The 57,671-nt window shown below is 61.3% G+C and carries 48 protein-coding genes and 3 pseudogenes; 40 read left to right on the top strand and 11 right to left on the bottom strand.

All coding sequences use genetic code 11. The features are described 5' to 3' along the window. Positions 1-139: 139 nt before the first annotated feature. Positions 140-1,066, bottom strand: a complete 927-nt coding sequence (locus G3N96_RS06915) for a LysR family transcriptional regulator (RefSeq protein ID WP_206136731.1) — start codon at positions 1,064-1,066, stop codon at positions 140-142. A gap of 304 nt (positions 1,067-1,370) precedes the next feature. Here G3N96_RS06915 and G3N96_RS06910 point away from each other — a divergent pair, with 304 nt between their 5' ends. From G3N96_RS06910 to G3N96_RS06865, 10 genes are all read left to right on the top strand, one after another. Next, the gene (locus G3N96_RS06910; RefSeq protein WP_206136730.1) at positions 1,371-2,285 is read left to right on the top strand and encodes a transporter; all 915 of its coding nucleotides are present in this window, start codon (positions 1,371-1,373) and stop codon (positions 2,283-2,285) included. 87 nt (positions 2,286-2,372) lie between these two features. Next, positions 2,373-3,533, top strand: coding sequence for a prolyl oligopeptidase family serine peptidase (locus tag G3N96_RS06905; protein WP_206136729.1), 1,161 nt, complete (start codon positions 2,373-2,375; stop codon positions 3,531-3,533). A 31-nt stretch (positions 3,534-3,564) separates the two neighbouring features. Continuing rightward, a complete protein-coding gene (locus G3N96_RS06900) occupies positions 3,565-4,521 on the top strand; it encodes a VOC family protein (RefSeq protein ID WP_206136728.1) in 957 nt (318 codons plus the stop codon). A gap of 19 nt (positions 4,522-4,540) precedes the next feature. Continuing rightward, positions 4,541-4,900: a Rieske 2Fe-2S domain-containing protein gene (locus tag G3N96_RS06895; RefSeq protein ID WP_206136727.1), complete on the top strand. Its 360-nt coding sequence runs from the start codon at positions 4,541-4,543 to the stop codon at positions 4,898-4,900. A gap of 35 nt (positions 4,901-4,935) precedes the next feature. Next, positions 4,936-6,066, top strand: a complete 1,131-nt coding sequence (locus G3N96_RS06890; RefSeq protein ID WP_206136726.1) for an FAD-dependent oxidoreductase — start codon at positions 4,936-4,938, stop codon at positions 6,064-6,066. Positions 6,067-6,082: 16 nt separating this feature from the next. Then, positions 6,083-7,285, top strand: a complete 1,203-nt coding sequence (locus G3N96_RS06885; protein ID WP_206136725.1) for an MFS transporter — start codon at positions 6,083-6,085, stop codon at positions 7,283-7,285. A 2-nt stretch (positions 7,286-7,287) separates the two neighbouring features. After that, complete coding sequence (locus G3N96_RS06880) at positions 7,288-8,103, top strand: cyclase family protein (protein ID WP_206136724.1); 816 nt, start codon at positions 7,288-7,290, stop codon at positions 8,101-8,103. Next, positions 8,100-8,696, top strand: a complete 597-nt coding sequence (locus tag G3N96_RS06875; RefSeq protein ID WP_206136761.1) for a cupin domain-containing protein — start codon at positions 8,100-8,102, stop codon at positions 8,694-8,696. The genes G3N96_RS06880 and G3N96_RS06875 overlap by 4 nt, the downstream gene beginning before the upstream one ends. Next, positions 8,693-9,700: a fumarylacetoacetate hydrolase family protein gene (locus G3N96_RS06870; RefSeq protein ID WP_206136723.1), complete on the top strand. Its 1,008-nt coding sequence runs from the start codon at positions 8,693-8,695 to the stop codon at positions 9,698-9,700. The genes G3N96_RS06875 and G3N96_RS06870 overlap by 4 nt, the downstream gene beginning before the upstream one ends. Next, on the top strand, positions 9,697-10,647 hold the full coding sequence (locus G3N96_RS06865) for an NAD-dependent epimerase/dehydratase family protein (RefSeq protein WP_206136722.1): 951 nt from the start codon (positions 9,697-9,699) through the stop codon (positions 10,645-10,647). The genes G3N96_RS06870 and G3N96_RS06865 overlap by 4 nt, the downstream gene beginning before the upstream one ends. A gap of 260 nt (positions 10,648-10,907) precedes the next feature. Here the strand turns inward: G3N96_RS06865 and G3N96_RS06860 are convergent, their stop codons facing one another. From G3N96_RS06860 to G3N96_RS06830, 7 genes and pseudogenes are all read right to left on the bottom strand, one after another. Next, entirely contained in the window at positions 10,908-12,371 is a 1,464-nt protein-coding gene (locus G3N96_RS06860; RefSeq protein WP_241022522.1) for a cytosine permease, read from the bottom strand. Positions 12,372-12,473: 102 nt separating this feature from the next. Next, positions 12,474-14,135 (bottom strand): FAD-dependent oxidoreductase, encoded by a 1,662-nt coding sequence (locus tag G3N96_RS06855; protein ID WP_206136721.1) that lies wholly within the window; start codon positions 14,133-14,135, stop codon positions 12,474-12,476. A gap of 61 nt (positions 14,136-14,196) precedes the next feature. After that, positions 14,197-16,698, bottom strand: a complete 2,502-nt coding sequence (locus G3N96_RS06850; protein ID WP_206136720.1) for a CoA transferase — start codon at positions 16,696-16,698, stop codon at positions 14,197-14,199. Between the two features lie 183 nt (positions 16,699-16,881). After that, complete coding sequence (locus tag G3N96_RS06845; protein WP_185733125.1) at positions 16,882-17,781, bottom strand: LysR substrate-binding domain-containing protein; 900 nt, start codon at positions 17,779-17,781, stop codon at positions 16,882-16,884. Between the two features lie 168 nt (positions 17,782-17,949). After that, positions 17,950-18,171, bottom strand: a pseudogene (locus G3N96_RS06840) (IS3 family transposase); the annotation flags it as partial. Positions 18,172-18,225: 54 nt separating this feature from the next. Next, positions 18,226-18,816, bottom strand: a complete 591-nt coding sequence (locus tag G3N96_RS06835) for an NAD(P)H-dependent oxidoreductase (RefSeq protein ID WP_124671024.1) — start codon at positions 18,814-18,816, stop codon at positions 18,226-18,228. Between the two features lie 60 nt (positions 18,817-18,876). Then, positions 18,877-20,061, bottom strand: coding sequence for an MFS transporter (locus tag G3N96_RS06830; RefSeq protein ID WP_206136719.1), 1,185 nt, complete (start codon positions 20,059-20,061; stop codon positions 18,877-18,879). Positions 20,062-20,157: 96 nt separating this feature from the next. On the opposite strand from G3N96_RS06830, the gene G3N96_RS06825 reads away from it, so the two are divergent. The 3 genes from G3N96_RS06825 (at position 20,158) to G3N96_RS06815 (ending at position 22,752) form a co-directional block, all read left to right on the top strand. Next, positions 20,158-20,970 (top strand): helix-turn-helix transcriptional regulator, encoded by an 813-nt coding sequence (locus G3N96_RS06825; protein ID WP_124671025.1) that lies wholly within the window; start codon positions 20,158-20,160, stop codon positions 20,968-20,970. A 334-nt stretch (positions 20,971-21,304) separates the two neighbouring features. Further along, positions 21,305-22,240 (top strand): N-acyl homoserine lactonase family protein, encoded by a 936-nt coding sequence (locus G3N96_RS06820; protein ID WP_206136718.1) that lies wholly within the window; start codon positions 21,305-21,307, stop codon positions 22,238-22,240. Positions 22,241-22,317: 77 nt separating this feature from the next. Continuing rightward, positions 22,318-22,752 (top strand): RidA family protein, encoded by a 435-nt coding sequence (locus tag G3N96_RS06815; RefSeq protein ID WP_241022521.1) that lies wholly within the window; start codon positions 22,318-22,320, stop codon positions 22,750-22,752. Between the two features lie 75 nt (positions 22,753-22,827). Here G3N96_RS06815 and G3N96_RS06810 read toward each other — a convergent pair whose 3' ends face one another. Further along, complete coding sequence (locus G3N96_RS06810) at positions 22,828-23,358, bottom strand: MarR family transcriptional regulator (RefSeq protein ID WP_206136717.1); 531 nt, start codon at positions 23,356-23,358, stop codon at positions 22,828-22,830. Between the two features lie 754 nt (positions 23,359-24,112). Here G3N96_RS06810 and cnbCb point away from each other — a divergent pair. The 20 genes from cnbCb (at position 24,113) to G3N96_RS06710 (ending at position 47,114) form a co-directional block, all read left to right on the top strand. After that, on the top strand, positions 24,113-25,027 hold the full coding sequence (gene cnbCb / locus G3N96_RS06805; RefSeq protein WP_206136716.1) for a 2-aminophenol 1,6-dioxygenase subunit beta: 915 nt from the start codon (positions 24,113-24,115) through the stop codon (positions 25,025-25,027). A 51-nt stretch (positions 25,028-25,078) separates the two neighbouring features. Next, entirely contained in the window at positions 25,079-25,894 is an 816-nt protein-coding gene (locus G3N96_RS06800; protein ID WP_206136715.1) for a tRNA U-34 5-methylaminomethyl-2-thiouridine biosynthesis protein, read from the top strand. 106 nt (positions 25,895-26,000) lie between these two features. Next, the gene (locus G3N96_RS06795; protein WP_124674113.1) at positions 26,001-27,476 is read left to right on the top strand and encodes a 2-hydroxymuconic semialdehyde dehydrogenase; all 1,476 of its coding nucleotides are present in this window, start codon (positions 26,001-26,003) and stop codon (positions 27,474-27,476) included. Continuing rightward, a complete protein-coding gene (locus G3N96_RS06790) occupies positions 27,469-28,254 on the top strand; it encodes a fumarylacetoacetate hydrolase family protein (RefSeq protein ID WP_206136714.1) in 786 nt (261 codons plus the stop codon). The genes G3N96_RS06795 and G3N96_RS06790 overlap by 8 nt, the downstream gene beginning before the upstream one ends. A gap of 9 nt (positions 28,255-28,263) precedes the next feature. Next, the gene (locus G3N96_RS06785) at positions 28,264-29,034 is read left to right on the top strand and encodes a fumarylacetoacetate hydrolase family protein (RefSeq protein ID WP_206136713.1); all 771 of its coding nucleotides are present in this window, start codon (positions 28,264-28,266) and stop codon (positions 29,032-29,034) included. A 5-nt stretch (positions 29,035-29,039) separates the two neighbouring features. Then, complete coding sequence (locus G3N96_RS06780) at positions 29,040-29,471, top strand: RidA family protein (RefSeq protein WP_124671032.1); 432 nt, start codon at positions 29,040-29,042, stop codon at positions 29,469-29,471. Between the two features lie 85 nt (positions 29,472-29,556). Continuing rightward, the gene (locus tag G3N96_RS06775; RefSeq protein ID WP_185733124.1) at positions 29,557-30,498 is read left to right on the top strand and encodes an acetaldehyde dehydrogenase (acetylating); all 942 of its coding nucleotides are present in this window, start codon (positions 29,557-29,559) and stop codon (positions 30,496-30,498) included. 10 nt (positions 30,499-30,508) lie between these two features. Then, positions 30,509-31,546: a 4-hydroxy-2-oxovalerate aldolase gene (gene dmpG, locus G3N96_RS06770; protein ID WP_124671033.1), complete on the top strand. Its 1,038-nt coding sequence runs from the start codon at positions 30,509-30,511 to the stop codon at positions 31,544-31,546. A 27-nt stretch (positions 31,547-31,573) separates the two neighbouring features. Continuing rightward, positions 31,574-33,889, top strand: coding sequence for a molybdopterin-dependent oxidoreductase (locus G3N96_RS06765; protein ID WP_206136712.1), 2,316 nt, complete (start codon positions 31,574-31,576; stop codon positions 33,887-33,889). 65 nt (positions 33,890-33,954) lie between these two features. Beyond that, a complete protein-coding gene (locus G3N96_RS06760; protein ID WP_124671035.1) occupies positions 33,955-34,170 on the top strand; it encodes a 4-oxalocrotonate tautomerase in 216 nt (71 codons plus the stop codon). Between the two features lie 242 nt (positions 34,171-34,412). Then, positions 34,413-35,489, top strand: a complete 1,077-nt coding sequence (locus tag G3N96_RS06755; protein ID WP_206136711.1) for an AraC family transcriptional regulator — start codon at positions 34,413-34,415, stop codon at positions 35,487-35,489. A gap of 57 nt (positions 35,490-35,546) precedes the next feature. Next, complete coding sequence (locus G3N96_RS06750; protein WP_206136710.1) at positions 35,547-36,413, top strand: arylamine N-acetyltransferase; 867 nt, start codon at positions 35,547-35,549, stop codon at positions 36,411-36,413. A gap of 298 nt (positions 36,414-36,711) precedes the next feature. Next, entirely contained in the window at positions 36,712-37,116 is a 405-nt protein-coding gene (locus G3N96_RS06745; protein WP_124671038.1) for a heme-binding protein, read from the top strand. Positions 37,117-37,235: 119 nt separating this feature from the next. Then, positions 37,236-37,850, top strand: a complete 615-nt coding sequence (locus G3N96_RS06740) for an NAD(P)H-dependent oxidoreductase (protein ID WP_124671039.1) — start codon at positions 37,236-37,238, stop codon at positions 37,848-37,850. Between the two features lie 372 nt (positions 37,851-38,222). Continuing rightward, on the top strand, positions 38,223-39,659 hold the full coding sequence (locus G3N96_RS06735; protein ID WP_124671040.1) for a cytosine permease: 1,437 nt from the start codon (positions 38,223-38,225) through the stop codon (positions 39,657-39,659). Between the two features lie 191 nt (positions 39,660-39,850). Further along, complete coding sequence (locus G3N96_RS06730; protein ID WP_124671041.1) at positions 39,851-40,630, top strand: cyclase family protein; 780 nt, start codon at positions 39,851-39,853, stop codon at positions 40,628-40,630. A 485-nt stretch (positions 40,631-41,115) separates the two neighbouring features. Continuing rightward, positions 41,116-42,219 carry a porin gene (locus G3N96_RS06725; RefSeq protein ID WP_241022518.1) on the top strand — a complete coding sequence of 368 codons (1,104 nt, stop codon included), beginning with the start codon at positions 41,116-41,118 and terminating at the stop codon, positions 42,217-42,219. A 464-nt stretch (positions 42,220-42,683) separates the two neighbouring features. Beyond that, positions 42,684-44,948: a glycoside hydrolase family 3 C-terminal domain-containing protein gene (locus G3N96_RS06720; RefSeq protein ID WP_206136709.1), complete on the top strand. Its 2,265-nt coding sequence runs from the start codon at positions 42,684-42,686 to the stop codon at positions 44,946-44,948. 398 nt (positions 44,949-45,346) lie between these two features. Further along, positions 45,347-46,360 carry an alpha/beta hydrolase gene (locus tag G3N96_RS06715; protein ID WP_206136708.1) on the top strand — a complete coding sequence of 338 codons (1,014 nt, stop codon included), beginning with the start codon at positions 45,347-45,349 and terminating at the stop codon, positions 46,358-46,360. 7 nt (positions 46,361-46,367) lie between these two features. Then, entirely contained in the window at positions 46,368-47,114 is a 747-nt protein-coding gene (locus G3N96_RS06710) for a glucose 1-dehydrogenase (RefSeq protein ID WP_124669875.1), read from the top strand. 260 nt (positions 47,115-47,374) lie between these two features. Here G3N96_RS06710 and G3N96_RS06705 read toward each other — a convergent pair whose 3' ends face one another. Together G3N96_RS06705 and G3N96_RS06700 are read right to left on the bottom strand one after the other, a co-directional pair. After that, positions 47,375-48,667: an MFS transporter gene (locus G3N96_RS06705; RefSeq protein ID WP_124674122.1), complete on the bottom strand. Its 1,293-nt coding sequence runs from the start codon at positions 48,665-48,667 to the stop codon at positions 47,375-47,377. Between the two features lie 133 nt (positions 48,668-48,800). Continuing rightward, positions 48,801-49,808, bottom strand: coding sequence for a GntR family transcriptional regulator (locus G3N96_RS06700; protein WP_241022517.1), 1,008 nt, complete (start codon positions 49,806-49,808; stop codon positions 48,801-48,803). Between the two features lie 144 nt (positions 49,809-49,952). Here G3N96_RS06700 and acnA point away from each other — a divergent pair, with 144 nt between their 5' ends. The 7 genes and pseudogenes from acnA to G3N96_RS06665 form a co-directional block, all read left to right on the top strand. Beyond that, on the top strand, positions 49,953-52,553 hold the full coding sequence (gene acnA, locus G3N96_RS06695) for an aconitate hydratase AcnA (RefSeq protein ID WP_206136707.1): 2,601 nt from the start codon (positions 49,953-49,955) through the stop codon (positions 52,551-52,553). Between the two features lie 2 nt (positions 52,554-52,555). Continuing rightward, positions 52,556-53,635: a beta-propeller fold lactonase family protein gene (locus G3N96_RS06690; protein WP_206136706.1), complete on the top strand. Its 1,080-nt coding sequence runs from the start codon at positions 52,556-52,558 to the stop codon at positions 53,633-53,635. 3 nt (positions 53,636-53,638) lie between these two features. Next, positions 53,639-54,817, top strand: a complete 1,179-nt coding sequence (gene prpF / locus G3N96_RS06685) for a 2-methylaconitate cis-trans isomerase PrpF (protein ID WP_206136705.1) — start codon at positions 53,639-53,641, stop codon at positions 54,815-54,817. A gap of 67 nt (positions 54,818-54,884) precedes the next feature. Further along, positions 54,885-55,889, top strand: a complete 1,005-nt coding sequence (locus G3N96_RS06680; RefSeq protein WP_124669881.1) for an ABC transporter substrate-binding protein — start codon at positions 54,885-54,887, stop codon at positions 55,887-55,889. Positions 55,890-55,938: 49 nt separating this feature from the next. Then, a complete protein-coding gene (locus tag G3N96_RS06675) occupies positions 55,939-56,709 on the top strand; it encodes an ABC transporter substrate-binding protein (RefSeq protein WP_346778881.1) in 771 nt (256 codons plus the stop codon). Positions 56,710-56,818: 109 nt separating this feature from the next. Next, positions 56,819-57,054, top strand: a pseudogene (locus tag G3N96_RS06670) (transposase); the annotation flags it as partial. 188 nt (positions 57,055-57,242) lie between these two features. Continuing rightward, positions 57,243-57,671, top strand: a pseudogene (locus G3N96_RS06665) (hypothetical protein); the annotation flags it as partial.

Genomic DNA, 57,671 nt, shown 5'->3' with positions numbered 1-57,671 from the left:
CTCGGCGACAACTTTAATGCGCGGCTCCCCAATCCTTGAATTCACAAGGTTTCGCGGCGCTTGGGTGGCTGTGAACCGGCGAAGTGACATCTTTGCTTCGCAAACGGTGACAACGTTCGTTTGGTCTACTTGAGCCGGCTCAGCGAGCGTCATGGCGCCCTTCGTCCATCTTCGCGACAGCCTCTTTCAGCAGCCCGCGCAACCAGGTGAGCCCCGGGTCTGAGGTCCGGTGCTTGTGCCATTGCATCGCCTGCTCCAACGTCGGGACCGGCACCGGTACCTCGCGCAGGACGATCGGCAGGCTGCGAGCGGCCTCTTCGGCGAGCCGCCGGTGCATGGTGGCGATCCGATTCGTGCCGACCAGCAGGTGGGCCGGCGACACGAAGCTGTATGTGCTCGCCTCGACGCGCCTCACAACGCCGAGCCGCTGCATGAACCAGTCTTCGAGCGCCGTCTGTGCGTCGCCGACCTGCACGACGACGTGCCCGGCCGCCATGTAGCGCTCGTTCGTCATCTCGCCTTGCGAGAGGGGGCTGCGGCTCCACATCACACAGCAGTAGGTTTCCTCGAGCAATACCTCGGCCGGATGCTCGGTCGAGCAATACTCCTTGGGGATGATCAGCAGATCCGCTTCACCGCGTTCCAGCACGCGGTGGGGATACGCGATTTGCGGGCGCAGCTCGAATCGGATGCCGGGTGCCGCCTTGTAAGCGAGCGCCAACAGGTGCGGCATGAGCGTCGTCATCGTGTAATCCGAAACGAACAGGCGGAACAGCCGGTTCGCGTGCTCCGGCACGAATTCGGGCTGAGCCGCCACCGTCGCGTCGACGCGCACAAGGATGTCGCGCACGGCGTCTTTGAGCGCCTCGGCGCGCGGCGTCGGCTCCATCTTGCGACCGACCTGCACGAGCAGTTCATCGTTGAAGAATTCCCGCAACCGCGAAAGCGCGTTGCTCATCGCCGACTGGCTCAGATGGATCTTTTCGGCCGCCCGGCTGATGTTCTGTTCGCTCAGGAGCGCGTCGAGTGCCACGAGCAAGTTGAGGTCGAGCTTGTTGAACCGCATGCGTGCTGTCTCCGTTTTCCTCTTCGCTACCGCGTGACTCGCCGTATGCAATATCAGGGTTTAACCTGAAAGTATTGACGCCGTCGATATCGGCAATGGATCGAATCCATTTTTAGGATACGTCGGCCTATCTTAACCTAGCCACATCTCGACGCGACGGCAGCCGACGCATCGCATCGGGAGGCTGGCGTCAGGGCATTTTCGGATCGATCGTACCGCTGTACCTCGGCCGTCTGCACCGCGCTTTCCACTATTAAAAGAGATGCCAGGCGGCGCAAACGCGCCTCCAGGAAGAGGAGACAGCATGTCCACGAAACTGATTGCAGCCGTTGTCGGTTGCGCCGTGTTGGCGACGGGTTCGATGAAAGATGCACGGGCGTTCGAAGGCGGCGTTTCACCGTATCCGGCCGGCGCGGTGGGGACGAACATCGCCAACCTGCCGCCGATTCCCGGCCTGTTCGCACTGGAACAGTTCAACTACAGCTTTGCGAACGGCCTCTATGGCAACGACGGCAAGAAACTGCCGATTCCGTTCCATACGTCGGTGTTTTCGGAAACCACGCGTCTGCTGGCGGCGTATCCGTTCCACCTGCTCGGCGCAAACGTCTATACGCAGCTGGTCATTCCCGTTGTGTCATTGCATAGCACCGTGTTCGGGCAGTCGAGCACGCAGAACGGCCTCTCCAACATCACGCTGACGCCTGTGTTGCTGCAATGGAATCTCTCGCCAAACCTGGCGATTGCGTCGGGCATCGACGTTGCATTCGAGACGGGTTCCTACAGCCCGGTCAAGTCGAGTGTCGCGGTGGGCTACACCTCGGTGCAGCCGGTGATCTCGATTCGCTACAACGTTCCCAACGGAATCGACGTCGCGCTCGCAAACCGATTCCTGCTCAATCTGAAGAACGGCACGACGGACTACAGCTCGGGCGACGGTTACGTCGCGGAGTTCAACGCAGGCTGGAACTTCGGCCCGTGGAAGCTCGGCGTGGTCGGCGCGTACCTGAACCAGTTCAGCGACGACAAGGCCGGCGGCGTGAGCGTGGGCAATCGCATGCGGACCTTCGGTATCGGTCCGTCGATCGTGTACGACGCGAGAAGCTGGAACGTCAACCTCAATTATCAGCACGGCATCTATGCCGCAAACACGGCCAAGAGCAGCAGCGTCTGGCTGAACATCGCGATCCCGTTGTGGGCCGGCTTCGGGCGCAAGGGCTGAGCACCGTGTCGCGCGCCGGACTGCGCGCGAGAGCCGGTCATCAGCGCCGTCATCGAGCAGTACGCAATTTCAATCAAGGCAATCAGCATGTTCCGATACTTTCCTACCAACTATGTCTGGAATCTGTCCGTCAATCTCGCCATCGAAATGGGCGCGCGCATCGGCGAAATCGAGGACATGTGCGGGCCGCTCCAGGAAGCGGCCAAACAGCCGGACGCTGACGGCACGCGTGCGTTTCGCGAAGCGTGGGTCGAGAAGGCCGATCGCCTTTGCGATCTTGCGCAAGACGACGAGGCCCAGGGGCGGCGGCTGTCGGCGGGCGAGAAGTACAAGCGTGCCGCGATCTATCTGATCACGGCGGAGCGTATGCTCGTGCACGATGCCCCGGGGCGCCTCGAGCTTTACCAACGCTCGCTCGATACGTTCGGCAATGGCATCGCACTCTCCGGCGACAACTGCGAGCGCGTCGCCATTCCGTACGGCGAAACGCATCTGTCCGGACTCCTGGTGAAAGCGAAGAGCGACGACGCGCGCAGTCCACTGCTCGTGCAGGTCAACGGGCTCGATTCGACCAAGGAAATGAAGTACTTCGTGGGCTTGCCGGCCTGGCTGGCCGCGCGCGGCGTGTCGTCGTTGATTGTCGACCAGCCCGGTACCGGCGAAGCGTTGCGGTTGCACGGCCTGAATGCGGTATACAACTCGGAAGTCTGGGCGAGCAAGATCGTCGACTGGCTCGAAGGCCGGGACGACGTCGATCCGAAGCGGATCGGCATGGAGGGCGTGTCGCTCGGCGGCTACTACTGCCCGCGCGCAGTCGCGTTCGAGCCGCGTTTCGCCTGCGGTGTGGTGTGGGGCGCCAACCACGACTGGCGCGACGTCCAGAAAAAACGCCTGCAGCGCGAAGGCAACTTCCCGGTGCCGCATTACTGGAAGCATGTCTGCTGGGTCTGGGGCGCGAAGGATATCGACGACTTCATGCGCATCGCCGAAGACGTGCATCTCGACGGCGTGCTCGATCGTATCAAGGTGCCGTTCCTCGTCACGCATGGTTCGCAGGATTCGCAGATCCCGGTCGCCTGGGCTCATCGCACGTACGAGCAACTCGTGAACAGCCCCAAGCGCGAGCTCAAGATCTTCACCGAGCGCGAAGGCGGCGTCCAGCACTCGAGCTTCGACAACTCGATCAACGCGGGGCACTTCATCGCCGACTGGATCGCCGAAACGCTCGGCGGTCGCACCTCGCTCTGACTCATTCACCCATCTCAAGCACGCACATCTCATGAATATCATCGGACCCGATACGCTGGTCTTCGGCGTGGACGACGTCGCCGCCTGCAGCCAATATCTGCTTGACTACGGGCTGCTGCCGGTGCGCAGCGACGACACCGGCGGCCGTTTCGAGGCACTCGACGGAACGGGCATCGACATCGCGCGCCGCGACGATCCGGCGTTGCCGCCTGCGCTCGGCACGGCAAGCATGCTGCGCAAGACGATTTACGGCGTCGCTGATGCCGCGACGATCGACGCAATCGCGGCGGAACTGCGCCGCGACCGCGAAGTGCGCACGCTCGCAGACGGATCGATCGAATCGCTCGACGACATGGGTTTTGCGATCGGCTTCCAGGTGACCAGGCGCCGTCCGCTCGCCTTGGCCGCCGAACCCGTGAATGCGCCGGGCGCGCCTGCGCAGCGCGCGCCGAACATCGTGGCCGTGAGCGACGACGCGGTACTGACTCCGCGCACGCTCTCGCACGTCGTCTACTTCGTGCCGGATGCCGCGAAGGCCGAAGCGTTCTATGTGGAGCGCCTCGGCTTTCGCTGCACCGACCGATTCACGGGCGTCGGGCCGTTTCTGCAGCCGGCCGGCACGCTCGACCATCACACGCTGTTCATGATTCAGACGCCGCCTTTCATGAAGGGTTGCGAGCATTTCACGTTCCATATGGGCGGACCGACCGAAGTGCTGCAGGCGGGCACGCGTTTCGTCGCGAAGGGCTACCAGTCGTTCTGGGGGCCGGGGCGTCATCGGTTCGGCTCGAACTGGTTCTGGTATTTCAACAGCCCGCTCGGCTGTCACGTGGAGTACGACGCCGACATGGATCTGCACGACGATGCATGGAACGCGCGCGAGGCGCCAATGGGCGCCGACGCGTCGCAACTGTTCTTGTTCCAGCATCGCGACAAGTGGGTGCCGGGCGGTCCTCCGCCGGGGGCGGCCGCGGCGAAGTCGGATTGACGGCGGGAATCGTTTCGTCATGTCCGAGACATATCCCGATCGCATTCGTCTCGCAAACGTCGACGATCTGCCCGATCCCGGCGCGCGCGGCTTCGATCCCGATGGGCGGGGGCACGACACGCTTTTTGTCGTGCGGTACGGCGCGCAGGTTCGTGCGTATCGCGATGCGTGTCCGCACTTTTTCGGCGAAACGCAGATGGCCTGGCGCAAGGATGCCTATCTGAACGGCGACGGCACCCGAATAGTCTGCCACGCGCACGGGGCGCAGTTCGACATCGCAAACGGTGAGTGCGTACTCGGCCCGTGCCTCGGTCAGCGGCTGACACCCGTCGAGATCGACGTGACGGACGACGGCACCGTCGTGCTGATCGCGACATGACACACCCACACCAGACATAACAAGGAGACGTCCAGATGGCAGCCCCTCTTCAACACGTCCTCGTCATAGGCGGCGGATTTTCCGGTATGGCGACGGCGATCCAGTGCGCGAAGCTCGGCCTCACTGTCGACCTCGTCGAGATCGACCCGGGCTGGCGTTCGTACGGCGCCGGCATCAGCATTGGCGGGCCCACGTTGCGCGCGCTGCGCACGATCGGCGTGCTCGACGCCTTCTTCGAACGCGGTCACGGCGGCGACGGCGTGAATCTGTACACGGCCGGCGGCCAGTCGATCGGCACGCTGCCGACTCCGCGAGTGGCCGGCGAGGACGTTCCTGGCGGCGGCGCGATCATGCGCCCGGTGCTGGCCGATATTCTCGCCAAGGCGACACGCGCCGCAGGCGTGCGCGTGAAACTCGGCTGCACCTTCTCGCGGATCGAGCCGCGCGGCGAACAAGTGGACGTGGCGTTCACGGACGGCACGCACGGTACCTACGACCTCGTGGTTGGAGCGGACGGCCTCTACTCGAAAGTGCGCGCCGCTACGTTTCCCGATGCGCCGAAGCCGCGCTATACCGGCCAGGGCGTGTGGCGCGCCGTGGTGCCGCGACCGGCGGAGATCGCTTGCGCGACGATGTGGCTGGGGCACCGGATCAAGGCGGGTGTCAATCCGGTCTCCCGGGAGGAAATGTACGTGTTCGTCACCGAGGACAGGCCGACCAACGACTACATCGATCCCGCCGAATGGCCGCGCATGCTGTCCGAGTTGCTGGCCATGTTCGACGTGCCGCTGATCCGGTCCATCCGCGCGCAGATCGGCGCCGAATCGCGCGTCAACTACCGTCCGCTGGAAAGCCTGCTGCTGCCGGCGCCCTGGTTCAGCTCACGGGTGGTGCTCGTCGGTGATGCAGTGCACGCGACCACGCCGCATATGGCGGCGGGCGCGGGCATCGGCATCGAGGACTCGATCGTGCTTGCCGAAGAGCTGGGGCGCGGTGCGACGGTGGAGGCTGCCTTGCAGGCATTCCAGGCGCGTCGTTGGGAGCGCTGCCGCATGGTGGTGGAAAACTCCGGGCGGCTTGGCGAGATCGAGATTGGCGGCGGCGACAAGGAGGAACACCGGCGCATCATGCACGAGACGCATATGAGTCTCGCGCGGCCTATCTGACGCAAGCGGAGGCACGATGGAGACGAACCTTTCCCCCACGACGCCGGCACCTGCCGACCTTTCGATATCGACCGACACGACGCGGCTTGGCGCGTTCGGCACCGTTGCGTTGATGCTCGCGCATTGCGCCGGCATGGTCGATCTGGTGGCCTTGCCGGTTTGGGTCGGCACGTTGATCGGTGCGTATCGGCTCGATCCCCAGAAGGCGGGCCTGCTCGCCACGCTGTTCCTGGCCGGTGCCGTGCTGAGCAGCGTCTTTTTCTCGCCGCGCTTGAATCGCCTGCCGGCGCGCGTGATGTCGACCGTCGGCTTCGGCATCGCGGCGGGCGCGTTCGTCGGCATCACGTCCGTGCCGGTTGATCGCTACCTGATGTTGGCGACCCTGCATGCCGTCGCGGGCGTCGCTGTCGGATGCGGCCTGAGCTTCACGCACGGCACCGTCGGGCGCAGCCGCAATCCGCATCGTTTGTTCGCGATCTCCGGCCTCGCGCTCGGCATCTTCGCGATCGCGTTTCTCGGCATCGTGCCGGGACTGATCGCAACGCATGGCGGCCCGATGCTGTTTCACGTTTTTGCGAGCGTGATGGGCGTTGCCGCGATCGCATGCGCGCTCGCGTTTCCGTCGCGTCAAGCGCGCGGCAGCGCGGCAACCGGCGGCGAGCCTCGCTTCGAGCGTGTCGTCTGGTTCGGCATGGCAGGCGTCGGCTGCATGGCGCTGACGCAGTCGATGCTGTTCAGTTTTGTCCAGCGTATCGGCCTCGATCGCGGGTTCGGTTTGAGTGCCGTGATCGCGACGCTGATCGCGCTCGGCTTCGTCAACCTGTTTCCCGCTCCCGTCGCGGGACTGCTCGAAACGCGCGTGCCGGGCCGCAAGGTCGTGCAGGCGGGCCCCGTTGTGCAGGCCGCGCTGGCGCTGGTCATCACGCAAAGCGCGGCGTTCGTGCCGTACGCGGCGGCCACCTCGGTCTTTGCTGCCGTGATGATCTTCACCCACACCTTCGCATTCGGCATGCTGGCGCGCATCGACCGCACCGGTCGCGCCGTTGCCGCCACGCCGGCGATGCTGATGACGGGCGCCGCCATCGGCCCGGTGCTCGGCGGCACGCTCGTCAAGCAGTCCGGCTACGGCAGCCTCGGGTTCGCTGCAGTGCTGATCGCTGCCGCTGCGGCGATCTGCTTCTCACGGCTCGACCGCCATCCCCAATCTCAAGGAGTCTGAACATGAAGGCCGTTCGACGGTTTGTCGATCTATCCATCTATCTCGAGAACGACGTTCTCTCTGATCCGCCGCCGCTCGCGCCGAGGATCAGCTATCAGAAGCACGGCGACACGCTGCCCGAATTCATGGCGATGCTGCCGGGTACAAAACCCGAGGACTATCCCGATGGTGAAGCCGCCGCCGCGGAGTGGGTCACGCTGACGACCCACAGCGGCACGCATCTCGACGCGCCCTGGCATTTCCACTCGACGATGGATGCGAGCCTGGGTGAGGCCCGACCGTCCATCACGATCGATCAGGTGCCGCTGGAATGGTGCTTCCAACCGGGCGTGAAGCTCGATTTCCGGCACTTTCCGGACGGCTACGTCGCGACGGCGGCCGACGTCGAGGCGGAACTCGCGCGCATCGGCCATGAACTGCAGCCTCTCGATATCGTCGTCGTGAACACGCGGGCCGGATCGCGCTACGGGCACGACGACTACGTCAATGCGGGCTGCGGCATGGGCTACGAAGCGACCATGTACCTGTTGGAGCGTGGCGTGCGCTTGACCGGCACGGATGCATGGAGCTGGGATGCACCTTTTTCCTATACCGCGAAAAAGATCGCGGAAACGGGCGACACGTCGCTGATTTGGGAAGGGCACAAGGCGGGGCGCGATATCGGCTATTGCCATCTGGAGAAGCTGCACAACCTCACGGCCTTGCCGCCGACCGGCTTCACGATCAGTTGCTTCCCGCACAAGATTCGCGGTGCGTCGGCAGGGTGGACGCGCGCCGTCGCGATTTTCGACGACACCGACGTGGAGGCAGCAGCATGAGCTTTCCAGCGATTCGTCGCGTGGTGACCGGACACGATGCCGACGGTCGGGCAGTCGTCGCATCCGACGGTCGTCTGCCGACCGTGGTGGAAATCGCCGCGATTCCCGGCACCGTATTCCACGAAGTGTGGAGCACGTCGTCGAGCCCCGCTATGGTCGACAACGGCGCCGATCCCACGGTTGGCGCGCTCGTGCTGCCGCCGCCGAAGCACGGCACCCGTATGCGCTTCGTCGACATTCCGCCCGACACTCCGGAATTTCTCGCGCACGGTGCGGTGAACATGCACGATGCGTTCAGCCAGATCGGCGACGCAGCAGCGTCGACGGTGAAGGCCGGCTCGCCGCATCCGCTGATGCATCGCACCGAGTCGATCGACTACGGCGTGGTGATCGAAGGTGAAATGACCTTGATCCTCGACGACGCCGAAGTCGCACTGGCGCCTGGCAACGTGGTGATTCAGCGGGGAACCAACCATGCTTGGGCGAATCGCTCGGGCCGTCCATGCCGGATGCTGTTCGTTCTGATCGATGGTACCTACGATCCGGCGATTGCCGCCGTGCTCGACACGCCCGCACACGGAGGCGCACGATGAAATTCGCCACCTTGCCCGATGGCGGCGCCGATGGCCGCTTGCTGCTCGTGTCGCGCGACCTGCGCCATGCCGTCGAAGCTGCACCGATCGCAACGACACTGGCTGATGTGCTCGATCGTTGGGACGTGCTCGCAACCGGCTTGCAGGCGCGTTACGACGCGTTGAACGCCGGCAGCGTGCCCGAGGCGCGCCCGTTCCATCCGGCCGCATGCGCTGCGCCCTTGCCGCGCAGTTCGCAGTGGTGCGACGGCTCGGCGTTTCTGAATCACGGCCGCCTGATGGAGCAGGCGTTCAATACTCCGCCGATTCCGGAGTTCGATACGGTGCCGGTCATGTACCAGGGCGCCAGCGACGATTTCCTCGGCCCGGCCAGCGACGTGCCCTTGCCCGAAGAGGCCGACGGCATCGACTTCGAAGGCGAATTCGGTGTGGTGGTGGGGCACGTGCCGATGGGCGTATCGGCCGCCGGTGCGCTGCGCTGCATCCGCCTGATCGTGCAGCTCAACGACTGGAGCCTGCGGGCGTTCGGCCCGCGCGAAATGAAGACGGGCTTTGGTTTCCTGCAGGCCAAGCCCTCTACGAGCTTTGCACCGGTTGCCGTCACGCCCGACGAACTCGGCGAGCACTGGCGCGACGGCCGCGTGCATCTGAGCTTGCACGTCGAATGGAACGACCGCTGGTTCGGTCATCCGCATGGACGCGAGATGAACTTCAGCTTCGGTGAACTCGTCGCGCATGCGGCCCGCACGCGCCGCCTGTCGGCGGGGACGATCGTCGGGTCCGGCACGGTGTCGAATGCCGATCGCAACGCGGGCTCGGCGTGCGTCGCCGAGCGCCGCGTGATCGAAATGATCGACGAGGGGGCCGCGCGCACGCGGTTCATGCGCTTTGGCGACCGGGTCAGGATGACGGCGCGCGATGACGCCGGCAACGCACCGTTCGGCACGATCGATCAACGGGTCGTGCGCGCGCCGCGCGCCGACGACGCGGAGGCTCGGCCATGAGAGTGCTGGTGACCGGGGCGGGCGGATTTGTCGGAACGGCGTTGGTCGAACGGCTGCTGCGCGACGGTATCGCGGAGCCCGGCGATGTGTCGGAACTGTTGTTGGTCGACCGGCAAGCGGAGTGGCCGTACGACGATGCGCGAATCACGGCACGGGTCGGCGATTTCAGCAGCCCGGAGATTCTCGAGCCGCAGCTGTCGAAACCTGTCGACGTCGTCTTTCATCTGGCGAGCATGCCCGGTTCGCAGGCGGAAGCCGAACCGGCTGAAGGCGACCGGGTGAATCTGTCGGGGATGCTGGCGCTGTTCGAGCGCCTGGCGAAGCAAGCGACGGAGCAGGGGCGTGCGGCGCGCGTCGTCTATGCCAGCAGCGTTGCGGTGTTGGGCGAGTCGTTACCCCCGTCCGTGGACGAGCACACCCTGCCGCGCCCGACGATGAGCTACGGCGTGCACAAGCTGGTTGGCGAGCTGATCCTGGCCGACTGGACGCGACGCGGCAAGCTGGATGGCCGTGCGTTGCGCCTGCCGGGCATCGTGGCTCGTCCGGCGCTTTCTGCGGGACATGGGTCCGCGTTCATGAGCCAGATCTTCCGCGCGGCGCAGAGCGGCCAGTCTTATACGTGTCCCGTTTCGCCTTCGGCCACCGTGTGGTGGATGTCCCGCAGATGCTGTGTCGACAACCTGCTGCACGCCGGACGCGTGTCCGCAGAGGGGTTGCACGCCGGCCGAGTCTGGACGCCCCCAGTGCTGCATCTGTCGGTTCAAGAGATCGTCGATGCGTTGGTCCGGCGGTTCGGCTCGTTCGACATCGACTACGCTCCGGTGGAGCGGATCGAGCGGCTTTTCGGACGACAACCGCCGCTGACCGATCGCCGTGCCATCGAGGCGGGATTTCGGCACGACGGTACGATCGACGCGCTTGTCACGCATGCGCTCGAGCGCGCGTGAGTTCCAGCACTAAACTCGTCATCGTGATCCGTTCAGTTTCAGCCATCGCAGCCTCCGGCGCCGGACACTCGGCGGCCGGACAGCGTGCGCGGCCCGAAAGTGGGCGGCGGAGTTCTTTGGACTGGATCATGTCGTTAACCCGGGTCGAGTTCGACACCGTTGGATAAACGCCCAGGATGCAAGCCGGACATCAGCCATTACCTGATGCGGCCGACGAAGATTGTCGGCCGTTCATGCTGTCGGCAGGATGTCAAAGCCGACTAGGTGCGGGACTCCAGGCCGAGGTCGGCTTCGCGAGCACGACGGCGGTCGGCATCACAGTCGAGTGATCTGCAGGCCATCCAGTACACAACGGACGATACGATCAGGCCGATCACCATGCCGATGTCGATGTTGCCCAACAACCTTGCGAAGGGCCCGACGTAGAAGCCCGTCGAGGAGAACGGCAGCATTGCGGCGAAACCGATGAAATATGCGCTCAAGCCGCGCCAGTTCCAGCGTCCGTACATGCCGCGCGGATTGAAAATCTCACGGACGGAATACTCGGTCTTGCGAACGAAATAGAAATCGACGAGATTAATCGCGGTCCAGGGGGTGAAGAGATAGAGCAGGATGCCGAGGAAATCACCGAACCTCGTCATGAAGTTGCCCGACGCGGCCAAGGCAATGCCGGTGGCGACGATCGCGACGAATGCGAGGCTGAAGAAGCGGGCTCGAACGGTCGGTTTCGACGGTTTCAACGAATCCGCGATGCTGAGCAGCGTCAGCGATGCGCCGTAGAAGTTCAAGCTCGTCATCGTGACCAGGGTGGCGAGCGACAACACAAGCGTCAGGGCACCAAGCCCCGGAAAGATCGAATCGCCGACCATCTTGACAGCTGCACCAATATCGAGCTTCGAATGAACCGCAGCGGCCGCCGTGCCAATCAGCATCATCCATGCGCCACCAATGAACGCTCCGAGGTATGTCCACCAGAACGAGGTACGCACCCGGACGTTGGCCGGCATGTAGCGTGAGTAGTCGGAGACGTAGATCGCCCAGCTCAACTGGTAAGCCGCGGCCGCGAAGAATTGCATGAAGAAAGGCACCGCGCGGAATTCGTGAACACTAAACTGCGTTGCGTCGAAGTGAACCGTGAGGACGATGCCAACCGACAGGACCGACAACACGATAGTCATCATCACGGCAAGCCACTGTTGGGCTTGATGAATCCAGTCATGGCCCAAGAAGGCGACGGCGAGCGACAGCACCGTAAATGCGATCAAGCCCGCCTTGGCATCGACATGCAGCAACTGGTGGACCGAGTCGCCGGCAAGAACCTGGTTGAACGCGTTGTAACCGACGTAGGTGACCAGGGCGACGACCCAGACCAGTAACGCGCCCATGTACCCGAACTGCGGACGCGACTGAATCATTTGAGGGAGCCCGAGCTGCGGCCCCTGCGTCGAATGAAACGCCATGAAGAAGGTGCCGAATGCCGCGCCCAGGACGGCTGCGATCGCTGTCCACAGCAAATTCGCGCCCATCGCGCCGCCGAGCGCACCGACCGCCAATGTCGCGATCTGGGTGGATCCCGAGAACCAGATCGTACCGAGTTGCCAAATCTTGCCGTGGCGCTCCTCATGCGGAACGTAGTCGATCGAGCGACGCTCGACGCCAAAGCGTGACTTGGTCTGCTCCGTGGCGACGGACGCACTGCTTTGTTGCATCGTTCTCTGCTGCATCGTTGTCTCCTGATTTTTTCGTTGTGACCGGTACTTCCGACGCGTCGTCCGGTCAGGCGTGACGCATCGATCCTGTGCGCTTGCTACTCGCTGGCCGCGTGCTCATGGCGGAGCGTTTCGGGATTGCGGCGGCCGGGCCCAATCCTCTCGGATCAGGTCGCTCGCGTGTTCGGCGATCATCAAGGTCGGCGAGTTCGTGTTGCCGGACGTGATGGTGGGCATGATCGACGCATCGGCGATGCGAAGACCCGGTACGCCGATCACGCGCAGTCGCGAATCGACAACGGCTTCCGCGTCGTCCACGCACCCCATCCGACAGGTTCCGACCGGATGGAAGATCGTCGTGCCGATGTCGCCTGCTGCTTGACGGAGTTCGTCCTCGCTCTGGAACACGACACCGGGCAGGATTTCGCGCGGCTTGAAAGGCGCCATGGCGGGTGCCGCCACGATACGTCGCGTGAGGCGTAAAGCATTGGCCGCAACCGAGCGATCCAATTCGGTCGACAGATAGTTCGGAGCAATGCGGGGCGGTGCGAACGGGTCCGCGGATACCGCATGAATGCTGCCTCGGGAGGTGGGCCGCAACTGGCATACCGATGCCGTGATCGCGTCGAACTTGTGCAGGGGCTCGCCGAAGCGGTCGAGCGACAGAGGCTGCACGTGGTACTGAACATCTGGCCGAATCTTCCCGCGGTTCGGATCCACCGAGGTGAAAATGCCGAGCTGCGACGGCGCCATCGCCATCGGGCCGCTGCGCGTCGCCGCGTACTCCATGCCGATCCGCAGCTTTCCCCACCACGATGCACTGAGCGTATTGAGTGTCTTCGCACCGTCGATGCGAAACACCATGCGGAGTTGCAGATGATCCTGGAGATTTTCGCCGACGCCTCGACGCGCGACCCGCACCGGGACGCCGAGCGCGCCCAGGCGATCCGGATCGCCGATGCCGGACAGCTCGAGCAGCTTCGGTGAGTTGACCGCGCCGGCACACGAGATGACCTCCCGATTCGCCGTGGCAAGCATGGGTTCGTCGCCGACCCGCACGTCGACTCCGACACATCGCGCTCCGTCGAATCGAAGGCGTTCGGTCTGCGCGAGGGTGACGATGGTCAGGTTGCGGCGAGCGGCGGCGGGTCTCAGAAACGCCTTGGCTGCGTTCCAGCGAATGCCGCGTCGCTGGTTCACATCGAAGTAACCGACACCGTTGTTGTCGCCGCCATTGAAGTCCTGCGTTGCAGGGATGCCGATCTGTTGTGCGGCCTGCGAGAAAACTTCGAGAATCGGCCAGTTCAGACGCTGTCTTTCGACCCGCCATGGCCCCCCGCTTCCGTGCAGATCGCTTGCGCCGCCGTGGTAGTCTTCGCTGCGCCGGAACAGAGGCAACACCGAATTCCACCGCCAGCCCGCATCGTCGGTAAGACGGGCCCATTCATCGTAGTCTTCCCGTTGGCCGCGCATGTAGATCATGCCGTTGATCGACGAACAGCCCCCCAGCACGCGACCACGCGGGTAACCGAGGGCGCGGCCGTTCAGCCCCGCTTCGCGTTCCGTGCGGAAACGCCAGTCCGTGCGCGGGTTGTCGATGCAGTAGAGGTAGCCGACCGGCACGTGAATCCAGTGATAGTCATCCTTGCCGCCTGCCTCCAGCAGGAGAACCGATATTCGAGGGTCCTCGCTGAGTCGGCTGGCCAGCGCGCATCCCGCCGTGCCAGCGCCTATCACGATGTAATCGAATGCTCCGAGGGACTTTCGATGATGTGTCATTTCATTTCGTATGACTGAATAATTTGAATCCGTGATACAGAGCTAGGAAGATCGCCGTGTGTCACCGCGGCAGGTAGTCGTCGGACCAGCTGACGCCAATCGCGCGCTGGTCTATCAGCGAGTCGATGCGGCCTTCCGTGTAGCCGAGCGAGCGCATGATGGCGCGCGTCGAGGCACCGAATTTTTCGGCGGGTGACAGTGCGCGGATAGCCGCAGAAGCGGGCCGTACTGCGATGGGATCGAGTTGCGTGACTCGATGGCCGCTGGGATGCGAATCGAACACGCTGAACGCGTAGCTGCCCAGATCGATGCCGGGGCGACCGTCGGCAGGGCGGCTGGCCTCGCGGCGAATGTTCTCGAGGTTGTCCGGCACGGCCGCGGCCACATTCGCCGCTTGCAGCCGGTTCTGCCACAGCGCGGCGGGAGCCGACGCAATGGCGCGTGTGAGAAACGCAATCGGGGTCTCGGAAGCTGCAATGCCGCGCAGTCCCTCAACGTGATCGAGCTTGCCGAACTCGTGCGGCCCGGTATGGATGTAAAGCCACCCATCGGCAGCGCGGAAGAAGCGGGACAGCGGGCCGAACCCGGTCGCGTCGCGGCCCGAGGGCTCGTCGAACGGTACGCGGCCCGAGTAGTCGTAGCAATATGGAATCTGCACGAGGTTGCCGAGCGCCGCCAGAGACGTGCGTGCGCGTCCACCCTGGCCAGTCCGCGCCTTGCGGTACAGTGCGGCAGCAACACCGAGCGCGGCAGCAAAGCCGCACATCACATCGATGGTGCCGACATGCGCGTGTTCTTCTGGCGTCGCCATGCCGCCGCCGAACCTGACCATGATGCCCGTGCAGGCCTGGATCAAGTCGTCGTAGCCCAGATAGTCGGTTCGGGGGCCGCGTCGGGGACCGCCGAAGCAATCGAGCTGACAGAACACGACGCCCGGGTTGAGTTCCCTCAGGCTGGCGTCGTCGAGGCCAAGTGGAGCGAGCTGCCGATCGGGGGCGTTCATGACGATCACGTCGACCGAGCGTGCGAGCTGACGGAACACCTCCTTGCCGTCGTCGTTGTTCAGATCGACGAGGATGCTTCGTTTTCCGCGACCGGACGACATCCCGAACACCACTGTGTTCCAAGGGTCGTAATTCGGCGCCACGGGGTCGAGTTTGATCACGTCGGCGCCGAAGCGTCCGAGGAACGAGGTGGAATGCGGGCCGGCAATGACGTTCGTCAGGTCGAGAATCTTCACGCCTTCCAGCCATCCCTGGCCAGGTTCGCCGGCGGCAGCGGCGGGTTTTGCGCGTGGCGACGCGGCGAGCACGGCAATGGCCTCGCTCGCCGTGACCGCGCAGCGCGGTGCAGGGGGCAGCATCTCGTCGACGCTGTCCTCGAGCCACGCGATGGGGCCCGGCTGCTTCATCGAGCCGAATTCCGGATCGTAGGCAGTCACCACCAGTCCCGAGGCATTCGCATGCTCGTCGTGCAGCCATTCCTTGGTGGTGCGATGGGGCGCGCCGGGGAAGCCGCCTTCACCGAAGATGCGCTCCCATTCGGCAGCCGTCTTCGTCAGGAATACCTCTTTCATGCGCGCCGAAATACGGCTGGCCCAATGGGCCGGCAGCGGATACACACCGAGCGAGGCATCGGCTTCCCATTCATCGACGGGCCGATAGCAATCGGCAACGGCTGGCAGTCCGGCCGCGACCATTTCATCGTAAATGCCCATCGCCTGCAGGCAGCGCTTCGCATGGGCATTGTGCGACGGACACACGGCGTAGAATTTTCGGCCATCGGCGCAGTCGTACGTGCGATAGAACGGGTCGAGATATTCCTGTAGCGCTTCGTACGACAGATCCATGGATTGCCCGCTGGCCCGCCGGCGTTCCACCTCCTTCTCGCGAAGCGTCTTGTAGCGCTCCGGATAGCCGTCGATCCTGATGGAGTTGTAGGACAGCCCTTCGAGCACGGCCGACGACAGCGGCACTTCGATCTGATCGCCATGGCCGGTGCGCTCGCGCGCCTGAAGCGCGAGCACGACCGACGAGACGCCAAGCATGGTGCCGTACGACGAAGCGAGCGGCAGGGGCGAGAAACTCGGGTTGATGCCCATCAGCACGCGGTTCTGGCCCATGTCGGTAAAGACACCGGAAGCCGACGCAATGATGGGTTCGAATGCTCGCCATTCGCGCCGCAGCTCGTCGTTGCTCGCAAAGCCCGGCAACGACAGCGTGATGAGTTCGGGTCGGGCAGCTCGCAGCGCGGTGAAATCGATGCCCAGGCGAGCGAGTACGCCGGGCCGGAAATTCTCGATTACGATGTCGGCGCGCTCGATCATCGCGAGCGCGTGCTCGACGCCGTCGGCTGTTTTGAGGTCCAGTTTGACGGTGAGCTTGTTCCGGTTCAGCACTGCATTGGCAGGGCTCTCCCAAAGCGGGCCGTTCGGTGGATCGATGTGAATGACCTTCGCACCGAGATCGGCGAGGATCATGGCGACCGCCGGTCCCGCGATGTACTGACCGAAGTCGATGACGTTCACACCATGCAGTGGTCGTTTGTCTTGTGCTGCTTTCATGCTGTCTCGCCTCCAGCGCAGCGGCGCGCGGCCGTCTGCATTTTTTATCGCGTTCCTTCATCGCGTTATCCGCATCGCCGACGCGGATAACGTTCCCGGAGCGAACTTTCGATCAAGGCGGGAAGGCGGTAAAGCGATAAAAAAAGCGGCGATGGGGCGTTTTTTTTTATGGCTGCGGCGGCGTCAAGACGGATTGCCGGTTGCTGCGGCAACGAGCCAGTCGACAAACGCCTTCGCATTAGGGTTAACGATCGCGTGTGGGGAATAGACGAGCCAGAAGGCTTCCTGGGTTGGAAGGTGCGGCAGGAGCGGCGCGATCAGTTGGCCATTTGCAAGCATTTGCTCGACCAGGGACGAGCGGGCGAGCGCGACGCCCTGACCGAGTTCGGCAGCCTTGAGGGCCGAAATCAGCGTGTCGAAGTAAATGCCGCGCGATGAGTCGACCTTGGCTGCGCCGGCCTTGCGTAGCCAGTAACCCCAACCTTCCTCGTAACCGAGTACGTGCAGAAGTTCGTGACCGGCGAGATCTCTTGGGCGTTCGAGCGGTTGCGATGCGGAGGGTAGATTCGGCGAACAGACGGGCACGAGCTCGTCGTACGTGAGTCGCTCGGCGCGTAGCCCGGCCCATTTGCCGTGGCCGTGGCGAATTTCTAGATCGGCTTCGACATCCGTCACGCAGCTGTCGCCTCCCCAGATGTTGCTCGTGATCCGCAGATTGATGTCCGGGCGCAGCCGACGGAATTCGGGCATTCTCGACGCCAGCCATTGTGTGTAGAACACCAGGCTGACGCGTACTGTCAGCACGCGCAGATTGACTTGACCGAAGATTTCGTCCGTCGCGATAGCGAGGCGCTCGATCGCTTCGTGAACGACTGGGAGATAGGCCAGACCCGCTTCCGTCATTTCGATGCCGCGGGGGAGCCGACGAAACAGGGCGGCGCCGAGTTGCGATTCGAGGCCTTTGACCTGCTGGCTCACGGCGGCCTGCGTGAGATTCAGTTCGTTTGCTGCGTGCGTGAAACTCAAATGCCGTGCGGAAGATTCAAATGCGCGCAACCAGTTCAGCGGTGGCAGTCTTTTCATCGAGTACCCGTGTAGTGAGCAGGGGCACGGTCGAGTGACGCCCTCTCGTCCAAGTCTATCACTCGAAAACGATTGCTCAACGGCCTGTACGAGGCAGAGCTGTTCGCCCAACCGCGTATCCGAAACGAGATCGTGTATCCAGCCGGCGACACCGTGACTTGCGGCGAGGTTGACGTAATGCTCGAGTGCTACGTTCTTTTGTTCTTCGGAGTACTTCGGCTTTTTGCGAACATACCCCCTCTGCAGATCGCCACTCTTCTCGAATTCCTTACACCATGCCTTGAGAGAATTCTTCGTCGGGTAACCCAACTGGCGAATGGTTGCCTTGCTGCGCTACCTGAGTTCCAGGTGCAACTCGACCGCCCGAACGCGTTCTTGGTATGAATACATGGACTACCTCCAAAGTAGTCCACGATTTTGTCCGCATCCCCTGCGGCCTTCCGCTCAAACTCCGGGGCGGAAATGTTCGTCCAGATGCGCAGCGAACCGATCGAGATCGGCTTCGATCTGAGGGTTCTTCTCTACGTCGTTGGCGATGAATGACGGAATGGGCTCGAGTCCCAAAAACTGGTTTGCCTTGTGGAACGGCAGATAGACAGCTTCCACACCGACACCTTCAAAGAATTGGTCGGGATCGTTGAACGCTTCGAGAGGCGCGTTCCACGTGAGGGAGAGCATGTATCGTTTGCCATGCAGCAACCCGCCCGAGCCGTACTTCCTTGCAGGGTCGCTGCGGGTCCTGCCATCGCTTGCATACAGCACGCCGTAACCCGTGGTAAACACCTCGTCCAAGTATTTCTTGATAGTCCAGGGCGCCCCCATCCACCACGCAGGCATCTGGTAGATGATCACGTCGCTCTGGGCTATCTTTTGAACTTCCTGTTCGATGTCATATCCGTCATCCACAACGATGGTGCTCACGGAGTGGCCGAGGCCGACGAGATGCTCGGTGGCGACCCGCGCGAACTTGTGGTTGAGCGAGCCGTTGGAGGGCGGAAAGCGCTTGGCGCCGTTGATGATCAGTATTTTGCTCACGATGTTCGTTTGTGATTTTGGGGGGATGTCGCTCGTCGTTACGAGCTTGTTTGCGGGAAGTCAGGCCTCGACGTGTACTTTCCTGCCTGCGAGCAGGCCGGCCCATGCCCCGAGGAGCGCGACGCCTGCTGCCATGAGTAGCGCAACCGACCAGCCTCGTTGCCAGTCGTGGATTGCACCCACGACCATCGGGCCAGCCGCCGCCATCAGATAACCGATGCATTGCGCCATGCCGGAAAGCGCCCCCGCCACCTCGGCGGAGCGGGTGCGCAGGCCGACGAAGGTCAGGCCGAGAATCATGCTTGCCCCACTTCCGAAGCCCAGCAGCGCAGCCCAAACCACAGCCAGGCCCGGCAAGTAGATCAGCCCGAGCAGCGACGCGGCCGATATCAAGCTGACCGATGCAGCCGCTGGCCGCTGATCCGGCATGCGTCGAATGACAGGTGCGAGAATCAGTCCAGGGATGGCTGTCGCGAGTTGCAGGACGCCGTGCATGGAGCCGGCCTGGGCAGGCGGCAAGCCCTGGTCGATCAGGATGGTGGGAAGCCAGCTGACGGCTATGTAGAAGATCATGGCGTTGAAGCCCATGAACAGGGTCACCTGCCACGCGAGGGGCGACCGCCAGACGTTCGTTGGTTGCGCCAATCGAGCGCTCCGAGCCGCAGCCTCATTCTGATGCGCATGACGCCGAGGAGCCCACACGGCCAACGCGATGCCGGGCAGCAGAATGAAAGCGGCAAGCGCGGTTTGCCATCCATACGCCTGCGTCAGAGGGGTGACCAGTGCTGATCCGAGCGCGCCGCTGGCGCCCATTGTCAGCGCGTAAGCGCCTGTGAGCGAGGCAACGCTGCCCGCGAAGTCGCGCTTGATCAGGCTGGGCAGCAGCACGTTACCGAAAGCAATGCCGACACCGATCACCGCTGTGCCGAAATACAGCAGCCACACCGTGCCGGAGGAGCGCAGCACAATACCCAGCGCAACGAGTGCCAGTGCTCCGACGATGGTCCGCTCGAGTCCCACCTTACGGGCTATCGCCGAACTGACCGGCGAAAAGGCAGCGAACGCGAGCAACGGCAGCGACGAGAGTGCACCGACTGCCGCCGTGCTCAGGTTGAAGTCTCTCTGAATAAAGGCAAGCACGGGGGCCAGCCCGGTAAATGGAGCCCGGAGATTCACCGCGAGAAGCAGGATGCCGGCAATCAGAGCGAGGTCCGAAGGCGCCCGGCGGATTGTTGAAAAAGTCACGAAGAAAGCGATTCCTTGATAGGGAGCCTCCGACTTTACGGATTCCGCGCACGAACTAATATAGAAGAAGTGACCAATGATCTCTAAAATATGACAATGCCATCCAAGATGCGAGTCACCTCTCCTGAGCAGTTCAACTCAGACGATTTCAAGCAGCCCGCAGTCGCGATACGGGTGCACTTGGAAAGCGAACAATCCGAGCATCCTCAACACAGCCATCGCAAGGGACAGCTGATCCTGATGATCCAGGGCTGGGCGACTTGCGAAGTCCCACAGGCACTGTGGTTCGTGCCGCCTCAGCACGCGGTCTGGATCCCTGGGGGAATACCCCACAGCAGTCGTGCATCGCCCGATGCTCAGCTCTACTTCCTCTTCATCGAGCCAGGCGCTGTCCGGATGCCGGGTCACTGCTGCACGCTGGCCATTACACCGCTGTTGCGTGAACTGATTCGCCACCTGGCCCGCGGAGAACCGGCTTACCAGCGTGGAAGCAAAACTGAAAAAGTGGTGGCCGTGTTGCTGGACCAACTGGCAGAGGCGCCTGTCCAGCAATTGCATCTGCCGATTTCGCAAGCGCCGGCCATCAGACGCATGCTCGAAACCCTCTCCGCGGACCCGTCTGACCGCACAACGCTTTCCCAGTGGGCTGCCCGCCTTGCCATGAGCGACAGAACCCTGGCCCGGTTCGTGGTTCGCGAGACGGGCCTGACGTTCGGACGCTGGCGCCAGCAGCTGCATCTCATCGTCGCCCTTCGGCAACTGGCCGACGGGACGTCAGTCCAGCAGGTGGCGGGCCTTCTGGGCTACGACTCGGTCACCGCGTTTATCACCATGTTCAAAAAGGCGCTGGGCAAGTCGCCAACCCAGTATTTCGCCAGTCTGCGCAACCGCGACCCTGAAGCCCCGTAGGTATCCCCGCTCTGCATCCAACGAATGGGCGGGTTTTCACTTACACGCGGGCATTTTTGTATTCCTTGACAGCTGTTCGGCGGCGCAACTAAGATCGGTTCACATAAAGTACGTGTACGTATTTTGTGCCGACGCAGTTGCCGGCCGATGATGGACGGACCCGAGCGTCTTGACGTCCCCGCGACCCATACGGATCCGTAAGGTATTGGAGTGCTACGCCTGATCTGTGAGCGGTTCTCGTCGGGCGATAGGGTTCCGTGCGGTGCTTCGTCCACTAGCCAGTTTAATTCGGTATGCGAAATTTCACATGCATCATTCATGTCAGGAGACTCACGTGAGCGCCCCATCCATCATTGGCTCCCAACCTATGCGAGACACGGATTACTCGATCTGGGCGCTCGCATATTGCCAGGCTGATATGCCGCAGGACTTTTTCGGCGGCGCTGGCATCTATAGCAACGCCGGCACCATCCGAATCCCCATGATCTACACATTGCTGGTGGGGGGCGAGGTCGGTGGCAAGCAGCATGTTGCGCTCGTCGACTGCGGATTTCGCAACGATCATTGGTTGACGCGCTACCCGTTCTCCAGTTGGGAAGAGCCGCGAGACGTATTGGGACGCATCGGTTTTGCGCCGGAGGACGTGGATACGATCCTGGTGACGCACATGCACTTCGACCACATGGGAAACTTCGAAGCCTTCCCGAACGCAAAGCTGTATGTGCAGCTCGACGAGTATTTGGGCTGGTCACAGGCGGTATGTGCGGTCCATCAGCACGAAACCGAAGAAGAGAAGGCGTGGGTGTTCTCTTCGTTCGATCCGATGGATCTGATCCGTGCGGCGCAGGGCGTTTCGGAAGGTCGAATCAAGTTCATCCGCGGTGACGAAGAGGTATTGCCGGGCATCACGGCCCGCCTCGCCAAGGACAGTCATACGTTCGGCTCGCAGTGGTTCGAAGTGAACACACGTAACGGCCCGTTTGTCGCTGCCGGTGACATTGTTTACTGGTACTCGAATATCGACCGCATGTGGCCGCCCGGCTATCACCAGGGCAACGCGTTCAATCAGATTCACGTATACCGTCAGATGCGCGAACTACTCAAGCAGAAGACGGAACGAGTCATTCCCGGTCACGATCCGGAAGTCTGGAATCGCCACTCGTCCTGGGAAGCACCCCCTAACGGGAATCAGATTGCCGAGGTCAATCTGAAAGAAGGTGATACGTCGCGGCGCCCCGATGTAACCGGGTCGAAGATCATCACTATCTGAGCTCGGTGCGTTTCGCGGACGGGGCGCGGCACTCGGAACGCGTCCGTTTGCCGGTGCCGCTGTCGCTGCCGCGGCACATGACCGAATCCAACATGCAAACTCTCAGGGCAACCATGCATCGCGAAATTGTTTTGTCGAACGTTCTGCCAACGCCACGTTTTCGCTATAGCCCCGTCGTGCGGGTCGGCCCCTTTGTTTTCGTCTCGGGGCTCGTTGGACTGGACCCATTGACCGGTAGCCTTGCCGACGGTGGCGCATACGGGCAGACGGCGCAAATCCTCCGAAACCTGACGCGGCTATGCGATGAACAGAGCTGGGCCCTATCGGACCTCGTCGTGGCGCGAGTGTTTTGTGCGGATACGGAAGAGGTCGCTGCGGTGAATAAGGCGTGGGAGGAAGCGTTCGAGTATATCGAGCCGCCCGCCAGAACGTTTGTAACTGTCAGCGGATTGCCGCTCGGGGCCGCGGTGGAGATCGAATTTCAGCTCTTGTCGGAGGAGCGGCGGAACTGAACGCCGGCGTCGTGAGAGATGCATCGGGAGCACGCCCGGCGTGCCCTGATTTCCGATGCGTGCAAGGACTGTCGGTTACAAACCCGCTTCGTGTTCCGAGTCGACGATCAGTTTCAGGCACTTCACAAAAAGCGGCCGGTATTCTTCCGGTAGTTTATCAAGCAGTATTTTCTCGACTCCGGCGTCTCGCGGCAGCACACGGTTCAGCGTCTCGATGCCGTTTTTGGCGATGTGCAGGCGATAAGCTCGCTGATCGTCTTCCGAAGGACTCCGTGCGAGCATCTCGTTCGCGCAGAGCCTTTTCACCATCTCCGCGATCGTGTTTCGGTCCATATGCAACTGGTCGGCCAACTCGCTTTGCTTCAGACCAGGGTGTTGAGCGACCACTACGAGGGCGGCCTTTTGCCTCGGCGTCAACGATTCCGATGCGAATTCGCGGCTGAATATGTCTTCTGCAATGAAGTGCGCTCGCCTCAGCAGGTGAGAGGCGACGTCTTCCAGCCGGAAGTGCTCCAGAGCATGTTGCGCTTCCTTTGACAGGCCGATCGAGCTGGAACCCACCGACTTGTTCTTTGCGGGTTTGTCATTCTTCTTGGGTGAAGGCATAGGAGAGAAGACGGTCCAATGAGAAAGAGGTCGTTCGGGTAATCGAGTTCCAGATGTGAGACGGGGTGAAAGGAACGCGAATACGGTGAAAGGAAACAGTTGCCATTATCGACGGTTCGGCTGCGCGGTTCAACTGCACGGGACCGTGATCGGGAGCCGGCGCACAACTGTCGACCGTGCATGGGAGGAACTCCTTCCGCTGCGCGCGGTTCGATGGCAGCGGTGCCGCTCATCGACACGTCAGAGGTCCCCTGGCGTACAAGGCTACGTTCATAAATTACGTGCACGTATTATATTGGATCGGTGAGATGTCGCGGTGGTTCGTCGTGGTGCAGCGAAAGCGGCGATGATGTCCATTGCCTCGTCGTGAGCCCAGAACGGCTCGTGCGGTGCGCGAAATGCCCGTTAAAAGTGCAGGAATCGTCCTGTTTGTATTGGCGATTCCATCATTCTCGGACAGGCTGGATCGATGTGCGCTTGGCAGGGTTTGTACCTACGTCGCATGCAAATTTGAACCCTTGACACCAGGGTGACGCGGCTCCTATTATCGAACCAACAAAGTACGTATACGTACATTAATTATCCGAGGGCAAGGCGGCAGCGGAGAAGGTGCAAGACGGGTAAGCGGTTTTCAAACCATAAACCGGTCATGGACGAGCGTCCGATTCGAAGGATGACGTCAACGAAAGAAGCCAAAGGGCGGCGGCCGTGATCAACATGAACGTTCCACTTCCAGAAAGGTAGGAGAGAAAGTATGGCCACCGGAGAAATTGTCAGCGGTTTGTTGGCCCCCCATCCTCCGCACATGCTCTATGCGGAGAACCCTCCTCAGAACGAACCCAAATCGTCAGGCGGCTGGGAGCAGCTGCGCTGGGCATACGAGCGGGCGCGCAAGAGTCTGGACGAGCTGAAGCCGGACGTATTGCTGGTTCACTCGCCGCACTGGATCACATCGGTGGGGCACCATTTTCTCGGCGTCGAGCGCCTGTCGGGACGATCGGTCGATCCGATCTTTCCGAACCTGTTCCGCTTCGAATATTCGCTGAACGTCGACGTCGAACTGGCCGAGGCATGTTGCGAAGAGGGCCGAAAGCTGGGCCTCGAAACGAAGATGATGCGCAATCCGCGCTTCCGTGTGGACTACGGAACCATCACCACGCTCCACATGATCCGCCCCCAATGGGACATTCCGGTGGTCGGTATCTCGGCAAACAACACGCCTTATTACCTCAGCATGAAGGAAGGCTTGGCCGAGATGGATTTGCTGGGGCAGGCGACGCGTGAAGCGATCATCAAGTCGGGCAAGCGCGCGGTCCTGCTGGCGTCCAATACGCTGTCGCACTGGCATTTTCACCAAGAGCCGGTTCCGCCGGAAGACATGAGCCAGGAGCATCCGTTCAGCCACGCCGGCTATCAATGGGACATGCGCATGATCGATTTGATGCGTCGTGGGGAAATGAAGGAAGTGTTCCGCCTGCTGCCGCAATTCATCGATGAGGCGTTCGCTGAAGTCAAGTCCGGGGCGTTTACCTGGATGCATGCGGCGATGCAATACCCGGAACTGGCTGCGGAGTTGCATGGTTACGGCACCGTTATCGGCACGGGCAATGCCGTGATGGAGTGGAACCTCGTCAAGGCCGGTCTTGCGCACGAAGCTACGTTGTCCTGATGGCAGGCGCAAAAACGAGCTTCCCTGGTCCCTTTCTAGAGTGTGAACATCATGTCTATTGTTTCCGCGTTCATTGTTCCCGGTAGTCCTCTGCCCGAGCTTCGTTCCGACGTGCCGGGATGGCACCAATTCAAGCAGGCCATGCAACAGGCCGGCACCGCATTGAAAGCGTCCAAACCCGATGTCGTGCTGGTGTACTCGACACAATGGTTTGCCGTGCTCGACGAAATCTGGCTGACCCGGCGGCGCAGCCAGGACGTACACGTCGACGAGAATTGGCACGAGTTCGGCGATTTGGAGTACGACCTGTATAGCGACGTGGATCTCGCGATGCTGTGCATTCAGTCGTGCCAGAACCAGGGTATCAACGCGCGCGGCGCGGATTACCAGAATTTCCCGATCGACACGGGCACGATCGTCGCCAGCAGTGGCTTGGGGATCGGAGGAGAGGATCTGCCGCTGGTGGTGGCGTCCAACAATCTCTACGACAACGGCGAGGCGACGGCGAAGCTGGCGTCCATCGCGGTGTCCAGTGCGCAGCAGCAGGGGAAGAAGGTCGCCGTCGTTGGTGTGGGAGGACTGTCCGGAAGCGTTTTCACGAAGGACATCGATCCCAGTACCGATCACATCGTCAAGCCGGAGGAAGACGAGTGGAACCGACGGATGCTGGCGTTGTTTGAAGCAGGAGATTCCGACTCGATTCGCGAGCTGTTCCCCGCCTACGCGAAAGGTGCGCGTGTCGACATGGGTGGCAAGCACTTCAGTTGGGTGCTCGGGGCGCTCGGCGGCAGTTTCGCGGGCGCCAAGGTTCATCACTACGGCCCGCTGTATGGGAGCGGTGCTGCGGTCATTGAATTCCGGATCTGATGCCGGGGCCGAACGGGGCTACCCGTTCGGCCCCGTCCGAACCGGAAGCTAAATAGTTCGACATGCGCGGCGAAAGCCGCGAGTCGGCGTAATAAAGGTAAAACGGATGAAGCACTATCGAAATTTTGTAGATGGCCGATGGGTCGAAAGCACGCGTACATTCGAGGATATCAGCCCTGTCGACGGTTCTCTGGTTGCGATAGTCCATGAGGCGAGCCGGGATCTGGTGGATCAGGCGGTCAAGGCCGGGCACCGCGCAGTCGCGGGCGAGTGGGGGCGCACCGGAACGACGGAGCGGGTCGCCATGCTGCGCCGTATTGCCGACGAGATGGAGCGCCGTCAGGACGATTTCCTTGCCGCCGAGATGGCGGATACCGGCAAGCCCCTTGCGATGGCGTCGAGCATCGATATCCCGCGGGGCATCGCAAACTTCCGCGCATTCGCCGATATGCTCGCCACCGCGCCGCTCGACAGCCATCGGCTGGATCTCGCCGATGGCGGATACGCGCTCAACTACGCTGCGCGTAAGCCATTGGGCGTCGTGGGCGTGATTTCCCCATGGAACTTGCCGCTGCTGTTGCTGACCTGGAAGGTCGCGCCGGCGCTGGCATGCGGTAACGCCGTGGTGGTGAAGCCTTCCGAGGAAACGCCGGGCAGCGCGACGTTGCTCGCCGAGGTCATGGAAGCCGCCGGCGTACCGCCCGGCGTGTTCAACCTGGTCCACGGGTTTGGGCCGGACTCCGCCGGCGAATTCATCTCGCGTCATGCGGACATCAGCGCCATCACGTTTACCGGGGAATCGCGCACGGGTACGACGATCATGCGCGCGGCGGCAGAGGGGGTGAAGCCGGTCTCGTTCGAACTTGGCGGCAAGAATGCGGCGATCATTTTCGCCGACTGCGATTTCGACAAGATGCTCGACGGCATGATGCGTGCGCTATTCCTCAATAGCGGCCAGGTGTGCCTGTGTTCGGAACGCGTCTACGTGGAGCGGCCGCTCTTCGATCGATTCTGCACGGCGTTGGTCGAGCGGATCAAGGCGATGAAGATCGACTGGCCCAACGACCCGAGTACGCACATGGGGCCGCTCATTTCGGCAAAACATCGCGACAAGGTGATGAGCTACTTCGGCCTGGCGCGCGACGAAGGCGCAACCTTCCTGACCGGCGGAAAAGCGCCGCGTTTCGGCGATGAGCGTGACGGCGGCGCGTGGGTGGAGCCGACGGTGATCACCGGCCTGCCGGACGATGCGCGATCGGTGCGCGAGGAAATTTTCGGACCGATCTGCCACGTTGCGCCGTTCGACAGCGAGCGCGAAGTGATCGCCCGCGCCAACGATACGCGGTACGGCCTGGCCGCGACGATCTGGACGTCGAACCTGAGCCGTGCGCATCGCGTGAGCGAGTCGATGCGCGTGGGTATCAGCTGGGTCAATACCTGGTTCCTGCGCGACCTGCGCACACCGTTTGGCGGTGCGGGCCTGTCCGGTATCGGACGCGAGGGCGGGATGCATTCGCTCAATTTCTATTCGGAGCTGACCAACGTCTGCGTGCGTGTTGACGAGGAGAGCGAGCATGTCTGAACGAGTTCAACACGTGGCCGACCTGCTCGACCGGGCGGCCAGAACGGGGCAGCCGATTGCGCCGGTGCGTGAGCATTTCACCGGGGGCATCGCGGAGGCGTATGCGGCACAAGACCTGAATACGCAGCGTCAGGTACGCGAAGGGCGCCGGGTGACCGGTCGCAAGATCGGACTGACTTCGCTCGCCGTGCAGAAGCAACTTGGCGTGGATCAGCCCGACTTCGGAACGCTGTTCGACTCGATGTCGGTCAACGACAACGAGGAAATGGCCTGGTCTCGGCTGATGCAGCCGAAGTGCGAGGCCGAGGTGGCGCTGGTGCTCGAGCGCGACCTCGACGGCGAACACATCGTCCTGACCGATCTCCTGGCGGCGACTGCTTACGTGCTGCCGGCCATCGAAGTGGTCGGCAGCCGCATCGCGAACTGGGACATCAATATTCTCGACACCATTGCGGACAATGCATCCGCGGGCCTCTACGTGCTGGGGCAACGTCCGGTCAAGCTTGCCGAACTGGACCTGCGGCTGGCCGGCATGATCATGGAGCGCAAGGGAGACGCCGTGTCGCTCGGCGTGGGTGCCGCGTGTCTCGGTCACCCGCTGAATGCGGCGCTGTGGCTTGCGCGGACCCTCGTCGACATGGGGACGCCGCTGCGCGCCGGCGACGTGGTCCTGACCGGCGCCCTCGGGCCGCTGGTCACGGTTTCCCCCGGTGACGTCATCGAGGCGCGCATCCAGGGCCTCGGTAGCGTACGTGCGCGCTTTGCCGAGGCCGGTTGAGGAGATTTCATGAAAATTCAACGTATCGCCAAGCGTCTCGATGATGCTGCAGTGAGTGGACAAGCCACGCCGCAATTGACCGGCGACGATGCCTTGACGCTTGAAGAAGCCTATGCCGTACAGCGGGCGCTGACAGGCCATCGACTGGCGCGTGGAGCGAATCAGGTCGGCATGAAAATGGGGTTCACGAGCCGGGCCAAGATGGCGCAGATGGGCGTCTCCGATCTGATCTGGGGGCGGCTCACATCCGACATGTGGGTCGAGGAAGGCGGCAGCATCGCACTGTCGGACTACGTTCATCCGCGAGTCGAGCCGGAGGTGTGCTTTCTGCTCGGCAAGCGCCTCGAAGGCAAGGTCACGCCGCTGCAGGCCCTCGCCGCGGTAGAGGCGGTTGCGCCCGCGCTCGAAGTGATCGACTCGCGCTACCGCGACTTCAAGTTCTCCCTGCCCGATGTCGTGGCCGACAACGCTTCGTCGTCCGGCTTCGTAGTGGGGCAGTGGCATGAGCGGGATACCGATGTGAGCAACCTGGGGCTGGTGATGTCCTTCGATGGTCGCCCCGTGGAAATGGGGACTACCGCTGCCATCCTCGGCGCGCCGATTCGCGGATTGGTCGCTGCCGCGCGCCTGGCGGCGCAGCAAGGCGAGGCGCTCGAAGCAGGAAGTCTCATTCTGGCAGGGGCGGCAACTGCTGCAGTCGCGTTGCGGCCCGGCGTGGCGGTGAGCTGCGAGTTTCAGAACCTGGGCAAGGTGGTGTTCAACGTCCGGCGCGAGGAGTGAACGGTATGACAGAGACAGTCCAAAAGCGCGCGGCGGTCGTGGAGGGCAAAGCCCGGCCGCTCGGGGCGTATCCGCACATCAAGCGCGCAGGGGATTTCCTGTTCGTATCGGGCACGAGTTCCCGGCGCGCCGACAACACCATTGCTGGCGCGGAACTCGATTCGTCGGGCAGAGCACGACCGGATATCGAGGTACAGACGCGAGAGGTCATTCAGAACATTCGCGACATCCTCCGCAGCGCCGGCGCCGACCTGAAGGATGTGGTCGAGGCGTGCAGCTATCTGGTCAACATGAACGACTTCCCGCTGTACAACCAGGTCTACTCGGAATTCTTCGATGTGGAAGGGCCGACGCGCACGACCGTGGCCGTGCATCAGCTGCCGCATCCTCATCTCGTCATCGAAATGAAGGTCGTGGCATACAAGCCAATCAGTTGAAGTGAAGGGGGGACTCCACGACGTTCGCGGCGGCCGGCATGGCGCCGCGTCCGTGGTACTTCCCACAAGCGAAAGGAAGAATATCGTGTCAGCGAATCGCGTTCTAGCGGCGATCATCGGGTCGGGCAACATCGGCACCGACTTGATGATCAAGATCCTGCGTCATGGCAAGTCCCTGAAAATGGGCGCCATGGTCGGCATCGATCCACAATCGGACGGTCTTGCGCGCGCGGCGCGTCTCGACGTACCGGTGACGGCCGGAGGCATCGACGGCCTCCTCGCGATGCCCAATTTCGGCGACATCCGCATCGTGTTCGATGCTACGTCGGCAGGTGCGCACAAGCGTCACAACGAACTGCTTCAGGCAAAGGGCGTTCAGGTGATCGACCTCACGCCGGCCGCGATCGGGCCGTACGTAATTCCGGCGATCAATATCGACGAGCATCTCGATTCGCCGAACATCAACATGGTGACGTGCGGCGGGCAGGCCACCATTCCGATGGTGAAGGCGGTCTCGCGGGTGGCGAAGGTGCATTACGGCGAAATCATTGCATCGATCTCGAGCAAGTCGGCCGGCCCCGGCACGCGGGCGAACATCGACGAGTTCACCGAGACCACGTCGAAGGCGATCGAGGTGATCGGCGGCGCCGCGCGCGGCAAGGCCATCATCATCCTCAACCCGGCCGAGCCGCCGCTCATCATGCGCGACACCGTGTTCACGCTATCGGAAATGGCGGACACGAAGGCCATCGAGAAAAGCATCGCCGAGATGGTGGAGTCCGTCCAGGGCTATGTGCCCGGATACCGGCTGAAGCAGCGTGTGCAGTTCGAGGAAATCTCCGCGGCGAACCCGTTGAACGTGCCGGGCCTCGGAAAGTTGTCGGGCTTGAAGACCACGGTCTTTCTGGAAGTCGAAGGCGCTGCGCACTACCTTCCTGCTTATGCGGGCAATCTCGACATCATGACCTCCGCCGCGCTTGCGTGTGCCGAGCGTTTCGCGCAGACGCGCCTGGTAGAAGCCACCTGAGGACCGCATCATGAGCAAGAAGCTTTACATTTCCGACGTCACGCTGCGCGATGGCAGCCATGCCGTGCGTCATCGATACAGCATCAAGAACGTTCGCGAGATCGCGCAGGCGCTGGATGATGCGCGGGTGGACAGTCTGGAAGTCGCCCACGGCGACGGCTTGTCGGGTTCCAGTTTCAACTACGGCTTTGGGGCGCACACCGACGTCGAGTGGATCGAAGCCGTGGCAGATACGGTCAAGCACGCGAAGGTCGCGACGTTGCTGATTCCCGGTGTCGGAACCGTGCACGACTTGCGCAACGCCTATGATGCCGGCGCTCGGGTGGTACGCGTCGCCACGCACTGCACCGAAGCCGACGTCTCGAAGCAGCACATCGAATATGCCCGCAATCTGGGGATGGACGCGGTGGGGTTCCTGATGATGAGCCACATGAACACACCGCAAAAGCTCGCGGAGCAGGCGAAGCTCATGGAGAGCTATGGCGCTTCGTGTGTGTATGTGGTCGATTCGGGCGGCGCCCTGAGCATGAACGACGTACGCGATCGCTTCCGCGCGTTCAAGGATGTCCTGAAACCGGAAACGCAAACCGGCATCCATGCCCACCACAATCTCAGCCTGGGCGTCGCAAACTCCATCGTTGCCGTGGAGGAAGGGTGCGATCGTATCGATGCCAGCCTGGCGGGAATGGGCGCCGGTGCAGGTAATGCACCACTGGAGGTATTCATCGCCGCAGCGGAACGTCTGGGCTGGAACCACGGTTGCGATCTGTACAAGCTCATGGACGCCGCGGACGATATCGTCCGTCCGTTGCAGGACCGGCCGGTGCGCGTCGATCGCGAAACGCTCGCGTTGGGCTATGCCGGCGTGTACTCGAGCTTTCTGCGCCACGCGGAAGCTGCCGCAGCCCGCTACGATCTGAAGACGGTGGACATTCTCGTCGAGCTCGGGCGCCGCAAGATGGTCGGCGGCCAGGAAGACATGATCGTCGACGTCGCGCTCGATCTTCAGAATGCGCAATCCAATTCAGCGATCACGGCAATTCGCTGACCCAGTCTTACTCTCGGAAGTCGGAAAATGAGCGATTCGAAGCGGATTCAGACTGCGTCGCACTGGGGCGTCTATGACGTTCACCTGAAGGACGGTGAAATCTCGGGCGTGACTGCGTTCAACGAGGATCCGGGCCCACCTGCACTGATCCAGGCACTGCCGCAGATGGTGCGCAGCCCGCTGCGCATCGATCAGCCATACGTTCGCGCCGGGTATTTGAAGAGCCGGGAGGCGTCTCGAGCGGGGCGCGGCGCGGAACCGTTCGTTCCGGTCACGTGGGACGTCGCGATGGATCTGGTCGAAGACGGGCTGCGCAGAGTCAAGTCCGAGTTCGGTAACGAAGCGATATACGGCGGCTCCTACGGTTGGGCCAGCGCAGGGCGGCTGCACCATTCCCCCAGCGTTCTGAAGCGATTCCTGGGCCTGTTCGGCGGCTACGTCGACAAACGGGGCAATCACAGCTTCGGCGCGGCGATGCACATCGCGCCGTATGTGATCGGCTCGTCCGACGTCACGTCGATGGCGGTCCCGTGGGTGCATATTGCCGAACATGCGGAACTTGTCGTGATGTTCGGCGGCGCCCACGTCAAGAACATGCAGATCGACGCAGGAGGCGCCGCGGTCCATGAGGCCGAGCAGTGGATCGCACGCATAGCGCAAGCGAACGTCGAGTTCATCAACATCAGCCCGGCCCGCGACAACGTGTCCGAACTGCTGAAGGCCGACTGGCTTCCAATCGTTCCGAACACCGATACGGCGATGATGCTGGGGCTTGCGCATGTGCTGGTGAGCGAGAACCTGCATGACAAGCGATTCCTCGATGTCTACTGCGAGGGATTCGAGCCGTTCAGGCGTTATCTGCTTGGGGAAACCGACGGCGTGCCGAAAGATGCGGCATGGGCCTCGCGCATCTGCGGCGTGGCTGCCGACACCATCCGCGATCTTGCTCGCAGGATGGCGGCGCACAAGACGCTGATTGCGACAGCCTGGTCGGTCCAGCGCGCCGATCACGGCGAGCAGCCGGTATGGATGACGATCGCGCTGGCCAGTCTGCTCGGGCAGATCGGCGAGCCGGGTTGCGGGTTCAGCTTCGGTATCGGCGCCGTTGCGGGGATTGCAGTCCGCCGGCCTCGGGATATTCCGCGTCCGACGTTTCCTCTTGGCCCCAATCCCGTACGCGCGTACGTTCCGGTTGGACGCGTGGCGGACATGCTGCTCAATCCGGGGTCCGAGCTCGAATACGACGGGGCGACGATCCGAATGCCCGATATCAAGCTGATCTATTCGGTTGGCGGCAACCCGTTCCATCACAACACGAATCTCAACCGGTTCGTGCAAGCCTGGCGCCGGCCGGACTTCGTGGTCGTGCATGAACCGTGGTGGAACCCGCCGGCCAGATACGCCGACGTCGTGTTGCCGGCGACGACGACCATGGAGCGCAACGACATCCTTGCGACGGAATTGCAGCGTCACTGGATCGCGATGCATCAGGTGATTCCCCCCGTGGCACAGTCGCGCAACGACTTCGATGTATTTGCGGAGCTGTCGGAGCGGATGGGCTTCGGGAGCGCTTATACCGAAGGACGCAACGAGATGGAGTGGCTGCGCCACATGTATGCACAAGCTCGTGAACGCGCGATCGGTCTGGGCTATGCGCCGCCGGATTTCGATTCGTTCTGGGAGCGAGGGTCGTATGAGTTCCCGTCCTGCGACGAGTATCTGGAGCCGGCGCTATTGGCGGATTTCCGCGCCGATCCCGCGGCACATCGTCTCAAGACGCCTTCCGGCAAGATCGAACTCTTTTCGCAACGAATAGCGGAATATGGGTATGAAGATTGCCCTCCGCATCCGACATGGCTGGAACCGGCCGAATGGCTCGGAGGCGAAAAGGCAGCGAGATTTCCGCTGCATTTGCTATCGAATCAGCCCGCCGGCAAGCTCCACAGCCAGCTCGATCCCAGCCCGGTCAGTGTTCAGTTCAAGCGCAACGGCAGAGAGGTGCTGAGTCTTTCTCCGCGAGACGCGGCCGAGCGGGGTATCGAAGACGGCGATATCGTCCGCGTCCATAACGATCGGGGAGCATTTCTCGCATCGGCGCGGGTGAGCGGCGATTTGATGAGCGGCGTCGTTCAGATTGCGACAGGGGCATGGTTCGACCCTGAAGACGCCAGCGCCGATTGCTCTCTCGAGAAGCACGGAAACCCCAACGTAGTGACGCTCGACAAGGGCACATCCCGGTTGGGACAAGGATCGGTCGCACAAACGGTGCTGATCGAGGTCGAGAAGTTCGCGCAGCCGCCGCGCGTCACTGCGTTCGACCTTCCCGTGTTTTCCTCGGAGTAAGCGCCGGAACGTCGTTCCGGCTGCCGTGCAGGCAAATCGAAAACCATCGAATCAAGGAGAGGGCTGTGCCTTTGATACAGGTCATGCTCATCGACGGCCGGACTACGGCAGAGAAAACAGCGTTGATCGCCGGTTTGACTGAAGCAGCCGTTACCGCGCTGGATGCACCGAGAGAGTCGGTGCGGGTCATCCTGCAAGAGGTGCCGGCCGCACACTGGGGCGTGGGCGGTGTACCGAAGTCTTCAGTCGCCGCCGCTTCGCAGCCAGGGAAGGACGCATAGCGTCGACCTGATTCCAAAGCGTATGCGGAACGGCGCTTCGAGGGTTTCCGATAGTCTTGACACTCAAATTTTCGGTGATTAAATTCAAAGAAAAATACGACGTACACGTACTTAATGGGACGTACCCATGCATGCGTTGATGTGGTTGTGACGGTCGGGAACCGCATTCTCTGAGCTACATCCGGACCGGGCAGTCTCTGGAAGCGGTGCTCTCCGTCCGTCTCCGGGAAGCTGAGGATGTCATGAACACTTATCCGAGTTTGTACAACGGCACGCGGGACGCCTTCGAGCATTTTGGCGTTCACTTCGAAGGCAGGATGAATCGAGAAAGCGTGATCGACCTGGTAGGGCAAGCAATCAAGCCGCACGAGATGTCGGTTGCCGGAGGCCGCGGCGAGATCGACGCGGCGCTGCGCTCGCTCAAGATCGGCAGTTTGCGCGTCTTCTATCTGCAGTACGGAGCGGAAGTCCAGATTGACTGTGACGAGCTGGAAAGTTTCACGCTGGTTCAGATGCCAGTGCGCGGCACCTCGCTCTACTCGGTCGGAAAGCAGCTGGTGTCGGGCAGTCCCGATGTTGCTGCCATCCTGTCGCCACAAGAGGCGATACGGCTGCAATTTTCGGCCGAGTTGGAACAAATCGTCGTCCGTATAGAACAGAAGGCGCTGGAGCGCGCGTGCATGGAGCATATCGAATTGCTTCCCAGGCAAGGTTTGCGCTTTCAACCGAAATTGTGCCTTTTCGGGCCAGCCGGCCAGGCGTGGCTGGCTACGCTCTCTTATATTCTTCAGGTAAGTGCGGCGTGTCCCGACTTGCTCGCGCGCCCCGCCTATTGCGAACGCTGGGAACGTTTGCTGATCGATACGCTGTTGCTTGCGCAGCCGAGCAACTGGTCGGAAAACCTGAATGACATGTGCGACCGGAGGACAGTCAGGCCGGCCTACGTCAAGCGCGCCGAGGACTATATGCGGGCGCATCTGGCTGAGGCGACCTCCGTGGAGCAGATTGCCCGTACCGTCGGAGTGAGTCCGAGGGCGCTCTTTTATGCGTTCCGCCAGACGCACGGTCAGTCGCCGATGTCGTTTTTGCGTGACCTGCGTCTGAAGGCCGTTCACGCCGAACTCACCGCAGGCGATCCGTCGACGACTCGTCTGACGGAAGTGGCGTTGCGTTGGGGCTTCGAGCATTACGGTCACTTCACGTCGCACTATCGCCGTCGATTCGGTGTACGCCCGCAGGATACGCTGAAGGACGCGGGTCGCTTTGAGCCGGCGGGGCACAATGGTCGAATCGAACAGATCGAGGCTTTCGCAGGCTAACGAAAGCATGCTTGCGACGCATACGAGAACGAGTTTTCAAGTGACATGGAGCAAGCAATGACCGAACCGCACGAGGCCCTCGATCTTGCCGGATACTTCGAGCGTATCGGCTATCAGTCGGCCGAGCCGCCGGCGGGACCTACCCTCGATACGTTGTGTTTACTGCACCGGTTGCATCCCGAGGCCATCCCTTTCGAAAATCTCGACGTATTGCTCGGCCGACCGGTGCGAATCGACCTCGCGTCGATCCAACGAAAGCTGGTGCAAGCCGGTCGCGGTGGTTACTGTTTCGAGCACAATCTGCTTTTTCGACGCGTGCTCGGACACCTGGGTTATACAGTACGAAGCTACGCGGCGCGCGTGCTCTGGGGTCATGACGCGTCACTCGGCATGCCGCCGCGTACGCACATGTTTTTGCTTGTCGAGATAGATGGGGAGCGCTATCTGGCCGATGTCGGCTTCGGCGGGATGACGCTGTCCGCCCCGCTCTTGCTGCAGACGAATCTCGAACAGGCGACACCGCACGGCGTATTCAGGATTCAGGATTCTCCCTTCGAGGCCGGCGTCGATCGTGCAGGCTTGCCGGCCTTCGTGCTGCAGGTCCAGGTCGAGGATCAGTGGAAGCCGGTGTACCGCTTCGATTTCGACCCGCAGTACCCGGTCGACTACGAAATGTCGAATTACTTCGTGTCGACATATCCGAACTCGCTGTTCGTGAGCAACCTGCTTGGCGCGCGCCTTGCACCGGGCAGGCGTATCGGGCTTTTCAACCGCACGCTGCATATCCACGATCAGCAAACCGGAACGCACAAGCGGGAGTTGTCGGATGTCCGGGAACTGCGCAGCGTCCTTCGCGGTGAACTGGGCATCACTTTCCCCGAGGAGTCCGCCGGACTCGACGCAGCGCTCGCACGCCTTCCGTGAATGGGTTGTAACGCGACACGCCATCTCGTCCAGCGCGGTCGCGCCCCGAGGGCGTTGTGCGCCCCTCTGGCGAGGTAGCCCCGTCAATACCCAGCCAATTGTTGCTGGTGACGCGGGCTACCGAATCTTTCTTTCGCTCACGGGATTTATGTTGCCGAAACCGGATGGCGGCGCGATTTGTGTCGCCGGACGATAGGCTCAAGCGGGTCCCGTGTTCGATGTCATTTTCACGCCTATCCACCCCATACCGTTCCACGGCGTAGTGTCGAGGCGCTGAAACAACTGGAGAGAAACGAAGGTGCAAAGAAAGTCTGTTTTGACCGTTGCAGAAGTTGAACGAATCATGGATGCGGCACGTGCAGAGGCCGAATTGAACCAATGGCCGGTAGCGATCGCCGTGGTCGATGATGGCGGTCATCTGCTTGGTTTGCTTCGGCTCGACGATTGCGCGCCGATCGCCGCCGAAATGGCGATTGGCAAAGCGCGTACGTCGGCGCTCGGGCGCCGCGAGTCGCGGATGTACGAGGAAATGATCAACGCCGGCAGAACGGCATTTGTCAGTGCGCCTCTCGTCGCGACGCTGGAGGGTGGAGTTCCGGTCGTTGTCGACGGGCAGGTGGTGGGAGCCATTGGCGTCTCGGGTGTCAAGCCTGGCGAAGACGCCCGGATTGCGAAGGCAGGGGCGAATACGCTCGCCCGTTGATGCAGGTCGTCGGTATCACCAGCGGTACTGGCTGCCACCGAACAGGCGAAGCGCGCGGCGTGTATCGCCTTCAATCGCGGTCAGCCTGAACGCCGTTTTGATTCAGCACGGATTGACTGATGAACGCTACAAATTTGCTTCTGCTTGATTGCAGCCCGCGGAACGACAACTCGACAAGCCGGTACTTCACCGAGCATTTGTTGCCTACGTTGATGGCCCGCACCGGACGAAACATTCGGGTGACACGGCGCAAGATCGGCACCGAGCCGCTGCCGCCTCTTACAGCCGAATATGCCGAATCCCTGCTTTTACCTGCCGCGGAGGCAAGAGAGCGGTATGGCGCGGCGCTTGCTGTTTCCGATCAACTGATTCAGGAACTCGACGCAGCGGACGTACTGTGGATCTCGACCCCGGTGCATAACTTCACGGTGCCAGCCGCACTCAAGACCTGGATCGACCTTGTCGTTCGCCGCGACGTAACGTTCGTGGCAACGGAAAAAGGCAAGGTGGGTTTGTTGCGCGATCGCCCCACGTATATCGCGGTTACGTCCGGCGGCGCGATGTTCCACGAGCCGCCTCGCCAACCGGATTTCTTTCGCCCTTACCTGACCACCGTGTTGGGCGTGATTGGTATCAAAGACATTACCTTCGTGCATGCGACCGGCCTCGCTTTTGTTGAAGAGCCGCTTACCGTGCTCGAAGAAAAAGCAGCGCAATGGACTATCCGCGGGTGAAGACGCCATGATCGCGCCGACGCGAGATGACTACCTTGTCGACAATGCTGTTTGTGGACGGCGCCGGGTAACGCTCTGCGATTGAGCGGTGGGGCATATTGTGTGCACAACGCTCGATGTTGTGAATAGGAATGCGAAGGATTTGATTTTTAAGCGGAATCAACTTCGACCAAGTTGAGCGACGGAGGCAGCCAATATGAGCATGATGGGATTGCCGTTTAACGTCGTTTGATCCGAATTGTGGTTTCCCCTATAGACAGTATTAAATCGGCCGACTACTTTTCATATAGTACGTATACGTACATATATGTTGGGTGTGACCTTCGAGCCACCGGGCCAGCGAGTGACTAGCAGTATCAACAGGAGCGAGAGATGAAGGAAGAAAGTTTGAGCGTGAAGATGGAGGACCACGCACTGGAGCCCGTGCCGGACGATGCTCGGCAAGGATGGTTGTCTTTGACCTGGAGTACGGCTGGCATCGTCGTATCCCTCGTTCAACTATTTTTTGGCGCGTTGGTTACGTTCGTAGCCGGTATCAAGATCGGCTTGCTCGCCGGTGTTCTTGTGACCATTGTCGGTGCGCTGCTTGGCTGGGCGTGCGGCCACGTCGCATATCGATCGGGCCTTTCCAGCACCGTCATGTCCCGTTACTTCGGGTTCGGTCGCAGAGGGTCGATCGTCTCTTCGCTGATTTTTGCGTTCATGATCATCGGATTTCTGGCGCTCGAGAATGCGCTGTTGTACGAGGGATTCATCTTCTACCTGGGGATCGCGGATACGCTCACTGCCAGAATCGTCATTTATGGCTTGATGACGATCCTCTGGGTGTTCCTCACGGCATATGGATTCAAGCTCGTTGCTCGGGTCTCGTCGATCGCTCTGATTCTGTCACTGATCGTGCTGGCCTACATCATGGAAGTGGTCATTTCCAGTAGTCCGCACTCTGCAGCCGACCTGTTCTCGTTCGGATCGCAATTTCCGGTCGACACGCTCAAGGCCATGGGTGCAGGCAGCGACATGCAAAAGTTCATCTTCGCGGTGAACGTCTTGATCGGATCCGCGGGCGCGCTTGCGTTGGTTGATGCCGATCTGGGTCGATATGCTCGCCGGTCGCGAGACATTGGAATCGCTGCGTTGCTGGGCAATCTGTCAATGGATGTGCTGATGCTCGTACTCGGCGGTGTGATCATGTACGCGGGTATCCCTTCACTCGTGGATTTCTACATGCATACGGCCGGTATGACAAGGGAGGCCGCGATGCACGCGTCGCTGCAAAGCCCGGACAGCATTACCGCCGCATTCGTGGTCTTCGGTGGTGTGATGGGGGCTTTGCTGATGGTCCTTGCACAGGGCAAGACGCAGGTGCTGAACACGTACAGTGCGTCCTTGTCGCTTTCCAATCTTTTCGATGTACTAAATTTCAGGCCAGGTCGACTGACGTTCGTGGTTCTTGCCAACATCATTGGATTGCTGATGCTCTATGGGAAAATTCTTGCGCTGGTCAATTCCTGGATCACGATCCTCGGGGTGCTGACGACGGCGTTTGCGGGCATTGTCGTCGCTGATTTTTTCATCGTCAGGCGTGTCTCGAAGGAAGAGCTGGATTTGAGGGCACCGGCGGAGAACGTCAATTGGGCAGGGGTCGTCACACTGATCGTCGCGGTGATCACCTCGCACTATCTGCTCGCACAGATCATTCCCGTGGAAGCCATCACGACCGTTGCGATTTGCATCGTGGTTTATCCCGCATTGCGCCTGACGGTCCTCAAGCCGAACCGGGTGAGTCGACCAGCAGCGGCGATGCTCTGACCGGGATCGTTCGCGAAGCGATATCGCGGCAGCGCATTGCAGTTGACGCGGCCAGCGCGTTTTATGCTCGACGAGGCCATGAGCCGGCGCGCGGCATTGCGCTGCTCGATGAGGCGTTGGGCGCACCATCGACGGCTACGTCGGAACTGATTTTCAAGTCGTAACAAAGAGAGAGTGAAGGAGTACTACGTATGAGCAAAATCCTGCAGCAGTTTTCAGAAGCGATCGCACAGGGTACGATCGAGGTCATCGACTTGAGCCATACCCTGCAGGCGCGCACGCCGATCATCGGGCTGCCGCCGCAATACGGTCAGACGGCTCCGTTCCGCCTGGATGAGATCTCGAACTTCGACGAGCGCGGGCCGAACTGGTATTGGAACAACTTCTCGTGCGGCGAACACACCGGTACGCACTTCGATGCGCCGGTGCACTGGATCACGGGCAAGGACTACCCGGACGGTGCGACGGACACCATCTCGGTGCAGAAATTCATCGCGCCGGCGTGTGTGATCGATGTCTCGGACCGGGTGAAGGAAAATGAGGATTTCCTGTTGACCGTTGCCGATGTCGAGGCATGGGAGAAGGTCCACGGACGAATTCCTGCCGGTGCATGGGTGCTGATGCGCACGGGCTGGTCGTCGCGCAATTTGACCGAGGGCTTCTTGAATACGCGGGAGGACGGTGGCCATTCGCCTGGGCCGGCGGAGGATCTGCCGGAATTTTTGGCCAAGGAGCGCGATGTAATCGGTTTTGGTACGGAACCCGTCGGCACCGACGCCGGGCAGGCCTACGCGTTTGCGAAGCCGTTCCCGTGTCACCATACGATGCACGGCAGCAACAAGTTCGGCCTGTCTAGCCTGGCGAACCTGGACCGTTTGCCGCCCACCGGATCGATGCTGATTACGCCACCGCTGAAGATCAAGCGCGGTTCGGGTAGCCCGTGCCGGGTGCTCGCGCTGGTGGCGCGTTAAGCACTTAGCTGGTTTGTGGGGGGGGGGCACGGTTGGGTCGGTGCCCCCGAATTCTTTGCCGTGCATCTACTCCTCGCTCCTGGGATATCAATCCCGGACTCGCAGTCCTCGTGCGCTATCGCCCCCTCGGCGTCGATTTCCGGTACGAAGTGGAACCGTCGCCGAAACCAGACATGCACGCGCTCCATCTCGTATCGTAAGTTCGTGATCTCGAGTCAGACGACATTCCGACGTCAAGCATCCCCGATATCTCTCATACCGCGATCACGCTGCGTCGTCCGGCGCCCCAATTGCAGTGACAAGAAAATTCAGTTCGACGGCAATGATGTAGGTGTACTCATCTTCGTCATTCGGATTAATCGTGCAGAAATTGGATGGCTGGACGACTTTTGGACTTTGATGATCGAGTCGTGCCCGGTCATAGACGACAGACCATCGGGTGCAGCTATCGAAGTTCAATCTTGATCGGCGAGAGGAGAGCAGGGATGAAGGGGGAGGCAATCAAGTGCAGGACGGCTGCGTTGACTGTTGCGGTTGCAGCATCGTTCGGATGCGTGTCGATCGCTGCACATGCGCAAAGCAGCGTCGAAATATACGGGGTGCTGGATACAGGCCTCGATTACGTCAGCAACGTCGGAGGGAACAGGCAGTTCTCTTTCGGTAGTGGTGTGATGGCGCCGAACTTGTTCGGATTTCGCGGCAAGGAAGACCTGGGCGGAGGGTTGGCGGCAACGTTCGTGATCGAAGGGCAATTCAACGAGGGCACGGGCGCATCGATCGGAAACACGTTCGGTCGACTGACTTATTTGGCACTGGCAGACGAAAAATGGGGCCGCGTAACGCTGGGTAATCAGTACGACTTCATGTTCACGTCGCTGGCGATTCGGCGTTACGGCCCAGCGTTCCCAGTCATTACCCTTCAGAACCTCCGGCAAGGACCCTTCAACGCGTTGAACGTTCCCAACCTGCCGGCCGGCGGCTTCGATTTTGACCGCGTCTCCGGTCAACGTCTCGCCAATGCGATCAAGTACGAGAGCCCGGATATCAAGGGATTCAGCTTTGGAGCCATGTACGGGTTCGGCGGCGTTGCGGGCGCATTCTCGCAAAATAGCTCGCAGAGCTTCGGTATCGACTATGGCAATAGTCTGTTCAATCTTGACGCTGCCTACACGTATGTCCGTTACCCGACCATGAACAACGGGAATTCTGGCATCCGGACCTTTGGCCTCGGTGGCGGTGTGTTTGTCGGGCCGGCCTATGTGGACCTTCTCTATACAAATACGAGAAATACGGCAACTGGCGGAGCCGTGAATGTGTACGAGGTCGGTGGCATGTATCCCGTCAACCCGTTCCTGCGTATCGAAGTGGCTTATCAGTTCATGGACGGAAACGCGGTACTTAATGGAAACAAGGCGCAGCAGGTCAATACGACGTTCGATTATTCCCTATCCAAGCGAACGGACATATACGCGACTGCTGCGTTCCAGCGCACGTCAGGCAACGGCGCGCAAGCGCAAATCACATTGTTCGGTCCTTCGTCCGGACGGAACCAACTGGCGCTGCGGGTCGGCATGCGACACATTTTCTGATCCTGTTGCCTGCGTTGACGGAGACGTCTCGGCTTGTTTCGAGGATATCCAAGCGAGCAGAGGGCGACGGGGCTGAAGTTCGTGCTCTCTGCGCAGGATCTCGAACATCCATAGACAGCTCGTCAACGCGTCGCACAGCGTCATCGAGCCGTGCTTGGAGCGGATCGGTGGCACGTGTTTTCCGGCGTGCTTCCATGCCGGCAAGTGCTTCATCACCCTCGGCGAGGGTCACACCGACTTCGCGCGACACGGTGTCAACGGGTTTGCCGCGCGGCAGGCGAAGGGCCTCGCACGCTTGTCACCAGTCGACCCGCATTTGACACCGCCCGCACCAGGGACGCTTCCAGTCGTGCTACGCGCGCCTTCTGGCACCTCTGCGCAATCGCATTCGTACCAGCTTTCATTTCACGGCTATCTAGTCTCATTTGATTCGTGATGTTAAAAATTTACTAGTCGAGGACAGAATGAAGAAGAAGCATTTACCGGGTCTCGTTGCAACCCTGGTCTTGTGCGGCGCCGCTGCAGTGATCGTGTCGGCATGTGGTGGAGATGACATCGTCGGGCCCAGCGATCCCGACTCTGTTGCTGACGCGCGTGCTGCTGCGCTCGTCGCTCAGATGACGACGGACGAGAAGATTCAACTGGTGCACGGCACGGGCGATCCATTTGCGAGCTTTGGCGGACCGTTTCCGCCGGGGATCAATGGCGCTGGGTACATCCCCGGTATCCCGCGACTCGGAATTCCGGCATTCGCAATGGCCGATTCGACCGGCGGCGTCAACGTGCGCGATGCCGGCGCAACTGCACTGCCTGCGCCAATTGCTCTGGCCGCGAGCTGGGATACCGACCTCGCAGACGAGTACGGCGCGCGCATTGCGACGGAACTCCGCACGCTCGGCTATGCAGAGGGCCTCGGTGGCGGTGTCAACCTGGCGCGCGAGCCGCGCGGAGGCCGCACATTCGAGTACATGGGCGAAGATCCGGTTCTGAGCGGTACGATGAGCGCGGCACGAACCACGGGGACGCAGTCGCGCAACGTTATCGCGACGATCAAGCACTTTGCGATGAACGGCCAGGAGACGAACAGGACGACGAGCAACTCGATCGTCGACGAACGGACAATGCGTGAAACGGAATTGCTTGCGTTCGAAATCGGAGTCAAGCAAGGTCGGCCCGGGAATGTCATGTGCGGATACAACCTGGTGAACGGTACCTATTCGTGCGAGAACGCGTATTTGTTGACCGATGTGCTGAAGAACGAATGGCGATTCGAGGGCGTCGTACAGTCGGATTGGGCCGGAAACCACAGCACGGTCGCGGCCGCACTCGCGGGTCTCGACGAAGAAGAGCCGGGCGATATTGGCGATCGTCCCACCGGCATCCCGGGCTTTACGCTAACTCCGTACTTCAGTTCCGCGTTGAAAGCCGCGGTGACCGCAGGCACGGTGCCTATGACGCGCTTGAACGATATGGTTCATCGAAAATTGCGCACGATGATCCGATACGGGGTTTTCGACTCGCCGCCGACGCCAGGCGGCACGATTGATCAGGCTGCAGGCAATGCGCTTGCCTTGCGGGTTGCACAGCAATCCGCGGTGTTGCTGAAAAACGCCGCGCCGTCCGGTTCCGTTCAGCCGGTACTTCCTCTTGCCTCGAACAGTCTGTCCTCAATCGTGCTAATCGGTGGGCATGCGGATGTCGGTGTGATGTCGGGTGGCGGCTCCGGTACCGTTCCTCCGGTCGACGGCAATGCAGTCACCACTTGCAAGCCCGCCAATGCATTCGACAGCAGCTGTGCAAACTGGTACAAGTCGGCACCGCTCGCGACGATCCGGCAGAAAGCGCCTAACGCGCAAGTTACATACTTTGATGGCACGGATGCAAACGCGGCAGCCGATGCCGCCGCACAGGCGGATGTCGCGATCGTGTTCGCGACCCAATTCGAGCACGAAGACACCGACTTGCCGAACCTCAGTTTGCCGAACAAGGCGGCAGACCCAGCTAACCAAAGCTACGATCAGAATGCGCTGATCACGGCCGTCGCGGCAAAGGCGAAACGCGTGGTAGTGGTTCTCGAAAACGGGAGCCCTGTCGTGATGCCGTGGCTTGCCGAAGTGCATGGCGTGCTGGAAACCTGGTACCCGGGCGTGCAAGGTGGGCAAGCGATTGCCGATCTGCTGTTCGGCGATGTCAATCCGTCAGGCAAGTTGCCGATCACATTCCCGATGCAGGAGTCCGACCTGCCGCAGCCGACGATTTCCGCAACGAATCTGAACGTCGACTATAGCGAAGGCCTGCTGATTGGATACCGCTGGTACGACGCGAAGCAAATCCGTCCGCTGTTTCCGTTCGGGTTTGGCTTGTCCTACACGACGTTTGCCTATTCCGCATTGAGCGCGAAGGTAGACGGCGTCGGCAAGGTGACCGTTACGTTCTCTGTTCTGAACAGCGGCGCTCGTGGCGGATCTGAAACCGCGCAGGTCTATGCAGTGTTACCCGCCGGGCTTGGTGAGCCGCCTCAGCGACTTGTCGGCTGGCAGAAAGTTTCGCTCCAACCCGGGCAGTCACGGCAAGTGAGCATTACCGTGCCGTCTCAATTGTTGTCGACTTGGGACGCGTCGAAGCATGCGTGGAAGTTGAATAGCGGGACCTATCGCATGATCGCCGGTTCATCGTCGCGTGACACCAATGCGTTGAGTACAGCAGTGACCGTGACAGGTCAGTTGTGACACGATCGGCTCTCGTCGTGGCAGCTATTGAAACCACTTCGCTTCAGGGAAGATGAACGAAGCGTCTGTGACCGTACTGACTGCCACGACTCTGGCTGCCCGCGGAGTTGGACTGGTCCAAGATCGTGCCCTTGCCTCCGCTTTTCGCCTTCCCTGCGGGTCGTGACGATGTGTCGCGATCTGCGGAGAGCACTGATACGCGCCATGCATCGAGCCGGTATCTTGACGTCGGAGTACCCGTCCACCTACACTCGCTTATAGTACGTGTACGTCCAAAATATGGGTTGCATCGCCGTACGTACCGGGAATTGTGACAGCACGAGGCGTTTGTCCGCCTATAGGCGGGAGCGCTGTTGCCCAGGACTGTCCAGCCCAGAAAAAGCAAGCAGTTGCCGTGCATGTTCGTCACCATGGGAGGGGAGATGCGGAGATTTGTCGATGCGGGCCGCAGGCGGGTTTTATCGGGCGCTATCGCGGCAACGGCCGCCGCGCTTGCGAGTAAAGTTGGCGCCCAACAGAGTGCACAGCATGGCAAGCCCGTGTGGCTGAATTTCGATCAGGCATCGTTGGACAGGGCTTATGACCAGGCGGCTTATGCCCCCAACCTGGACACCGTGATCAAACGTTGGGAAACCAACAGCGAAGATACGCGTACCCGGCTGGGCGCGCCGAGAAAACTTCGGTACGGGCCGACGTCTGTTGAAACACTGGACTTGTATCCCGCGGATGCGCAAAAGGCTCCGATTCACGTTTTTGTTCACGGAGGTGCCTGGCGCGCCGGCTCGGCAAGTCAGTTCAGTTTCATTGCCGAGATGTTCGTAAAGCGAGGCGTGCATTTTATTGCTCCGGATTTCATCAACGTGATCGAGGCCGGGGGAAACCTGATGCAGATGTCCGAGCAGGTCAATCGATGCCTGGAGTGGGTTTACAGGAACGCAGCATCGTTTGGCGGCGACCCTGACCGGATCTATCTGTCCGGTCACTCTTCGGGGGCGCACCTGGCGGCTGTTGCACTCACCACGAACTGGGAGAGGGACTTCCGGCTGCCGGGGGATTTCATCAAAGCCGCGACGCTAGTCAGCGGGATATACGATCTGAAGCCGGTGCGCCTGTCGTCACGGAGCAAATACGTGAAGTTTACCGACGAGGCGGAGGCGCGTCTGAGCCCTCAGCGCCATCTCGATCAATTGCGGGCACCGCTGGTGTTGGTGCACGGAACGCTCGAGACGCCCGAGTTCGTGCGGCAAAGCGACGATTTTGCGGCGGCCGTTCGGAAAGTGGGCAAGCCTGCGGGTCTGGCCATCGGACGAGGCTATAACCACGTCGAGATACTGGAAACGCTAGGCAACCCATACGGAGTTGCCGGGCGCTATGCGCTCGCGCAGCTTGACGGTGCAGCATTCAACTCGTGAGGAAAGTATGGCTAGTCTTGAAGGAAAGGTCGCGCTGGTAACCGGTGCGTCCAAGGGAATCGGAGCTGCAATAGCCAAGGCGTTCGCAGCGCATGGCGCTGCAGTAGTCGTGGCCTATGCATCCAGTAAGTCTGGCGCGGATGCCGTGGTGGACGAAATCACTGGGCAGGGCGGAAAAGCAGTGGCCGTCGCAGGAGATGTATCCAGAGAAACCGATGCGGCCAATCTGGTCCGGACAGCCATCGATGAATTCGGGCGCCTCGATATCTTGGTGAACAATTCCGGAGTCTATGCGTTTGGCCCTATAGAAGAGGTGTCGGAAGCGGAGTTCCACCGTCAGTTCAATACCAACGTACTTGGACTTTTATTGGTAACGAAGGCTGCAGTGAAGCATCTCGCCGAGGGCGCGAGCATCATCAACATTGGGTCTGCCGCGTCTCACGTCCCGCGAGCGGGGAGCGTGATTTACACAGGCACCAAGGCCGCAGTCGATGCGGTTACCGGTGTTCTGGCTCAAGAGCTGGGTTCGCGAAAAATTCGCGTGAACTCGATCAACCCGGGCTATGTGGTGACTGAGGGGACACTCAGCGCCGGCTTTCCCGGTTCCGATGCTGAAGCCGACATGATTGCCAGAACGGTCCTCGGGCGTGCGGGACAGCCCGACGACGTCGCAGACATTGCTGTCTTCCTTGCTTCCGATCAGGCTCGTTGGATGACGGGGGAAATTCTTCTGGCAACTGGTGGCATGCATTGACGGCCGTCCATGCGGATGGCGGGCGGTAAAGGTGCCCCGTGAACGGGGGCCATGCCGGTGTCTTCTCTTCCCGGTTCGAAAGTGAGGGCCTCAGACGCATCGCTGACCACGACCTCGTCCCGTTACTGGGGCAGCCCGCCCGCCGTGATCCACCGCGACCGTGTCGTCACGTATCGTCAGCTCGACGAACGTTCGACGCGCATGGCGATCGGATGCTCGCTCTCGCTTTCCCAAAAGGAGAACCAACGCGCAAAACAGCGTCATGCCGCAACATGAGTGTTCGCTGCGCGTCGACTACGAACCATCGGTGAACGTGTCATTGTCAAGACCACTGTCGCGCCTGCGAGCAACAGCAGGCCCGCAATGCCGAACGCCCAGTTATAGCTGCCCGTGGTATTGATCACATAGCCGGTCGCGATCGGCGCCACCATGCCAAAGACATTGCCGCCGATGACCACGAACGCCATCGCCTTCGCGATGTCGCGAGAACTGGGAAGCAGATCGTTCAACAACGCGAAGTTCAGCGAGGTCGTTGATGCGATACCGGTTAGCGTGATCGAAAATACAACAAGCAGTGTCGCGAGGTTCGACGTGAAAGGCACGGCAAGAATCGCTGAGCCGGTGAGCATCGCAAGCGCAACGGCGTTGCGACGACGACCGGTGCCGACTCCTCCTTTCTTCAGGTAGTGATCACTCAGTCGACCGGCCAGGATACACAGGACGACGGACGCGGCATAGGGAACCGCCGCGAAGAAGCCCGTATGCGTCAGGTCCAAATGTCGGGTTGTCTGCAGATAGCTGGGTAGCCAGGTCAGAAAGAGATATTGCGTATAGACGTTGCAGCCTTGCGTGATGGCGAGCCCCCAGAGGGTCGGGGAGCGCATCAGCGCCAGGAGGCCGGTTGTCTCTGCCGCGCAGCTATCCGTACCGACGAGCTTCGCGTCGCGCTCGCGCACGATCTTTTCGCGCTCTTCCCCGCTCAGCCAGCGCACCTTCTCCGGAGCGTCGAAGAACATGAGCCATGCGGCGAGCCACGCAAAGCCGATCCCCCCGGCGATGACGAACGAGACTCTCCAGCCGAAGAGTGAGACGAGCGTACCCAGCAACACGGAACAAATGGCCGGACCGGCATATGAACCGCTGTTGAACATTGCCGTCACCATGCCGCGCTCGTTGGCCGGTATCCATTGGCGAATGACCTTCGCGCCTGCGGGGTTGCTGGTGGATTCTCCAGCGCCCATCACCAGGCGTGCGGCCATGAGCGTCACGAAGCTTGTTGCCGCGCCTGTCAGCGCCGTTGCGGCAGACCACACGAAGATTCCGATTCCCGCCATGCGCTTGGTGCCGAAGCGGTCGATCAGAAAGCCCATCGGAAGCAGGAACAACGCATAACTCCAGATGAACGACGAAAACAGATATCCCATGCCGACAGCCGTCAGCTTGAATTCGCTCGCGATCGGTCTGGCTGCAATCGAGAGCGCGATACGGTCCATGTAATTGATCATGGACAGGGAAAAGAGAAAGACGGCTATCCAGCCTCGGCGGTAGGGCATGCTTGTCTCCAATGTTTCGGAACCTCGGACGCCGGAGTGGCTCAGGGTTCTCTTTTAAGCATTTTGTGATAACAAAATGCAATACGGGTGATAAAAAAGCGGTCGATGAGGACCGCGAGAAGGGCAAGGAAAATTACGTCCGCGGTGTGAAGACCTCCTGTGCGTGAACCTTGGCGCGTCGAGCGCCCTCGATATGGTCGCGCAACAGCGCCGCCGCGCGCAGCAGATCGTGCTGGGCGATTGCGTCGAGTATCGCGAGGTGTTCAAGGGCCTGTTCCTGCCTGGGCTTGCGGGCTCTGGCCTGTCGGTACTCGACGAGGCGGCGCAGCCGATCCATTCGGCGGACCGATTGCGCAATGAACCGGTTGCCGGACCATTTCGCAATCGTTTCGTGGAACTCGCTGTTTGCTTCGAACAGTTCTACCGAATTCATGGTGAGGTAGCCGCCTTCGGCAATGAAGCGCTGACGGCGGCGAAGCTCCTCCAGTTCGACACGGTTCGCGCTGAAAGTCGGCGACATGACACCGGTCGGCTCGATCGCGGCACGGAACAGATAGCTCTCTTCGTACGCTTCCACGGAATCGATCATCGGCATGAACTGCCAGCCGTGACCGACTTGCCGCTCGATCCAGCCCTCTTCCTGCATACGCGACAGCACCCGGCGCAGCTCGCTGCGCGACACGTTGTACTGGCGCATCAGGTCGGCTTCGGTCACGACGTCGGGCAGGCAATGCGCGAGGCGGTCCTCCGCGATCTTCAAGTAAAGCGGATCGTCCGGCTCGTTGAAGAACTGCGCGGCGACATCCGTCACGTCTCGCGCAGGCTTGGCCATGAAGAAGCCGCGATTCGGGTCGTAATAGATCACACCGAGCGAAACCAGGTGATGCAGGGCAACGTTGACGGGCGTGCGGGACGTGCCGATCTTCTCGGCGAGGATCGATTCCGCCAGCCGGTCGCCGATGGCGAGATCCTCGCGCCTGGCTAGGGCCAGGATTTCCCGTGCGACGCGAGTCTGAAGCGGCGTAAGTGGGGTGGCGGGCGATTCTGTGGACGGTTCCATGTCGATTGGGGGCAGCAAATGACCGTTCACGACCGCCGGATGCGGCGGTGCAACTGAAAAGCCGGGTTGTGATTTTGCCATTGGCTGCTCCCATCGGTGACTGGGCGACGTCCTGAGGTCAGGGTAATTCCCAGGCGAGACTGCATTTGCATATTGCGTTTTATGATCATAGAATGCACTTCATCGAAACGCAAGCCGCTGAGCATTGCCCTGGAGAAAACCCCGATGTCCCGTACGCTTCCTCACCAGTCTGTCGAATACGTCAGCGTCGCCGACGCGATGCAGTCCGTTGATCCGGCTTCCTTTGCACGCATGCCTTACTGCGTCCGAGTGTTCGCCGAAAACATCATTCGCAGGCAGCCCGCCTCGGAGGCTGGCCGCTACCTTCAGGCATTGTCCGAGCGTCGCCACGACGTCGACTTTCCGTACTATCCGGCTCGGGTCGTATTGCAGGACCTGCTCGGCACGCCGGCGTTGGTGGACCTCGCCGGCATGCGCGACGCGATTGCGGAAGCAGGCGGAGACCCGGCGACCATCAATCCGGTCGTGGCGACACATCTGGTCGTCGACCACTCGTTGAACGTGGAGGTCGCCGGGCACGATCCGGACGCGATGGCCAAGAATATGGCGATCGAGCAAACGAAGAACGCCGAACGCTTCGAATTCCTGGCCTGGTGCAAGCAGGCGTTTTCAAATCTCGACGTGTTGATGCCCGGCAACGGCATCCTGCATCAGGTCAACATCGAATATCTGTCGCCGGTCATTCAACTGCAGGATGGCGTGGCATTTCCCGATACGCTTGTGGGGACGGACAGCCACACGACGATGATCAACGCGATCGGCGTGCTGGGCTGGGGAGTCGGCGGTATCGAGGCCGAATCCGTCATGCTCGGGCGCGCGGTGTGGCTGCGGCTGCCGACCATTGTCGGGGTGGAACTGAATGGATTCCGCCAACCGGGCGTGACAGCGACCGACCTGGTGCTCGCCATTACGGAATTCCTGCGCAAGCAGAAGGTCGTCGGTACGATCATCGAGTTCTACGGTGCAGGCGCCCGCGCAATGACACTGAGCGATCGTGCAACGATCTCGAACATGGCGCCGGAATTTGGTGCAACGGCCGCAATCTTCGCCATCGACGAAAAGACGCTGGACTTCATGCGTCTGACCGGGCGCTCCGATACCCAGATCGCGCTGACGGAAAGCTATGCGAAGGCGCAAGGGCTGTGGGCGGACGATTTCGCGGACGCCGAATACGATCGTGTTCTTTCGTTCGATCTGTCGGCGGTCGGACGCGCGCTCGCGGGGCCGTCGAACCCGCACGATCGCGTGCCGCTCGCGAGCCTCGTCTCGAAAGGCATCGCTCGAACGGACGCAAAGCCCGCTGGGTTGCACACGTCGTCTTCGGCGACGCCGCTCGACGATGGTGCGGTCGTCATCGCTGCCATCACGAGTTGCACGAACACGTCCAATCCGCGCAACATGATCGCGGCAGGATTGGTGGCCCGCAAAGCGGTCGAGCTGGGACTCGAGCGCAAGCCATGGGTCAAGACGTCTCTTGCTCCGGGATCGAAGCCGGTGGAGCGCTATCTGCGCGAGGCGGATCTGATGGCGCCCCTCGAGACGCTCGGCTTCGGCATCATCGGGTTCGGCTGCACGTCGTGCAACGGGATGTCGGGACCGTTGCCGAAGGAGATCGAGGACGACATCGTCAGCCGTAACGTGCATGCCGTTGCGGTGCTGTCGGGTAACAGAAACTTCAACGGCCGCATTCATCCTCGCGTCAAGGAGGCGTTTCTTGCTTCCCCGCCGCTGGTGGTCGCTTACGCGATTGCCGGGACGATCAACGTTGACATCGAGAACGGTGTCATCGGAACCGACCGATCAGGCAATCCGGTCTATCTGAAAGACCTGTGGCCAAGCGACGACGAGATCGACAGCTTGCTCAATGCAAGCCTCCATGGCGAGCAGTATCTGCGTATCTATGCGGAAATGTTCCGCAAGACCGAGCAGCTCGATGGAGCCGGTGCCGTTCCTGCACGCTTCCCCTGGCGTGAAAACAGCAACTACATCCGCCGTCCGCCATATTGGCAGCCGAGCCTGACCCAACCGGCTCGTTTCGACGGAATGCGTGCCATCGGCGTGTTTGGCGACAACGTGACGACCGATGATCTGTCGCCGTCGGGCGCGATTCTGCCGGAGAGTGCAGCCGGTGAGTACCTGATCGCGCATGACGTGAGTCCCGCCGAGTTCAATTCGTACGGCACCCGCCGTGGTGACCACCAGGTGGCAATTCGCGCGACGTTCGCGAACAACCGCCTGCACAATGAGATGGCCGGCGGCCAGGAAGGGTCGATTACCCGGATGGAACCGGAGGGCACGACGATGCGCCTGTTCGACGCGGCCGAAAAGTACATGGAGCGTGGCCAGGAGCTGATCGTGATTGCGGGCAAGAATTACGGGTCGGGATCGTCACGTGACTGGGCGGCGAAGGGCGTGCGGCTGATCGGCGTGCGTGCAGTCGTCTGCGAGAATTTCGAGCGCATTCATCGTTCGAACCTGGTCGGCATGGGCGTGTTGCCGCTCGAGTTTCCCGATGGAACCGACCGGATGACGTTGCGGATCGACGGCTCCGAAGTATTCGCGATCGACGGGCTGAGTGGTCCGGTCGCGCCGTCGATGCCGCTGTTGCTGCGGATCACGCGCAAGAACGGGGAAGTCGCCAGCGTGCCGGTCCAATGTCGCATCGATACGGAGGAGGAAGCGGAAATCTTCAATGCAGGCGGCCTGCTTCCGCGGATCGCCGACGAAATTGGCAAGGCAGCCTAATCATGTCTCGCACGTTCGCGTACGTGGGCTGCCGTACCACGCGGGAGCGCAATGCGCGAGGGACCGGTATCGTCGTGTACGAGGTAGACGATACCGGCACCTGGGTGCACTTGCAGACGCTCGAACCGCTCGTCAACCCGAGCTTCCTGGCATTCAACGCCCGCCAGGATGTGCTCTACGCCGTGCATGGCGACGGAAGCTCGGTCAGCGCGTATCGCGTCGATCCGGTAACGGGACGCATTGCGGCGCTGAACGATCGGCCATGCGAAGGACGCAATCCGGTTCATCTCGCGTTGTCTCGCGATGGCACATCGCTGGTTGTGGCGGGTTACGCGACGGGGACGGCGAGCAGGCTGGCGATTGCCGACGACGGCCGACTGGGCGAGGTCGTTGCGCCGGTGCTCTCGTTGACCGGCAAGACAGGCCCGCATCGCATCGAGCAGACCGGATCCCACCCGCATCACATCTCTCGATACGTCACACGTCGCTTCGATACAGACTGGCATATCGTCCCGGACAAAGGCCTCGACACGGTCTTCGCCGTTCGTTGGGCCGAGGGCGCGAGTTCGCCGGTCGTGCGGAACGCGCGCTGCCGCGAAGGGGCGGGGCCGCGCCATGCTGTGTTCCATCCGGAATTGCCGCTGATTCATGTGTCGAACGAACTCGACTCAACGGTCACCACGTGGTCATTCGAGCCGCAGACCGGGCACCTCGAACCGCTCAGCACGGTGTCGATCATCCCCGCAGTGTTCCACGGACAGTCCCGTGCCGCCGGCATAGCGATCGCGCCGGATGGACGCGCGCTTCACGTGACCAATCGTGGACACGACAGTGTCGCGACCGTGGCACTGGACGCCGCGACAGGGCTGCCCGAGAGCGTTCACTGGACGTCCGCACTGGGTGTATGTCCGCGTTTTCTCTGCTTGAGCCCAGACGGTCGCTATTTGTACGTCGCGAACGAGCATTCGCACACGATCATCCAGTACGCCATCGATGCGGCAATGGGCCGACCGGTACCGACTGGCCGCGTCGTCGAGACGGGCAGTCCGGTCTGCATCTTATTCAAGACAAACGAGGAGTAATTCATGGGGCAGTACAGCATTCCTGCCGTCTACATGCGAGGAGGCACCAGCAAAGGCGTTTTCTTTCGTGCCGACAACCTGCCGACGGACGCCGCTTGGCGTGACGCAATCCTGCTTCGGGTGATTGGCAGCCCGGACCCGTACGGCAAGCAGATCGACGGAATGGGCGGCGCGACCTCGAGCACGAGCAAGGTCGTCCTGGTGGCACCGTCGACGCGACCGGATTGCGATGTCGACTACTGGTTTGGCGCGGCATCCATCGAGAACCCCGTCATCGACTGGTCGGGCAATTGCGGGAATCTGACATCGGCGGTCGGCCCCTTTGCGATCGCTCAAGGTCTCGTCGACGCGCCTGAGAACGGCGTGGCGACGGTGCGCATCTGGCAGGCGAACATCAACGCGAAAATCATCGCCCACGTGCCGATGAAGAACGGTGAAGTCGTCGAGGAAGGTGATTTCGAGCTCGACGGCGTCACGTTTCCCTCGGCCGAGATCCGAATCGAGTTCCTTGATCCGGGCGGTGCTGAAGAGGGCGAGGACGTGACAGGCGGCATGTTTCCGACCGGTCGTTCGATCGACTCGCTCGACGTACCTGGTCATGGCGTATTCGAGGTCACGCTGATCAATGCCGGCAATCCGGCGATATTCATCGATGCGGAAGCGCTCGGCCTGCGCGGGAACGAGATGCAGGCGGAAGTGAACGGCAACGCCGCGCTGTTGGCCAAGTGCGAGGCAATTCGCGCACACGCTGCCGTGCGAATGGGGTTGGCTGCGACGGCTGAGGAAGTGACGTCACTGCGGCCACACACGCCGAAACTGGCGTTTGTCTCGATGCCGACGGAATACGTCGCATCGAGCGGCAAGCGCGTCGATCCGCACATGGTGGATATCAACGCGCGCATTCTGTCGATGGGCAAGCTTCATCATGCGATGACGGGTACGGGTGCCGTCGCGCTGGCGGTCGCGGGGGCCATTCCCGGTACGATCGTCAACCGCCTCGTGAGCGGCAGAACGCTATCGCAACTCCGGTTCGGCCACCCGTCAGGAACCATGGCAGTGGGCGCGGAAGCAGAGCAGCGTGGCGGAACCTGGGTCGTGACCAAGGCCGTCATGAGCCGAAGTGCCCGCCGATTGATGGAAGGTTCCGTTCTGGTGCCGGCGTCCGCTGTGAATGTTGAATAAGGTCGCGGCGCAACCGCCCCGATATAACGCGCCGCATCCGGCGTCGATCAATAGGAGGAGACATTTCATGCATCGAGTCATTCGTCGTGGCGCCATCGTCGCAGCAACTCTGTGCGCGTTTCATGGAGCCAACGCTGTGGCGGCAGAAAAAATCACGATACTTGTCGGGGGCATCAACAAGCTGATCTATCTGCCGCCGAAGCTGGCTGAAAATCTCGGCTACTTCAAGGACGAAGGTCTCGACGTCGAACTCCAGTCGCAGCAAGCTGGCGTGGATGCCGAGAACGAGCTGCTCGCGGGCGCCGCGCAAGCGGTGGTCGGCTTCTACGATCACGCGATCGATCTGCAGGCGAAGGGGAAGGAAATCGAAACCATCGTTGTGTTCGGACTCGTGCCCGGCAGCATGGAGATGGTTCGCTCGGATGTCGCCGGTCAGATCAGAAGCATGGGCGACATCAAGGGGAAGACGCTGGGTGTGACGGGGCTCGGTTCATCCTCGACGTTTCTCGGTCAGTATCTGGCCGCTCGCCACGGTCTCAAGACAACCGACTATTCGATGTTGCCGGTCGGTGCGGGTAATAGCCTGATTGCGTCGTTGAAGCAGAAGCGTGTCGACGTGGCGTGGACGACCGAACCCACGACGTCTCTGCTTCGAGCAGGTGGCGATGCGAAGGTGCTGGTGGACCTGAGTAGCATCGATGGCACCAAAGCGGCGCTCGGTGGGCTTTATCCTGCCTCCAGTCTGTATGTCCAGCGCACGTGGGCGGACGCGCACAAACCGGAAGCGGCGAAGCTCGCGAGAGCGTTTGTCAGAACGCTGCAGTTTATCCACACCCATTCCGCTGACGAAATCGCCGCAAAGATGCCGGCGGATTACTACGGTGGCAACAAGGTGCTTTATGTCCAGGCACTGAAGGCCTCGCTGCCCATGTACTCGTCGGACGGCAAGATGCCTGAAGGCGGCCCGGAAACCGTGCTCAAAGTGCTGAGCGATTTCAATCCCAATATCAAGGGGAAGCACATTGACCTGTCCAGAACGTATACGAATGATTTCGTGAATCAGGTCAAGTAACGGTATGGGCAGAATGGCTCGATGTATCAGACGCGTCGAGCCCAATTGCATGAAGCACGCCATCAAGAGAATATATATGACATTGGATAGCACGTTTGCGACTTCGCAGGGCATTGCCGAACTGACACCGACGGGGTGCCTTCGTGCGGCCATCAATTTCGGCAATCCGATTCTCGCCGTTCGTGATCCGGAATCGGGCGAAGCGAAAGGCGTCTCCGTTGATCTGGCCATGAAACTGGCCGGGCTGCTTGACGTTTCGCTCCAACTCGTCTTGTACGATTCAGCCGGCGACGTGGTGACGGGCTGCGAGCGCGGCGAGTGGGACGTTGCGTTCGTCGCTCGCGACCCCGTGCGTGGCAAAGCAATAGACCAGACTCGCCCTTACGTCCTGATCGAGGGGGCCTATCTCGTGCCCGAGGTCTCTCCTATCCGGTCGAATGACGAGGTAGACGCAATCGGCACCCGTGTCGTCGTTGGCAACGGTAGCGCGTACGATCTCTACCTCACGCGCGTGCTTCATAATGCGACGCTCGTGAGAGCGGCGACCTCGCCGGCTGTCGTCGATACGATGCTGGCGCAAGGGTGCGAAGTCGCGGCTGGCGTCAGGCAGCAACTCGAATTCGATGCAAACAGGTTGTCCGGATTGCGAATGCTTCCCGGCCAATTCATGGTCATCGAGCAGGCGATGGGAACACCCAAGGGCAGACCGGCCGCATTTCGCCTTCTGAATGAATTTGTCGTGAAAGCGATCGAGTTCGGCTTCGTGTCGCACACTCTGGTCGAGCACGGCATTCTGGGCGCCACCGTCGCGACGGCCTGATCGCCCGAGTATGCTCGACCTCAAACCCTGGCATCGGAAGAACTGAACAATCTGGCGCAGGCTACGCTTTTCTCGTCATTGTCTGCGTCGTGCACGGCTGTGTATCGATTCATCAGAGTGGCTGCGGGCATACCACCGCGAACTGTCCCAAAGAGTGAGGCGCGAGACTCTGACCAGCTCAGTCTGTTCAACGAAGCCGATGCACTCGGCGCGAACGCGACGCCCGCTCAGGAAGACGTCCCGGAAACGACCATCGCCGCGCAAACGCGCAAGAAGCGCGGTCACCGCAAACCACTCGATCCCAGTCTGCCACGGGAAGTCGTACGGCACGAACCGCCCAAATCTCTGCATCACCGATGTGACAAGTGCGTGTCATTTGTGAATATGTTTTTTTTCGCTTGATTACATCCCCATCGGACTGGATAGAATGCTACGCGTTCCTGATGAATACGGAACGGTTCGTACATTTTTGTCGCTTCGACCATAGCTAAAAAACTGGGGATCCCAATATGCGAGACAACGGAGCACCGACGATGCCATCCGAGGAAATCGTCCCACTCGGCGACATCGAGAATATTGCACGACGCCATTTCGTGATGGGGCTTGGTGCAGCGCTTCTGGCCGGATGCGGCGGCGACGGAAGCGACGTGGTGACAGGCGGTGAGCGACCATCGGCGAACGGCATCGGTCAGGCGTCCCGAGGTGCTCCGGCTCCGGACGGTATCGACGCCGGCGCGACGTCGGCAGGCACTGCCCAAACCCGCGCCTTCACGCATCCCGGCTTGCTGCATACCGACGCGGATTTCGAACGCATGCGCGCTAAAGTCGGCGCCCGCGCGTCCCCGTGGATCGACAGCTGGAACGTGCTCGTCGCCAACGGTCACACGCGCCTGACGAACAAGCCGAACCCGCAGGTCGGCATCTATCGCGGCAATGATCCCACGCATGGTCAGAACTACGGC

Origin of the sequence: Burkholderia sp. Se-20373, from assembly GCF_017104705.1 — a bacterium.
Classification (GTDB): Bacteria; Pseudomonadota; Gammaproteobacteria; order Burkholderiales; family Burkholderiaceae; genus Burkholderia.
Note: the sequence above shows the minus strand (reverse complement) of the source record. Positions and strands in the feature narration are given on the sequence as shown.

Excerpts from the sequence above, each read along its gene's own strand:
- G3N96_RS06915 (WP_206136731.1), bottom strand. The coding sequence starts at position 1,066 with ATGCGGTTCAACAAGCTCGACCTCAACTTGCTCGTGGCACTCGACGCG.
- G3N96_RS06910 (WP_206136730.1), top strand. The coding sequence starts at position 1,371 with ATGTCCACGAAACTGATTGCAGCCGTTGTCGGTTGCGCCGTGTTGGCG.
- G3N96_RS06905 (WP_206136729.1), top strand. The coding sequence starts at position 2,373 with ATGTTCCGATACTTTCCTACCAACTATGTCTGGAATCTGTCCGTCAAT.
- G3N96_RS06900 (WP_206136728.1), top strand. The coding sequence starts at position 3,565 with ATGAATATCATCGGACCCGATACGCTGGTCTTCGGCGTGGACGACGTC.
- G3N96_RS06895 (WP_206136727.1), top strand. The coding sequence starts at position 4,541 with ATGTCCGAGACATATCCCGATCGCATTCGTCTCGCAAACGTCGACGAT.
- G3N96_RS06890 (WP_206136726.1), top strand. The coding sequence starts at position 4,936 with ATGGCAGCCCCTCTTCAACACGTCCTCGTCATAGGCGGCGGATTTTCC.
- G3N96_RS06885 (WP_206136725.1), top strand. The coding sequence starts at position 6,083 with ATGGAGACGAACCTTTCCCCCACGACGCCGGCACCTGCCGACCTTTCG.
- G3N96_RS06880 (WP_206136724.1), top strand. The coding sequence starts at position 7,288 with ATGAAGGCCGTTCGACGGTTTGTCGATCTATCCATCTATCTCGAGAAC.
- G3N96_RS06875 (WP_206136761.1), top strand. The coding sequence starts at position 8,100 with ATGAGCTTTCCAGCGATTCGTCGCGTGGTGACCGGACACGATGCCGAC.
- G3N96_RS06870 (WP_206136723.1), top strand. The coding sequence starts at position 8,693 with ATGAAATTCGCCACCTTGCCCGATGGCGGCGCCGATGGCCGCTTGCTG.
- G3N96_RS06865 (WP_206136722.1), top strand. The coding sequence starts at position 9,697 with ATGAGAGTGCTGGTGACCGGGGCGGGCGGATTTGTCGGAACGGCGTTG.
- G3N96_RS06860 (WP_241022522.1), bottom strand. The coding sequence starts at position 12,371 with ATGCAGCAGAGAACGATGCAACAAAGCAGTGCGTCCGTCGCCACGGAG.
- G3N96_RS06855 (WP_206136721.1), bottom strand. The coding sequence starts at position 14,135 with ATGACACATCATCGAAAGTCCCTCGGAGCATTCGATTACATCGTGATA.
- G3N96_RS06850 (WP_206136720.1), bottom strand. The coding sequence starts at position 16,698 with ATGAAAGCAGCACAAGACAAACGACCACTGCATGGTGTGAACGTCATC.
- G3N96_RS06845 (WP_185733125.1), bottom strand. The coding sequence starts at position 17,781 with ATGAAAAGACTGCCACCGCTGAACTGGTTGCGCGCATTTGAATCTTCC.
- G3N96_RS06825 (WP_124671025.1), top strand. The coding sequence starts at position 20,158 with ATGCCATCCAAGATGCGAGTCACCTCTCCTGAGCAGTTCAACTCAGAC.
- G3N96_RS06815 (WP_241022521.1), top strand. The coding sequence starts at position 22,318 with ATGACCGAATCCAACATGCAAACTCTCAGGGCAACCATGCATCGCGAA.
- G3N96_RS06810 (WP_206136717.1), bottom strand. The coding sequence starts at position 23,358 with ATGCCTTCACCCAAGAAGAATGACAAACCCGCAAAGAACAAGTCGGTG.
- cnbCb (WP_206136716.1), top strand. The coding sequence starts at position 24,113 with ATGGCCACCGGAGAAATTGTCAGCGGTTTGTTGGCCCCCCATCCTCCG.
- G3N96_RS06800 (WP_206136715.1), top strand. The coding sequence starts at position 25,079 with ATGTCTATTGTTTCCGCGTTCATTGTTCCCGGTAGTCCTCTGCCCGAG.
- G3N96_RS06795 (WP_124674113.1), top strand. The coding sequence starts at position 26,001 with ATGAAGCACTATCGAAATTTTGTAGATGGCCGATGGGTCGAAAGCACG.
- G3N96_RS06790 (WP_206136714.1), top strand. The coding sequence starts at position 27,469 with ATGTCTGAACGAGTTCAACACGTGGCCGACCTGCTCGACCGGGCGGCC.
- G3N96_RS06785 (WP_206136713.1), top strand. The coding sequence starts at position 28,264 with ATGAAAATTCAACGTATCGCCAAGCGTCTCGATGATGCTGCAGTGAGT.
- G3N96_RS06780 (WP_124671032.1), top strand. The coding sequence starts at position 29,040 with ATGACAGAGACAGTCCAAAAGCGCGCGGCGGTCGTGGAGGGCAAAGCC.
- dmpG (WP_124671033.1), top strand. The coding sequence starts at position 30,509 with ATGAGCAAGAAGCTTTACATTTCCGACGTCACGCTGCGCGATGGCAGC.
- G3N96_RS06765 (WP_206136712.1), top strand. The coding sequence starts at position 31,574 with ATGAGCGATTCGAAGCGGATTCAGACTGCGTCGCACTGGGGCGTCTAT.
- G3N96_RS06755 (WP_206136711.1), top strand. The coding sequence starts at position 34,413 with ATGAACACTTATCCGAGTTTGTACAACGGCACGCGGGACGCCTTCGAG.
- G3N96_RS06750 (WP_206136710.1), top strand. The coding sequence starts at position 35,547 with ATGACCGAACCGCACGAGGCCCTCGATCTTGCCGGATACTTCGAGCGT.
- G3N96_RS06740 (WP_124671039.1), top strand. The coding sequence starts at position 37,236 with ATGAACGCTACAAATTTGCTTCTGCTTGATTGCAGCCCGCGGAACGAC.
- G3N96_RS06735 (WP_124671040.1), top strand. The coding sequence starts at position 38,223 with ATGAAGGAAGAAAGTTTGAGCGTGAAGATGGAGGACCACGCACTGGAG.
- G3N96_RS06730 (WP_124671041.1), top strand. The coding sequence starts at position 39,851 with ATGAGCAAAATCCTGCAGCAGTTTTCAGAAGCGATCGCACAGGGTACG.
- G3N96_RS06725 (WP_241022518.1), top strand. The coding sequence starts at position 41,116 with ATGAAGGGGGAGGCAATCAAGTGCAGGACGGCTGCGTTGACTGTTGCG.
- G3N96_RS06720 (WP_206136709.1), top strand. The coding sequence starts at position 42,684 with ATGAAGAAGAAGCATTTACCGGGTCTCGTTGCAACCCTGGTCTTGTGC.
- G3N96_RS06715 (WP_206136708.1), top strand. The coding sequence starts at position 45,347 with ATGTTCGTCACCATGGGAGGGGAGATGCGGAGATTTGTCGATGCGGGC.
- G3N96_RS06710 (WP_124669875.1), top strand. The coding sequence starts at position 46,368 with ATGGCTAGTCTTGAAGGAAAGGTCGCGCTGGTAACCGGTGCGTCCAAG.
- G3N96_RS06705 (WP_124674122.1), bottom strand. The coding sequence starts at position 48,667 with ATGCCCTACCGCCGAGGCTGGATAGCCGTCTTTCTCTTTTCCCTGTCC.
- G3N96_RS06700 (WP_241022517.1), bottom strand. The coding sequence starts at position 49,808 with ATGGCAAAATCACAACCCGGCTTTTCAGTTGCACCGCCGCATCCGGCG.
- acnA (WP_206136707.1), top strand. The coding sequence starts at position 49,953 with ATGTCCCGTACGCTTCCTCACCAGTCTGTCGAATACGTCAGCGTCGCC.
- G3N96_RS06690 (WP_206136706.1), top strand. The coding sequence starts at position 52,556 with ATGTCTCGCACGTTCGCGTACGTGGGCTGCCGTACCACGCGGGAGCGC.
- prpF (WP_206136705.1), top strand. The coding sequence starts at position 53,639 with ATGGGGCAGTACAGCATTCCTGCCGTCTACATGCGAGGAGGCACCAGC.
- G3N96_RS06680 (WP_124669881.1), top strand. The coding sequence starts at position 54,885 with ATGCATCGAGTCATTCGTCGTGGCGCCATCGTCGCAGCAACTCTGTGC.
- G3N96_RS06675 (WP_346778881.1), top strand. The coding sequence starts at position 55,939 with ATGAAGCACGCCATCAAGAGAATATATATGACATTGGATAGCACGTTT.